General features: G+C 62.0%; 56 protein-coding genes, 1 tRNA gene and 1 pseudogene (2 of these 58 only partly in view). 28 read left to right on the forward strand and 30 right to left on the reverse strand.

The window, feature by feature from the left end:
* The 5 genes and pseudogenes from EB235_RS21695 to dusA all read left to right on the forward strand — a co-directional run.
* A protein-coding gene (locus EB235_RS21695; protein ID WP_171878151.1) for a hypothetical protein crosses the window boundary here: on the forward strand, nt 1-8,340 show its 3' portion. Its footprint begins 3,402 nt before the window's first position; 8,340 of the gene's 11,742 nt are visible here — the last part of the coding sequence; its start codon lies beyond the left edge, outside the window; its stop codon occupies nt 8,338-8,340.
* A 20-nt stretch (nt 8,341-8,360) separates the two neighbouring features.
* A complete protein-coding gene (locus EB235_RS21700; RefSeq protein ID WP_032925358.1) occupies nt 8,361-8,960 on the forward strand; it encodes an invasion associated locus B family protein in 600 nt (199 codons plus the stop codon).
* Between the two features lie 127 nt (nt 8,961-9,087).
* Nucleotides 9,088-9,413: pseudogene (locus EB235_RS21705) on the forward strand (transposase); the annotation flags it as partial.
* On the forward strand, nt 9,341-9,532 hold the full coding sequence (locus tag EB235_RS21710; RefSeq protein ID WP_027028997.1) for a hypothetical protein: 192 nt from the start codon (nt 9,341-9,343) through the stop codon (nt 9,530-9,532). The pseudogene EB235_RS21705 and the gene EB235_RS21710, both read left to right, overlap by 73 nt.
* Nucleotides 9,533-9,728: 196 nt before the next feature.
* On the forward strand, nt 9,729-10,727 hold the full coding sequence (gene dusA / locus EB235_RS21715) for a tRNA dihydrouridine(20/20a) synthase DusA (RefSeq protein ID WP_027028996.1): 999 nt from the start codon (nt 9,729-9,731) through the stop codon (nt 10,725-10,727).
* Between the two features lie 2 nt (nt 10,728-10,729).
* Here the strand turns inward: dusA and EB235_RS21720 are convergent, their stop codons facing one another.
* Entirely contained in the window at nt 10,730-11,434 is a 705-nt protein-coding gene (locus tag EB235_RS21720) for a TIGR02281 family clan AA aspartic protease (RefSeq protein WP_027028995.1), read from the reverse strand.
* A gap of 73 nt (nt 11,435-11,507) precedes the next feature.
* Nucleotides 11,508-11,738, reverse strand: a complete 231-nt coding sequence (locus EB235_RS21725; RefSeq protein WP_010909481.1) for a DUF1289 domain-containing protein — start codon at nt 11,736-11,738, stop codon at nt 11,508-11,510.
* Nucleotides 11,739-11,935: 197 nt separating this feature from the next.
* Here EB235_RS21725 and EB235_RS21730 point away from each other — a divergent pair, with 197 nt between their 5' ends.
* The gene (locus EB235_RS21730) at nt 11,936-12,934 is read left to right on the forward strand and encodes a nicotinate-nucleotide--dimethylbenzimidazole phosphoribosyltransferase (protein WP_027028994.1); all 999 of its coding nucleotides are present in this window, start codon (nt 11,936-11,938) and stop codon (nt 12,932-12,934) included.
* 34 nt (nt 12,935-12,968) lie between these two features.
* Here the strand turns inward: EB235_RS21730 and EB235_RS21735 are convergent, their stop codons facing one another.
* On the reverse strand, nt 12,969-14,489 hold the full coding sequence (locus tag EB235_RS21735) for a sensor histidine kinase (protein WP_027028993.1): 1,521 nt from the start codon (nt 14,487-14,489) through the stop codon (nt 12,969-12,971).
* A gap of 76 nt (nt 14,490-14,565) precedes the next feature.
* Between EB235_RS21735 and EB235_RS21740 the strand changes: the two genes are divergently transcribed.
* The 4 genes from EB235_RS21740 (at nt 14,566) to EB235_RS21755 (ending at nt 17,046) form a co-directional block, all read left to right on the forward strand.
* Nucleotides 14,566-15,186, forward strand: coding sequence for a thermonuclease family protein (locus tag EB235_RS21740; protein WP_027028992.1), 621 nt, complete (start codon nt 14,566-14,568; stop codon nt 15,184-15,186).
* A gap of 34 nt (nt 15,187-15,220) precedes the next feature.
* Complete coding sequence (locus EB235_RS21745; RefSeq protein WP_027028991.1) at nt 15,221-15,832, forward strand: glutathione S-transferase; 612 nt, start codon at nt 15,221-15,223, stop codon at nt 15,830-15,832.
* The gene (locus EB235_RS21750) at nt 15,772-16,446 is read left to right on the forward strand and encodes a uracil-DNA glycosylase family protein (RefSeq protein WP_027028990.1); all 675 of its coding nucleotides are present in this window, start codon (nt 15,772-15,774) and stop codon (nt 16,444-16,446) included. The genes EB235_RS21745 and EB235_RS21750 overlap by 61 nt, the downstream gene beginning before the upstream one ends.
* Nucleotides 16,447-16,554: 108 nt before the next feature.
* The gene (locus tag EB235_RS21755; protein ID WP_006205209.1) at nt 16,555-17,046 is read left to right on the forward strand and encodes an Lrp/AsnC family transcriptional regulator; all 492 of its coding nucleotides are present in this window, start codon (nt 16,555-16,557) and stop codon (nt 17,044-17,046) included.
* 6 nt (nt 17,047-17,052) lie between these two features.
* On the opposite strand, the gene EB235_RS21760 is transcribed toward EB235_RS21755, so the two are convergent.
* The 12 genes from EB235_RS21760 to moaA form a co-directional block, all read right to left on the reverse strand.
* On the reverse strand, nt 17,053-17,619 hold the full coding sequence (locus EB235_RS21760; protein WP_027028989.1) for a DUF3299 domain-containing protein: 567 nt from the start codon (nt 17,617-17,619) through the stop codon (nt 17,053-17,055).
* Between the two features lie 87 nt (nt 17,620-17,706).
* The gene (locus EB235_RS21765; RefSeq protein ID WP_027028988.1) at nt 17,707-18,411 is read right to left on the reverse strand and encodes a DNA alkylation repair protein; all 705 of its coding nucleotides are present in this window, start codon (nt 18,409-18,411) and stop codon (nt 17,707-17,709) included.
* A gap of 6 nt (nt 18,412-18,417) precedes the next feature.
* Nucleotides 18,418-19,287, reverse strand: a complete 870-nt coding sequence (locus tag EB235_RS21770) for an NAD(P)-dependent oxidoreductase (RefSeq protein ID WP_027028987.1) — start codon at nt 19,285-19,287, stop codon at nt 18,418-18,420.
* 113 nt (nt 19,288-19,400) lie between these two features.
* On the reverse strand, nt 19,401-20,222 hold the full coding sequence (locus EB235_RS21775) for an ABC transporter permease (RefSeq protein WP_027028986.1): 822 nt from the start codon (nt 20,220-20,222) through the stop codon (nt 19,401-19,403).
* Nucleotides 20,219-20,938 carry an ABC transporter permease gene (locus EB235_RS21780; protein WP_027028985.1) on the reverse strand — a complete coding sequence of 240 codons (720 nt, stop codon included), beginning with the start codon at nt 20,936-20,938 and terminating at the stop codon, nt 20,219-20,221. The genes EB235_RS21775 and EB235_RS21780 overlap by 4 nt, the downstream gene beginning before the upstream one ends.
* A 78-nt stretch (nt 20,939-21,016) precedes the next feature.
* Complete coding sequence (locus tag EB235_RS21785; protein ID WP_027028984.1) at nt 21,017-21,802, reverse strand: ABC transporter substrate-binding protein; 786 nt, start codon at nt 21,800-21,802, stop codon at nt 21,017-21,019.
* Between the two features lie 158 nt (nt 21,803-21,960).
* Nucleotides 21,961-22,470 (reverse strand): molybdopterin-guanine dinucleotide biosynthesis protein B, encoded by a 510-nt coding sequence (mobB, locus tag EB235_RS21790; RefSeq protein WP_027028983.1) that lies wholly within the window; start codon nt 22,468-22,470, stop codon nt 21,961-21,963.
* Nucleotides 22,467-23,093: a molybdenum cofactor guanylyltransferase MobA gene (gene mobA / locus EB235_RS21795; protein WP_027028982.1), complete on the reverse strand. Its 627-nt coding sequence runs from the start codon at nt 23,091-23,093 to the stop codon at nt 22,467-22,469. Before mobA ends, mobB begins: the two co-directional genes overlap by 4 nt.
* Nucleotides 23,094-23,152: 59 nt before the next feature.
* Nucleotides 23,153-24,073, reverse strand: a complete 921-nt coding sequence (locus tag EB235_RS21800; protein ID WP_027028981.1) for a DMT family transporter — start codon at nt 24,071-24,073, stop codon at nt 23,153-23,155.
* 178 nt (nt 24,074-24,251) lie between these two features.
* Nucleotides 24,252-24,611: a hypothetical protein gene (locus EB235_RS21805; protein ID WP_027028980.1), complete on the reverse strand. Its 360-nt coding sequence runs from the start codon at nt 24,609-24,611 to the stop codon at nt 24,252-24,254.
* Between the two features lie 120 nt (nt 24,612-24,731).
* Nucleotides 24,732-25,190, reverse strand: coding sequence for a hypothetical protein (locus EB235_RS21810; RefSeq protein ID WP_246741398.1), 459 nt, complete (start codon nt 25,188-25,190; stop codon nt 24,732-24,734).
* Between the two features lie 71 nt (nt 25,191-25,261).
* The gene (moaA, locus tag EB235_RS21815; protein WP_027028978.1) at nt 25,262-26,257 is read right to left on the reverse strand and encodes a GTP 3',8-cyclase MoaA; all 996 of its coding nucleotides are present in this window, start codon (nt 26,255-26,257) and stop codon (nt 25,262-25,264) included.
* Nucleotides 26,258-26,456: 199 nt separating this feature from the next.
* Here moaA and EB235_RS21820 point away from each other — a divergent pair, with 199 nt between their 5' ends.
* Nucleotides 26,457-26,810 (forward strand): gamma-butyrobetaine hydroxylase-like domain-containing protein, encoded by a 354-nt coding sequence (locus EB235_RS21820; RefSeq protein WP_027028977.1) that lies wholly within the window; start codon nt 26,457-26,459, stop codon nt 26,808-26,810.
* A 71-nt stretch (nt 26,811-26,881) separates the two neighbouring features.
* Entirely contained in the window at nt 26,882-27,493 is a 612-nt protein-coding gene (locus EB235_RS21825) for a pyridoxamine 5'-phosphate oxidase family protein (protein WP_027028976.1), read from the forward strand.
* 63 nt (nt 27,494-27,556) lie between these two features.
* Here the strand turns inward: EB235_RS21825 and EB235_RS21830 are convergent, their stop codons facing one another.
* Nucleotides 27,557-28,009 (reverse strand): MarR family winged helix-turn-helix transcriptional regulator, encoded by a 453-nt coding sequence (locus EB235_RS21830; protein WP_027028975.1) that lies wholly within the window; start codon nt 28,007-28,009, stop codon nt 27,557-27,559.
* Nucleotides 28,010-28,056: 47 nt separating this feature from the next.
* On the opposite strand from EB235_RS21830, the gene EB235_RS21835 reads away from it, so the two are divergent.
* Nucleotides 28,057-28,962, forward strand: coding sequence for an alpha/beta hydrolase (locus tag EB235_RS21835; RefSeq protein WP_027028974.1), 906 nt, complete (start codon nt 28,057-28,059; stop codon nt 28,960-28,962).
* Nucleotides 28,963-29,032: 70 nt separating this feature from the next.
* On the opposite strand, the gene EB235_RS21840 is transcribed toward EB235_RS21835, so the two are convergent.
* Entirely contained in the window at nt 29,033-29,428 is a 396-nt protein-coding gene (locus tag EB235_RS21840) for a rhodanese-like domain-containing protein (RefSeq protein ID WP_027028973.1), read from the reverse strand.
* A gap of 67 nt (nt 29,429-29,495) precedes the next feature.
* Nucleotides 29,496-30,110: a TetR/AcrR family transcriptional regulator gene (locus EB235_RS21845; protein WP_027028972.1), complete on the reverse strand. Its 615-nt coding sequence runs from the start codon at nt 30,108-30,110 to the stop codon at nt 29,496-29,498.
* 100 nt (nt 30,111-30,210) lie between these two features.
* Here EB235_RS21845 and EB235_RS21850 point away from each other — a divergent pair, with 100 nt between their 5' ends.
* Nucleotides 30,211-30,957: a 3-oxoacyl-ACP reductase family protein gene (locus EB235_RS21850; RefSeq protein WP_027028971.1), complete on the forward strand. Its 747-nt coding sequence runs from the start codon at nt 30,211-30,213 to the stop codon at nt 30,955-30,957.
* Between the two features lie 211 nt (nt 30,958-31,168).
* Nucleotides 31,169-33,046 (forward strand): L,D-transpeptidase family protein, encoded by a 1,878-nt coding sequence (locus tag EB235_RS21855; RefSeq protein WP_027028970.1) that lies wholly within the window; start codon nt 31,169-31,171, stop codon nt 33,044-33,046.
* 63 nt (nt 33,047-33,109) lie between these two features.
* On the opposite strand, the gene EB235_RS21860 is transcribed toward EB235_RS21855, so the two are convergent.
* From EB235_RS21860 to EB235_RS21875, 4 genes are all read right to left on the reverse strand, one after another.
* The gene (locus EB235_RS21860) at nt 33,110-33,592 is read right to left on the reverse strand and encodes a hypothetical protein (protein ID WP_027028969.1); all 483 of its coding nucleotides are present in this window, start codon (nt 33,590-33,592) and stop codon (nt 33,110-33,112) included.
* A 112-nt stretch (nt 33,593-33,704) separates the two neighbouring features.
* Nucleotides 33,705-34,445, reverse strand: coding sequence for a lysozyme inhibitor LprI family protein (locus tag EB235_RS21865; protein ID WP_155256256.1), 741 nt, complete (start codon nt 34,443-34,445; stop codon nt 33,705-33,707).
* Nucleotides 34,446-34,581: 136 nt separating this feature from the next.
* Nucleotides 34,582-34,839: a PepSY domain-containing protein gene (locus EB235_RS21870; RefSeq protein WP_027028967.1), complete on the reverse strand. Its 258-nt coding sequence runs from the start codon at nt 34,837-34,839 to the stop codon at nt 34,582-34,584.
* A gap of 9 nt (nt 34,840-34,848) precedes the next feature.
* Nucleotides 34,849-34,998, reverse strand: coding sequence for a hypothetical protein (locus EB235_RS21875; RefSeq protein WP_155256254.1), 150 nt, complete (start codon nt 34,996-34,998; stop codon nt 34,849-34,851).
* A gap of 28 nt (nt 34,999-35,026) precedes the next feature.
* Between EB235_RS21875 and EB235_RS21880 the strand changes: the two genes are divergently transcribed.
* Nucleotides 35,027-35,299, forward strand: coding sequence for a hypothetical protein (locus tag EB235_RS21880; protein ID WP_155256252.1), 273 nt, complete (start codon nt 35,027-35,029; stop codon nt 35,297-35,299).
* A gap of 258 nt (nt 35,300-35,557) precedes the next feature.
* Complete coding sequence (locus EB235_RS21885) at nt 35,558-36,088, forward strand: hypothetical protein (protein ID WP_027028965.1); 531 nt, start codon at nt 35,558-35,560, stop codon at nt 36,086-36,088.
* Nucleotides 36,089-36,122: 34 nt separating this feature from the next.
* Here the strand turns inward: EB235_RS21885 and EB235_RS21890 are convergent.
* Nucleotides 36,123-36,197 (reverse strand) — tRNA-Val (locus tag EB235_RS21890).
* Between the two features lie 135 nt (nt 36,198-36,332).
* A complete protein-coding gene (locus EB235_RS21895) occupies nt 36,333-37,019 on the reverse strand; it encodes a phosphoglycolate phosphatase (protein ID WP_027028964.1) in 687 nt (228 codons plus the stop codon).
* Nucleotides 37,020-37,261: 242 nt separating this feature from the next.
* Here EB235_RS21895 and rpiA point away from each other — a divergent pair, with 242 nt between their 5' ends.
* The 4 genes from rpiA (at nt 37,262) to EB235_RS21915 (ending at nt 41,319) form a co-directional block, all read left to right on the forward strand.
* A complete protein-coding gene (gene rpiA, locus EB235_RS21900) occupies nt 37,262-37,993 on the forward strand; it encodes a ribose-5-phosphate isomerase RpiA (RefSeq protein WP_027028963.1) in 732 nt (243 codons plus the stop codon).
* Entirely contained in the window at nt 37,980-38,621 is a 642-nt protein-coding gene (locus tag EB235_RS21905) for a DUF2059 domain-containing protein (RefSeq protein ID WP_032925356.1), read from the forward strand. The genes rpiA and EB235_RS21905 overlap by 14 nt, the downstream gene beginning before the upstream one ends.
* A gap of 120 nt (nt 38,622-38,741) precedes the next feature.
* Entirely contained in the window at nt 38,742-40,130 is a 1,389-nt protein-coding gene (gene gor, locus EB235_RS21910) for a glutathione-disulfide reductase (protein ID WP_027028961.1), read from the forward strand.
* 28 nt (nt 40,131-40,158) lie between these two features.
* Entirely contained in the window at nt 40,159-41,319 is a 1,161-nt protein-coding gene (locus tag EB235_RS21915; protein ID WP_027028960.1) for a serine hydrolase domain-containing protein, read from the forward strand.
* A 49-nt stretch (nt 41,320-41,368) separates the two neighbouring features.
* Here EB235_RS21915 and mgtE read toward each other — a convergent pair whose 3' ends face one another.
* Together mgtE and EB235_RS21925 are read right to left on the reverse strand one after the other, a co-directional pair.
* Entirely contained in the window at nt 41,369-42,733 is a 1,365-nt protein-coding gene (gene mgtE, locus EB235_RS21920) for a magnesium transporter (protein WP_027028959.1), read from the reverse strand.
* Between the two features lie 271 nt (nt 42,734-43,004).
* Nucleotides 43,005-44,897 carry an ABC transporter ATP-binding protein/permease gene (locus EB235_RS21925; RefSeq protein WP_027028958.1) on the reverse strand — a complete coding sequence of 631 codons (1,893 nt, stop codon included), beginning with the start codon at nt 44,895-44,897 and terminating at the stop codon, nt 43,005-43,007.
* Nucleotides 44,898-45,491: 594 nt separating this feature from the next.
* On the opposite strand from EB235_RS21925, the gene EB235_RS21930 reads away from it, so the two are divergent.
* Nucleotides 45,492-45,944 (forward strand): hypothetical protein, encoded by a 453-nt coding sequence (locus tag EB235_RS21930; RefSeq protein ID WP_032925355.1) that lies wholly within the window; start codon nt 45,492-45,494, stop codon nt 45,942-45,944.
* Nucleotides 45,945-45,971: 27 nt separating this feature from the next.
* Here EB235_RS21930 and EB235_RS21935 read toward each other — a convergent pair whose 3' ends face one another.
* A complete protein-coding gene (locus EB235_RS21935; protein ID WP_027028956.1) occupies nt 45,972-46,652 on the reverse strand; it encodes a DsbA family oxidoreductase in 681 nt (226 codons plus the stop codon).
* Nucleotides 46,653-46,669: 17 nt separating this feature from the next.
* Nucleotides 46,670-48,487, reverse strand: coding sequence for an extracellular solute-binding protein (locus EB235_RS21940; RefSeq protein ID WP_027028955.1), 1,818 nt, complete (start codon nt 48,485-48,487; stop codon nt 46,670-46,672).
* A gap of 233 nt (nt 48,488-48,720) precedes the next feature.
* On the opposite strand from EB235_RS21940, the gene EB235_RS21945 reads away from it, so the two are divergent.
* Entirely contained in the window at nt 48,721-49,353 is a 633-nt protein-coding gene (locus tag EB235_RS21945; RefSeq protein WP_027028954.1) for an invasion associated locus B family protein, read from the forward strand.
* A gap of 92 nt (nt 49,354-49,445) precedes the next feature.
* On the opposite strand, the gene hspQ is transcribed toward EB235_RS21945, so the two are convergent.
* A complete protein-coding gene (hspQ, locus tag EB235_RS21950) occupies nt 49,446-49,769 on the reverse strand; it encodes a heat shock protein HspQ (protein ID WP_027027770.1) in 324 nt (107 codons plus the stop codon).
* 149 nt (nt 49,770-49,918) lie between these two features.
* Complete coding sequence (locus EB235_RS21955) at nt 49,919-51,133, reverse strand: UbiH/UbiF family hydroxylase (protein WP_027028953.1); 1,215 nt, start codon at nt 51,131-51,133, stop codon at nt 49,919-49,921.
* 71 nt (nt 51,134-51,204) lie between these two features.
* Between EB235_RS21955 and EB235_RS21960 the strand changes: the two genes are divergently transcribed.
* From EB235_RS21960 to EB235_RS21980, 5 genes are all read left to right on the forward strand, one after another.
* Nucleotides 51,205-52,134: a DUF2182 domain-containing protein gene (locus tag EB235_RS21960; RefSeq protein WP_027028952.1), complete on the forward strand. Its 930-nt coding sequence runs from the start codon at nt 51,205-51,207 to the stop codon at nt 52,132-52,134.
* Between the two features lie 14 nt (nt 52,135-52,148).
* Nucleotides 52,149-52,763: a DUF1326 domain-containing protein gene (locus tag EB235_RS21965; protein WP_027028951.1), complete on the forward strand. Its 615-nt coding sequence runs from the start codon at nt 52,149-52,151 to the stop codon at nt 52,761-52,763.
* A 38-nt stretch (nt 52,764-52,801) separates the two neighbouring features.
* Nucleotides 52,802-53,608, forward strand: coding sequence for a phosphatidylcholine synthase (gene pcsA / locus EB235_RS21970; protein WP_027028950.1), 807 nt, complete (start codon nt 52,802-52,804; stop codon nt 53,606-53,608).
* 22 nt (nt 53,609-53,630) lie between these two features.
* A complete protein-coding gene (locus EB235_RS21975; RefSeq protein WP_027028949.1) occupies nt 53,631-54,608 on the forward strand; it encodes a quinone oxidoreductase family protein in 978 nt (325 codons plus the stop codon).
* Nucleotides 54,609-54,741: 133 nt separating this feature from the next.
* Nucleotides 54,742-56,021: the 5' portion of an ABC transporter ATP-binding protein gene (locus EB235_RS21980; RefSeq protein ID WP_032925352.1), read on the forward strand. Its footprint extends 298 nt past the window's final position; the window shows 1,280 of its 1,578 coding nt (coding positions 1-1,280); its start codon is at nt 54,742-54,744; its stop codon lies off the right edge, out of view.

Here is a 56,021-nt window from a genome sequence, read left to right on the forward strand (position 1 = left end):
ATCGGCGCGGCGGCGGCAGTCTCTGTCGGCGGCAAGGGCGGCAACGGCCAGAAGGCCGGCATCGCCAACGCCAAGAACACCGGCACGATCTTCACCGCCGGCAGCAACTCCAACGGTGTCGCGGCGCAGTCGATCGGCGGCGGTGGCGGCAATGGCGGTTTTTCGGCGGCGGCGGCGGTCAATATCGGCCCCGCAGGCATCGGCGTGTCGGTGGGCGGTTTCAGCGGAACAGGCGGCGATGCCTCGAGCGTCAAGGCGGAAGCCTATGCGCTGGATCATCTAGGCTCGGACAACAACATCAAGAACCCGTCACCTACATCCATCCAGGATGGCGGCCAGATCACGCTCGAAACCGATGGCAACAATTCCAACGGCGTGCTCGCCCAATCGATCGGCGGCGGCGGCGGCAATGGCGGTTTTTCCGTCGCCGCGGGCGTGAGCGCCACGGGCGCAGGCATCGGTGTTTCCATCGGCGGCTTCGGCAGCGCGGGCGGCAAGGGTGGCGATGCTGAAGCAGACAGCTCCCACAACATCCTGACCAAGGGCAACAATTCGAATGGCGTGCTCGCCCAATCGATCGGCGGCGGTGGCGGTAATGGCGGCTTCTCGGCTGGCTTCGCCGGCGGCGCCGAGTTTGGCGGCTCGGCGTCGGTGGGCGGTTTCGGATCGGAAGGCGGTGATGCGATGTCCGCCACGGTCAATGCCTATGGAGAAACATTTACAAAGGGCAACGATTCCAACGGCATCTTGGCGCAGTCGATCGGCGGCGGTGGTGGCAATGGCGGGTTTTCGGTATCCGGCGCCTTTGGCGGCACGGTTGGAGTTGGCGTTTCCGTCGGCGGCTTTGGCGCAGGCGGTGGCAACGCCGACAAGGTAACAGTCACTACCGGATACGACTACAGCAACAACGCGATCACCAAGACAACCTATAATACCGTCCAGGGTTGGACTTATGAAACGCTTGGCGACCGTTCGAACGGCATCCTTGCACAGTCGCTTGGCGGCGGCGGCGGCAATGGCGGGTTCTCGGTCGCGGGTGGCGTGGGTGGCGATGGCGGCGTCGGCGTTTCGGTCGGCGGCTTCGCTTTGAGCGGTGGCGGCGATGCGTCCACTGTGGACGTGTTTTCGGACCAGAACATTCATACCAAGGGCAGTTTTGCGAACGCGATCCTCGCGCAGTCGATCGGCGGCGGCGGCGGCAATGGCGGCTTCTCGGGTGCACTCGGCGCCGGCAGCCAGATCGGTGGCAGCGCATCGGTGGGTGGTTTCGGCTCGACAGGTGGCAAGGCAGAGAAAGTCACTGTCCACAGCCTCGGCCAGATCCTGACCGAGGGTAATGATTCCCGCGGTGTCGTTGCACAGTCGCTTGGCGGCGGCGGCGGCAATGGCGGCTTCTCGATCAGCGCGGGTGGTAGCCTCGAAGCTCCTGCGGTTGGCCTGTCGGTCGGCGGCTTTGGCGCAGGCGGCGGCAATGGCGGCGACGTCTCGGTCACCGAATACGGTGTCGCGACCAACGACAGTCCCGATGCGTCCTCCGTGCTGTCCAATTTCGGCTACCGCATCGAAACCCACGGCGACCGCTCCGACGGCCTGCTCGCCCAATCGATCGGCGGCGGCGGCGGCAATGGCGGGTTCTCCGCAGCCGTCACATTCGCTGATGCAAGTGCGGGCATTTCCGCATCGGTGGGCGGTTTTGGCGGTGGGGCCGGTACCGGCGGCAATGTCGACGTCACATCGGTGCAGAACTATTACACCAAGGGCAATTTCTCGAACGGCATCTCCGCCCAGTCGATCGGCGGTGGTGGTGGCAATGGCGGCTTTTCCCTGGCTGCCGCTGCCGGCGGTGAATTCGCCGGTGCCTTCAGTGTCGGCGGCATCGGGGCGGGCGGCGGCGACGCCGGCACGGTTACGGTCAACAGCACGGGCCGGTTCCTGACCGAAGGCACACAGTCCAACGGTATACTGGCACAGTCGATCGGCGGCGGCGGCGGCAATGGCGGCGCTTCGCTGAGCGGCACCTTCACGATCGGCACGGCCGGGATTTCGGCTTCCGTCGGCGGGTTCGGCGGCAAGGGCGGCAAGGGCAATGCTGTCGTGGTCAACAACAATGTCGGCCAGACGATCACCGGTGTTTCCATCGAAACCAAGGGCCAGAGCTCGAACGGCATCGAGGCACAATCGATCGGCGGCAAGGGCGGCAATGGCGGCTTCTCCGGAAGTTTGGCCGGCTCGATCGAATCCAAGGCGACGCTGGCGCTCAGCGTTGGCGGATTCGGCGGCACCGGCAACACGGCAAGCAGCGTCGACGTGACCAGCGTCGACAATATCCTCACCCATGGTGACGGTTCGAACGGTATTCTGGCGCAGTCGATCGGCGGCGGCGGCGGCGACGGCGGTTTCAGCTTCGCCGGCACCATCACCGGTGACTCCAAGGGTCTTTCGCTTGCAGCGTCCCTGGGTGGCTTCGGCGGCAGCGGCAACGACGCGGGCGCCGTCACGGTGAATTCCACAGGTGACATTACGACCGAAGGCAATCACGCGGTTGGCATTCTCGCACAGTCGATCGGCAGTGGCGGCGGCAATGGCGGGATCAGCGTCGCCGCCACCCTCGACCTTTGCACCGACTGCCAGACAAGCGTCGCCATCGGTGCATCATCGGGCGGTGCGGGCGGCAATGGCGGCAAGGCTGTCAAGGTCGATGTGACGCATGTCGGCGACATAAAAACGCTGGGCGACGGCTCGGACGGCATCATGGCGCAATCGATCGGCGGCAGCGGCGGCAATGGCGGCCTGTCCGTGACTGGCGGGTTCTCCGGGGCCGACGGCAAGCAGATCAAGGCTTCCGTGGGCGGCTTCGGCGGCGCTGGCAGCCAGTCTGGCGAAGTGGTTGTGAACAACACCGGCAACATCACGACCGGCTCGCGGACGACCATCGAGCTCGCGCAACAGCTGTCTAGCCTGACAGGTCTTCACGTGACCAACGACACGCTGACCGCGTTCGGCTTGCCAACCACCGTGCAGGTGGTGACCGGCCGCGATGCGTCGGGCATCCTCGCCCAGTCGATTGGCGGCGGCGGCGGCAATGGCGGCCTTGCGATCTCCGGCGCCGTCGGCTTCATCAGCGAAAAGACCAGCCTGAACATGGGTCTCACCATGGGCGGCTTCGGCGGCTCCGGTGGTTTCTCCGACAAGGTCTCGGTCACCAATGACGGCGCGATCGAGACATACGGACCGGCGGCCCATGGCATTCTGGCGCAGTCCATCGGCGGCGGCGGCGGCAATGGTGGCGGCGCTGTTACCGGCCTTCTGACAGCAGGGAACGCCGAGACCGGACGTCCGGTCAACGTCGCCGTATCTGTCGGCGGCCTGGGTGGCGACGGCAACTATTCCGGTGCGGTATTCGTCGAACAGACCGGCGGCATCATCACCCATGGCGTCGGTTCAAACGGCATCTTCGCGCAGTCCATCGGCGGCGGCGGCGGCAATGGCGGCAACGCCAACACCATCTCGCTCCAGGCAGGCAGCGCTTGTACGTTCGATCCCCTGGCAATCGTGGACGTTCATCTGATCAAATCCTGCAAATCGCCTGAAAAGGGCACCGAGGGCGTCAACGTACAGGTGAATGTCGGCGGCTTCGGCGGCTCGGGCAATGACGCAAACACCGTCACGGTCATCAACCACAGCTTCATTACGACGATGGATATGATGTCTTCCGGCATCGTGGCGCAGTCGATCGGCGGCGGTGGCGGATCGGGCGGTAACGCGATCGTTGGCACCGACGGCCTCTACGCCAATCCGCTGCCGATCCCGCTGAACCCGACCGATATCGCCATCATTGCCGGCACTACTTTCAACAGCACTTCCGGTTTCGTGCAGTCGCTGGGCAATGTTGCCATCGGCGGCACCGGCGGTTCGGCAGGCGATGCCAAGGCCGTGAGCGTCACCAACGAAGGCGCGATCACCACGTCGGGCGCCTTTTTCTCGCACGGCATCATGGCGCAGTCGATTGGCGGTGGCGGCGGCGATGGCGGCAAGTCGGCCGCCGGCCTGTTCGGCCTCGTGTCCCTTGGCGGCATGGGCAATGCGGCCGGCGACGGAGGCACTGTCGATGTCGAAAACAAGGTCGGCGCGGACATCTGGACCAAGGGTGCGTTTTCCGATGGCATTCTTGCCCAGTCGATCGGCGGCGGCGGCGGCGATGGCGGCGCGGCCGGCGGCCTGATCGCGGTCGGCGGCAATGTGTTGTCGAAGTCTGGCGGAGAGGTCAAAGGAAACGGCGACTACACGCATGTGGTAAACGCCGCTCATATTGAGACCGACGGGCTGTTTTCCAACGGCATCGTCGCGCAGTCGCTGGGTGGCGGCGGCGGCAATGGCGGCGCCGTTGGTCTCACGGGCATTACGGTCGGCGGCTGGGGCGGCTCGGCTGGTACCGGCGGCGAAGTCAAGGTGGAGAACACCACGGGCTCGACGATCCTCACCAAGGGCTTCGTCTCCTACGGCATTCTGGCTCAATCGATTGGCGGTGGCGGCGGCAATGGCGGGAGCAACACGCTAGCTGCAGCAGTCGCAATCGGCGGCGGCGGCGGATCGTCGGGCAAAGGCGGCCATGTCACTGTCCTCAATGACGGCATGATCGAAACGCAGGCTCTGGGCTCCATTGGCATCTATGCGCAAAGCGTGGGCGGCAGCGGCGGCACCGGCGGCAGCACATTCCTGTCGGCTGTGTCGGTTGGCGGGGCGGGCGGCGCTTCGGGAGATGGTGGCCAGGTCGACGTCACCAATACGGCGCAGGTCAAGACGGCTGGCGCTGGAGCGGATGCGATCCGCGCCCAGTCGATCGGCGGCGGCGGCGGCGCGGCTGGCGGCAAGGGCGCCGACACGGGCGCCATGACGGTTGGAGCTTCGCTGCTTGTCTCGGTGGGCGGTGCGGGCGGCAATGCTGGTACCGGTGGTGCTGTCAATGTCACCAACTCGGGGCTCCTTCTTACTTCGGGCGACAAGGCCGACGGCATTTACGCCCAGTCGGTGGGCGGCGGCGGCGGCGAGGGCGGCAATGCCTACGGCATGGTCGCGGTCGGCGGCGGCGGCGGCTCGACGGGAGCGGGCGGGACGGTCACGGTCACCAACAACAAGGGCGGCCAGATCTGGACCAAGGGCATCCTGTCCAACGCAATCTTCGCGCAGTCGATCGGCGGCGGCGGTGGCAATGGCGGCGCGGCCTATGCTGGTTCGCCCATCGGCGTCTCGAACAGCGTTGGTGGCAAGGGCGCTACAGGCGGTGATGGCGGTGCGGTCATCGTCGACAATTATGACATGTTGCAGACCGATGGCGCGTCCTCGCAGGCCATCTTCGCTCAATCCGTCGGCGGTGGCGGTGGCAATGGTGCCAACGCCGGAAGCTTCAGCATTCAGGCTGTACCAATCCTGCCTGCGGAAGGTGTGACGGTAGGCGGCAGCGGCGGTGCCGGCGGTAATGGCGGCACGGTCACGGTGACCAATCATGCCGATGCATCGATCGTTACCAACGCAGCTAATTCGACCGCGATCTTTGCGCAGTCAGTGGGCGGCGGCGGCGGCAATGGCGGCTCGGCCATTTCCGTGGCAACACCTCTTACCAATCCGCTCGGCGTGAGCGTGACGCTGGGTGGCAATGGCGGTGCGGCCGGCGATGGCAGCGACGTCAAGGTAACCAATGACGGCATGATCGTGCTGAATGGCGAAAATTCGCTTGGCATCATGGCGCAGTCGGTGGGCGGCGGCGGCGGAACGGCGGCCTCGGCGCTCGGTATCTCGGAGGTGCCGATCGCCATTGGTGGTGACACCGGCGCCGAGGGCAAGGGCGGCGCGGTGACAGTCTCCAACACCGGCTCGATCACCATCAACGGCGACAACTCGATCGGCATTTTCGCCCAATCCGTGGGCGGCGGCGGCGGCCTGGTCAAAGCCGGCGGCGGCGCTGGAGCGGTGGAGTCCCAATCGGGCGGCACCGGCAATGGCGGCATCGTCACTGTGACCAACACCGCGGGCTCCATCATCATGAATGGCGACAACGCGATCGCCATCTACTCGCAATCGGTCGGTGGCGGCGGTGGCGCCGTGGGCGTCAGCGAAACGCAGGCTCCGCAGATGTTCGCCAGGCTCTTCGCGCAGCCCCAGACGTTTGGCGCATTGCGCTTTTCCAGCAGCGCTGGTGGCGCGGGCCTAGCGGCAGCCACCATCTTCAACCAGACCGGAAACCTGATTGCTACCGGCAACAACAGCATTGCCATGCTGGCACAAAGCAGCGCGGCCGACGGCAATGGCGATATCACCGTCAACATCTTCAATCCGTCGGCAACGACAACGAGCCTCATCGTAGGCGGACTTGGAAATGGCACGGGCCTTCAGATTCTCGACGGCGCGACCAACACGGTCAACAATGACGGCGTCGTCACCGCGGTCGAAAAGGTTACAGGCGATTTCGTTTCCGTGGATGCAATCAATGCCACGCTGTCTTATCTCGCGCCCAATGCGACGACGGCGCAAACCGTGTCTGGCATCAACGGCTATGCCATACGCGGAACAGGCGGCGATGACGCGATCGAAAACGCAGGCCTGGTGATGGGCTCGGTTGACCTGCAAGACGGTGACAACAGCTTCCACAACCAGGCCAAGGGTGTCTTCGACCTGGGCGTAAATGTTGATCTGGGCGGTGGCTTGTACAGCAATGACGGCCTGTCTTCCCTGGGCGGATTGAACTTCGTCCAGACGACGCAGCTGACGGGCGACTTTACGCAATCGGCGGTGGGCATCCATGCTGTCGATCTCGATCTTGCCTCGATCACCGCGGACCGCCTGAACCTCACAGGCTCGGCTTCTGTTGCCGGCGACATTTCGATCAATCTGCTTAACCCGGCCATCAATGCGGCAAAGGCCAAGCCCGGCACGCATGAGATCACGATCGTTTCGGCTGACTTGGGCGAAACGCATCACGGCATCAATCTTGTGGCGCCCAACACGGCGGTTGCTACGTATGCGCTGACCTACCCGGCCGTTCCGGATACAGACATCGATATCAGCTACAGGATCGACTATTCCCCGCAAGGATTGACCGACAATCAGCATTCTGTCGGCAATGCGGTGAACATGATCCAGACGGATCAGACCTCGCCGGCCTTCGCCCCGATCGCGACCCTGCTGTTTTTCCAGCCCGATACGGCGGCACTCGGCAAAGCCTATGATTCCCTGTCGGGCTCGGGCACTTCCGGTTTCCAGCAGATGACCTTCGATGCCAACGATGCCTTCCTGTCGACGGTGTTTCAGCGCACCAGGGGCTGGATATCGAACGACAATGCCGGCACGACGGTCCTTCAGGACACCGCCTCCATCCCACTTGGCTACTTCCCGACCAAGCCTGCCAAAAGTGGTGCGCCGGCTGATATCGGCATGCCGGTCAGCAGTCCCATCTACCGCGCCTGGGTGGCGGCCTTTGGCGGATATGGTGAGTCGGCGGCGGATGCCGGTGTAGGCTCAGCCGCATCGACCGACCGTACCGGTGGCGTTGCAGTCGGCCTCGACTATCAGCCGAATGAAAACTGGTTGATGGGGTTGGCGGCGGGTTACGGCAACAGCAGCTTCGACACACCTGATCGTTTAACGTCTGGCCGCAGCAAGGGTGACGGGCATTTCGCGGTCTACACCACCTACCAGGACAATGCCTTCTATGCGACGGGCAGCCTTGGCCTGGCGTTCTATGACATATCCACGCAGCGCGCTGTCTCGATACCGGGCGTCACCTTGCAGCAGCTGGGCGGCGCAGTTCAGATCCCTGGAATGTCGGAGACCGTGGATGGGAGCTTCAACAGCCGCTTGTTCAGCACCAGTCTCGAAACCGGCTACAAGCTGACTTCGGGCGCGATTGAATTGACGCCGTTTGCCGGAATGCAATTCCAATCCATACATTCCGATCCCTACAGCGAGACAGTTGGCGGCGCGCCCAGCGCCCTTGGCCTCAGCTTCGCCGACCGTACCATCAACTCGTTGCCTGGCTTCCTTGGCCTGCAAGTCAAATCGCAAGCCAATCTCACTGACTCCGTACAGTGGGCAGGCTGGGTTCGTGCCGCCTGGCGACATGAATTCTTGTCCGACCGTTCGGTTGATGCCGCCTTCCTGGCGGCACCTGGGTATGACTTCGTCACGAATGGCGGGTCAGTTGCCAAAGACTCGCTTCGCCTCAGTCTCGGATCGAAACTGTCCCTCGGCGACAGCGCCGCGATCTTCGGCAATTTCAGCGGCGATCTGAGCAAAGGGGTTTCTCCGACCTATAACGGAACGCTGGGTCTGCAGGTGAACTGGTGAGATGTCTGGAGTCTGGATTTATGCTCAAGAAACTTGTGTTGCTCGTTCCGGCTCTGATGGCGCTGGCGGCAACGCCTGCGCTACAGGATGCTGTGGCAGCGACGCCAGCCCAGACTACGGATCAGCCGCCAGCGCCCGCCGACGCCACTGCGGTTGCGGGCGCACCTGACCTGACCACCGCCACCTTCGGCGACTGGGTGGTGCGGTGCGGTCTGACGGAGGCGGCTCAGGGCCAGCCTGGCAGGAAGAACTGCGAAGTCGTGCAGAACATCATGGTGCAAGGCCAGTCTGCGCCTTTCGCTCAGATTGCATTTGGCAAACTGACACAAGACGCGCCCTTGTATTTCACGGCCGTCGTGCCCGTGAGCATCTCATTGCCCAGCACAATTCGCATTTCCGCCGACAAGTCTGAAGCTCAACCGGTTGAGGTCGCCTATACGCGCTGCCTGCCAACCGGGTGCTTTGCCAGCTTGCAGATGACTGACGGAGTGCTTGAGAAGTGGCGTGCGCTGTCGGCCATGGGCGAGATGACTTTCAAGACCGGCAATGGACAGGACGCGACGGTACCTATCTCTTTCAAAGGCCTGGCCCGCGCTTTGGACGATTTTGCCAAGCAATGATCATGGCGATTTAATACAACTCGTGAGCCTAAATCTTCAGCACGGTGCGAAAGGATAGGACTTTCGCCAGCATCGGGAAGCGCTTTGGCTCATGCTCTCGGTTATGCCCACATCATGCGCCCCGGCTGGTTGCGCCTCGCGGCGCTGCCGGTCCGGTACCTCGATCGACTTTCAGGGCCGCATCTCGAAGGCCGGCGACGCGGAGGTGCGGCGCGCGTTCTACGAGGCGGCATCCTGTCTGATGGGACGCTTCAAGGGCAAGAACAAGGTCTAGATCTGGGCCGAGAGATCGCCAAACGCTCCTGTCATCGCAAGGCCTGTGTCGCTGTGGCGCCCAAGGTCGCGGTGATCATTCACGCCATGGGAAGCGACGGGAGTCTTTGGAGCATATCGAGGGCCGCGGCCTCGGAGCGGCGAGGGGACTTGCCTACATCGCACATGTCGTCGATATGAAGGTCGATGAGTTCGCCGAAGGTCTTCAGGCGCGCTGTACGGGACTTGGTCGGCGTCTCACCGCGATCGACCTGGCGCTCGGCGTCGGTTGCCGATCGTCGTGCATCGTCTCGGCGTAGGAAGGTTTCGCTGACGTGCCGACCTTTGCGACGGACTTGGACACGCCAGGAACCGGACGAGAGCTTTGTGTAAGTGGCCATTTTTTCGTGTGCGCTCCGTGTGCAGTGAGAGATCGAAACGTGGCGAAAAGGGTCGTATTCTGGCGTAAATTCGTGTGCACTCGGCAGGTTCTAACGATTTGATGTTGAAGAAAAAATGATGAAAAATCAAGGTCATAGAGTGGCCATAGCGCCCATGATGGACTGGACGGACCGGCATTGCCGGTTCTTCCATCGCCAGCTGACGAGCCGTGCGTTGCTCTATACCGAGATGGTGGTGGCCGACGCGGTCATTCACGGCGCGCGCGATCGGCTGCTTGGTTTCGACGTTGAGGAGCATCCGCTCGCCCTGCAGCTCGGCGGCTCCGATCCGGCAAAACTTGCCGAGGCGGCGCGCATCGGCGAGGCGTTCGGCTATAACGAGATCAATCTCAATGTCGGCTGTCCGTCCGATCGCGTCCAGTCGGGCACGTTCGGCGCCTGCCTGATGAAGGTGCCCGACCTTGTCGCGAACTGTGTCGCGGCAATGAAAGCATCCGTGACGATTCCCGTCACCGTCAAATGCCGCATCGGCGTCGACGAACAGGATCCCGAGCCGGCGCTCGATGCGCTGGCGGACGGGGTCTTCAACGCCGGCGCCGACGCCTTGTGGGTGCATGCGCGCAAGGCGTGGCTGGAAGGGCTGAGCCCCAAGGAAAACCGCGATATCCCGCCGCTCGACTACAACAGGGTCTATCGGCTGAAGGCCAGAAAACCAAACGAATTCATTGGCATCAATGGCGGCATTCAGTCGCTTGAAGAGGCGCGGGCGCATCTTGATCACGTCGACGGCGCCATGCTTGGCCGTGCTGCTTATCACACGCCAGGCATTCTGGCGGGGGCGGATGCCGCCTTCTACGGCGCCCCATCCGAGGCGTTCGATTTCGCCGCGCTGATCGACACGATGGCGGATTATGCGGCACGCCATATCGAGCAGGGTGGCCGGCTCGGCCATGTCACCCGCCATATGGTCGGACTGTTCCACGGATTGCCGGGTGCGCGCCGCTACCGCCAGATCCTGTCGACCGACGCAAACCGGCCCGGTGCCGGGCCCGACGTGCTGAAGACGGCTTTCGCGGCCGTCGATTTTGGCGGAAGGGCCGCCGAAGCGGCCTGACCTCAGTCCCTGAGGATCATCCGGTCGCCGCGCACGTCGAAACCCGACAGCGAGCCGATGAAATTCATGCCAAGCAGGCTTTGGCTCAGCATGCCCGGCGCGGCAACCATCACCGACATGTCCTTGCGCACGATACCGCCGATCGCCACCGCGTCCGTTTTGACCGCTGCGGCACGTGCCATGCCGTTGGCCGTGGAGACCGGTATGGTGTAGTTGAGCGCGGCTGGGTTGAACCCGGCTGCCTGCGCGTCTTCCGACGTCAGCACGGTGCTGGTCGCGCCGGTGTCGACAACGGCTTGTACCGGATTGCCGTTGACCAGGATGCGCGCTTCGAAATGGCCATTGTCGGCCTTGTCCAGGGTCACGGTGGCGTGGCCGTCTTCGACGCCAAGCGCCAGCGGACTGCCGGGCACCAGGCCCGCGGTCACCCGGCTGGCGACGTCCTGCAGCTCGTAGCGATACTGGTAGCCGGCGATCAGCGCCAGCACGATTGCGGCCCAAGCGCCGAGGTTGCGGGCCATCACACCCAACGGAGCTGACCGCAACAGGCCGGCGCCGATGAGGGCGCCGAACGCGCCAAGCCAGACCAGCCGGCCAAAATCGTAATTCTCGATGCCAAGCGTGCTGCCGGCGGAATCGTTGAGCATGAGCAAGATTGCTGCCACGCCGATCACCACCATCACAATCCAGAACAGCCGGCTGCTCATCCGTGCCTCGCTAGAGCAATTCCAGGAAAAGTGTGAAGCGGTTTTCCCACAGGAATTGCGTTAAAATAAAGAGTTAGAGTGCGTCGCGTTCGCGCGCCATGCGCGTGCGGCGCGTTTCCCGGCGCGGCCGGCGTTCGACCGTCTCCAGCCGGGCTGGCAATTCAGCCATGACATTGCGGCGTGTTTCCGGCGTCATTCCCATCCAGGCGCCGATTTCCTCGCGCGTGCGGCCGCAACCGAAGCAGAAGCCGGTTTTCATGTCGATCGAACAGACCAGGATGCATGGGGATTCGATGGCCGTCATGACTTTCTCTTGAGGGTTTCCATCCGGAATCCCGCGTTCCATCTCCACATGGTGCAACCGCAAAGCCAATGCAAGCCCTCGCGATTGCGCCTTCCCAGGCCGCCTTTGCGGCAATCCGAGAAGGATCATCCCAGAGGTTGTGCCGATCGCCCAAGGCGGCTATGCCGCTCACCGGTTCCAGGAATGATTGCTCAGACATGACCAGCGCGCTGCCTTTCGATGATTTTCGCAACCTGCTGGCCAATTTGCCGCCGGCCGACACGGCAGCCGAGGCGCGGGTGCGCTCGCTGTTTGCCAAGGCCGACAAGCCTGAGCATTCGCTTGGCCGCATCGAGGACATGGCGGCCTGGCTGGCCGCCTGGAGCGGACGTGCTCCACCCGCCGTGACAAGACCGCTAATGGCGGTCTTTGCCGGCAATCACGGCGTGACCCGTCACGGCATTTCGCCGCGACCGGTGGCGGCAACCGCCAACGCGGTCGAGCTGTGCGCGGCCGGCGGTGCTGCGATCAACCAGATCTGCATCGCCAATGATCTCGGGCTGAAAGTGTTCGATCTTGCCCTGCATATCCCGACCGGCGACATCACCGAGGATGCCGCGCTCGATGAGCGCGGGTGCGCGGCCACCATGGCCTTCGGCATGGAAGCGATTGCCGGCGGAACCGACCTGCTGTGCCTCGGCGATCTCGGCGTCGGCAATTCCACCGTCGCCGCCGCGCTGCTCGCCGCGCTGTTTGGGGGCAGAGGTGCCGATTGGGTCGGCCCGGGATCCGGCGCGGACGCCGCGATGCAGGCCCGCAAGGCGGAAGTGGTCGACGCGGCGCTGGCCTTTCACCGTGGCCATCTCGAAGACCCGCTGGAAGCGCTGCGCCGGGTCGGCGGCCGCGAGTTCGCGGCGATAGCCGGCGCCATCCTCGCCGCGCGGATGCAAAAGATTCCCGTGCTGCTCGACGGCTTTGCGGCAATTGCTGCCGCGGCAGTGCTTTATGCCGCTAATCCCGCATCGCTAGAGCATTGTTTTCTCGCCAGCCTGTCGCCGGAGCCGGCGCATGCAAAGGCCGCCGAGCTGCTAGCTTTGCGTCCGTTGCTCGATCTCGGCATAAGCCATGGCGAAGGGGCAGGGGCTGCTCTGGCGGCAGGCCTGGTCAAGGCAGCCGCGCTGACCAGTTCAGGCATGGCGGCAGCTGTTCGAGGTTAGGCACGAGGCACACAGAGGGCGCTGACGAGGTCGGCTACCGCCTTCTCGCTGCCACTGCCGCGGTCGGCAGCGCCGGCAGCTCTTCCATCACCCGGCTTAGCGGGAAGATGGCGATTGCCTCGGTGCCTTCGCGCAGCTTGGAATGAAGCTCGAACTCACCGCCATGCATGGCAAGCAGCCCCTGCACGATCGGCAGGCCAAGCCCGGTGCCTTGTTCGGCGCTCTTGATGGCGATCGACCCCTGGCCGAAGGCCGAGAGCACCACCGGGATCTCGTCCTCGGGAATGCCGGGGCCATTGTCCTTGATCGAGATGTATTGCCCGCCGCCCGCCGTCCAGCCGACGCGCACGCGGATTTCGCCGCCGGTGGCGGTGAATTTGATGGCGTTGGACAAAAGGTTGAGCGTGATCTGCCGCACGGCGCGTTCGTCGGCGAACAGGCGCGGCAATTCGTGCTCGAAATCCTGGACGACGCGGATATCCTTGTTGCGCGCCTTCAATTCCATCATGTGGCAGCAATCCTCGACGATGTTCAGCAACAGCACCGGCTCTTCATTGAGCTGGTAGCGGCCGGCCTCGATGCGCGACAGGTCGAGGATCTCGTTGATCAGGTCGAGCAGATGCTGGCCGGATTCGTGCACGTCGTGCGCATAGTCGCGATAGGTGGGGTTGTTCATCGGTCCCAGCACCTCGTTCGACATCACCTCGGAAAAGCCGAGAATGGCGTTGAGCGGCGTGCGCAGTTCATGGCTCATCGAAGCGAGGAAACGCGACTTCGCCAGATTGGCGTCCTCGGCGCGCCGCCGCGCCTCGTCCGACATCGATTTCGCCGTCTCCAGTTCAGCGATCAGCGCATCCTTTTCGGAGCGGAACGACAGCAGCATCAGCGAGGAGCGGTTGAGGTGACGGGCGACATAGGCGAAGAAAGGCAGCGACAAGACAAGCAGCCCTGCCATGATCACCTCAACCGGCATCCACAGCCTGGTGCCGACATAGGCGTAGAGCGCCACCGGTACGGCAAAGGTTGCCAGCAGCGCTCCGCTGAGCGATGAGGCCATCAGGGCCGTGCCGGCCATGGCAAACAGCAGCACCACCGCCTTGACCACCTGGAACTGGTCGACCTCGCAGGCGCCGCAGCCCAGCAAGACGAACCAGGCCCAGCCGAGGCCGCACAGGAAATGGCCAACCAGGAATTCCCGTCGCGTTTGCAAGGGGTTGAGCTCGGACGCTTCCGTACGTTCGATGCGCCGCGCCATGAAGGTGACGATCGTATAGCAGGTGAGCGTGAACAACGCCCAAAGCCCGATCTCGTTGCCGACACCGGCGAGCCGGCCGGCAGCGGCGATCGCCAGCACGAGCAACGGGATGACCACGGCGCCGTTTGTCATGGCGCGGGCGTGGAGTTTCAGCAGTTCGCGGTCGAAATCGGGATTGCCTGCCTGCTGAGAAAGACGGTCGCGCGTCTTGCGCACCGCGCGCGCGACATCGCTGTTGCGATGCCGTTTCCTGCGGTCCACAATGAACTTGTCCGCTGTGTTCGAGCGTTGCAAGGGCATCAAAAACTTCAATTTATACGTGCAGCGGTTTCAAGGTGTTAAGCTACGTTCGAATGATTAACCAACCGTTTGCCATATGAGCCGTTCATGGTCACCGAGGTCGCGCCGGCCCTACGTGGCGGCGCCCAGGACCGCTTGGCGGCGGCTTCTGGATTATGGGCTTACAGCGATCATTCTGGGGCTGCTGATGCTGCTGGCGGCGCGCCTCGACCGCGTGGAGACGCGGCAAACGCAAGGCGCGGCCATCATCAATGACGGCGATTCAATCACGCTCGGCACCGAGCGCATTCGCATGCGCGGCATCGATGCCCCGGAATACACACAGACCTGCCGCAGGAACGGCATCGATTATGCCTGTGGCACGCTGGCGCGCCAGTCGCTGGTGCGCCTGATCGCTGGCAGGCCGGTCACCTGCAGCGGTTGGCAGCGGGATCGCTATCGCCGGTTGCTGGCCGACTGCAAGGCCGGCGACACCGACCTCAACCGCGCCCAGGTCGAGGCGGGCTGGGCCGTTGCCTATGGCGACTTCGACCGCGAAGAAGCGAGTGCTCGCGCGGCAAAAGTCGGTATCTGGGCGGGCACGTTCGACCAGCCGCAGGACTGGCGCAACAGCCATCATGGCGACGTCGTGGAGCGAAAGCACGGCACGCTGGCGTCGATCGGCGATGCTGTGCGGGAGATTTTTCGCTTTTGGTGAAGCGCATCGCCTGTGAGGGAAGAGGAGGATCGAAATGAAGCTCTTTGACGGTGGCCGGGCACCCAATCCGCGGCGGGTTCGCGTTTTCCTAGCCGAGAAGGGGATTACGGTTCCACTGGTGTCCATCGACATGGGGGCGCTGGAGCACAAGAGCCAAACGGTGAGTGCGCGCAACCCTTTGCAACGCCTGCCGGTGCTGGAACTTGACGACGGCACCATCATCACTGAATCCGTCGCTATCTGCCGCTATTTCGAGGAGTTGCATCCGGAGCCGGCCCTGTTTGGACGCGGCGCGCTTGGCAAGGCACAGGTCGAGATGTGGCAGCGGCGGATGGAGTTCAACCTGCTCAGTTGCGTCGCGCAGGCCTTTCGCCACATCCATCCAGCGATGAAGGAATGGGAAATCCCGCAGATCCCCGAATGGGGCGAGGCCAACAAGGCGAAGGCGGTGGAGTTCTTGAAAATTCTCGACGGCGAGCTGGCGAACCGGGAATTCGCCGCCGGCGACAGCTATTCGATCGCCGATATTACCGGCCTGATCGCGATCGACTTCATGAAGCCGGCGCGGATCAGGGTGCCGGAGGATTGCACCAATGTGCTGCGCTGGTATCAGGCGATCTCCAGCCGGCCGAGTGCCGCCGCTTGAGTATGGAACTGGACAGTTTTGCCGCGACGATCCGGGCCTGCCGCATCTGCGTCGAAAACCCGATCGGCAAACCGCTGCCGCATGAGCCGCGGCCGGTGCTGCGGCCCTCGTCCAGTGCCCGCATCCTTATTGCTAGCCAGGCGCCGGGAAGCAAGGTGCACCTGTCGGGCATGCCGTTCACCGATGCCTCCGGTGACCGCTTGCGCAGCTGGCTTGATGTCACCAGCGACGAATTCTACGACATCGCAAAGTTCGCCATCGTGCCGATGGGCTTCTGCTTTCCCGGCCAGGACGCCAAGGGCGGTGACCTGCCGCCGCGGCGCGAATGCGCGCCGGCCTGGCGCGTGCCTTTGATGGCGCTGATGCCGCGAATAGACCTGGTGCTGACGATCGGCATCTATGCGCAGTCCTGGCATATGGGTGCTGCGCGCCGGCCCTCGCTGACGGAAACCGTAATGGACTGGCGCGCCATCTGGGAGAGTTCGGTCGGTGCGAAAGTGCTGCCGCTGCCGCATCCGTCCTGGCGCAACAGCGGCTGGTTGAAGCAGAATCCATGGTTTGAAATGGATTTGCTGCCTTTCCTTCGCTCGGAAATCCGCTATCGCATCGGCTAGGCATTCAGCAAGAAATCACTCGCTTTAGAGGCGATTGGCAGAATTTCTTTCTTGTGAAAGCCTCGAATAAGAGGGATCATAGACAAACTATTCCCCAGGAGCCTTCCCATGGACCGCCTTGACCGAAAAATTCTCCGCCTCCTGCAGGAGGACGCGACACTTGCGGTGGCCGATGTCGCCAAGAAAGTCGGCCTGTCGACGACGCCTTGCTGGCGCCGCATCCAGAAGCTCGAGGAGGAGGGCGTCATCAAGCGGCGTGTCGCCATTCTCGACCATGAGAAGGTCAATGTAAGGGTCACCGTCTTCGTCTCGATCCGCACCAATTCCCACAGCCACGAATGGCTGCGGCGGTTTTCCGAGGTCATCCAGGAGTTTCCAGAGGTGGTCGAGTTCTATCGCATGAGCGGTGACGTCGACTACCTGCTGCGCGTGGTGGTGCCCGATATCGCCGCCTACGATGCCTTCTACAAGCGGCTGATCGCCAAGATCGAAATCCGTGACGTGTCATCGTCCTTCGCCATGGAGCAGATCAAGTACACGACCGAAATCCCGCTCGACTACATGGTGCTGGACAAGGAATCGGGGGCCAACGCGGCTTGAGTGCGGTCATTTTTTCTTCTTGTTGAGGAAACTCCAGGGCGAGTTCACCGGCAGGATGACGGTGTCGGGTACGGTATCCACCTCGACCACCTCCGCCTTGCGCACGGTGTAACCGGACTGGATGACGCTGACGCCGTCGAGAATGAACAGCTGACTCTTTTCCATGTCCGGATTCAGGGCGCCGGTAACGGCAACCGGCTGGTAGGCTTGCGACATCTTGTAGGGCTGGGCAGGCGTGACCAGCACGATCTGGTTAGGCGGCGGCGTCGGCATGTGGCTGCACGCGCCCGTCCATGGCACCAGCAGGAACTGATAGACGAGGTCGCCGTCGCGATCGACCGGCAATGCATAGCCGGCTAATTGTATGATCTTATCCTGCAAAATGAGCGACAGCGTCTCGCCATGATCGGGCAATTTTGCCGCGATCATCGGCATGCCGACGTCTTCGGCAACCGCCTGCGTCGCCGGGCGCAAATCCTTCCAGAAGATGTGCATGGTCTCGGCCGAGGCAACGGCAGCGGATGCGTTTAGCGCGGTCGCGAGCGCCAGGATTGATTTCAGGTGGATGCCCATGGCCGCTTCCTTTGCCTGGGAGTAAAGACGCCGCTGCCAATGGCGTCAATGCTCGAGCCGCATCACATGTCGGCGAGAACCAGCCATTCAAACCCCTCTTGCGGCGAGGCGTTCAAGTGTTTTGGCATCCGACAGTTCCTTCACGGCGTCCTTGCCGATCCAGCGCGCGGTCTTGTCTGGGGAGCCGGCAAGTTGCTGCGCCAGGGCCAGGGCAGGGGCGTGCAGGCTCATCGATCGCTTGCCGATCTGCCGCAGCGCCCAGTTGACCGCTTTCCTGACGAAGTTGCGCTCATCGCCGGCATGGGCTTCGATCAGAGGCAAATAGGCGAGGAACGTCCCGTCCGGTTCCTTTTTCAAATGCACGGCTGCCCATGCCAGCATGGCAAAGGCCGTGCGGCGGACGAATTCGCGCTCGTCGACCGCAAACGCCTCGATCAGCGTGCGCCAAAACGGCGTATCGACGAACAGATCAGAGACGGTGTCGACGACTTCCCAGGAATCGAAATCGTCGGCCCAGCGGCGGCATTCCTCGATGGTGATCTTCTTTGGCTCGCCGGTGAAAGCCGCCATCAGCCGCGCTTCTCGAATGCCGCTGGCCCACAGCGCCAGGGATCGCTCGTGGTTGTGCTTCAGCTTGCGTGCCAATGGCCGCAAATCCGTATTGCCGACGCCGAGCGCGGTCGCAGTGTTGATGCCGAACCGCGCCATGCCTGCGCGGTTTTCCTCGGTACCGATCGAGCGCAGATGCGCGACGATGTCCTGCGCGGTCCAGCCTGGAGCGGGCAGGGACATGACCGCCTACCTCTCCAGACGCGCCAGCAGCGAGGAGGTATCCCAGCGCTTTCCGCCCATTGCCTGTACGTCCTTGTAGAACTGGTCGACAAGCGCGGTCACCGGCAGTCTGGCGCCGTTGCGGTCGGCTTCATCCAGGCAGATGCCGAGATCCTTGCGCATCCAGTCGACGGCAAAGCCGAAATCATATTTTCCCGCATTCATCGTCTTGTGCCGGTTCTCCATCTGCCAGGAACCGGCCGCACCCTTGGAGATCACCTCGATCACCTTCTCGATGTCGAGCCCGGCCTTCTTGCCGAAATGAATGCCTTCGGCCAGGCCCTGTACAAGGCCGGCAATCGTGATCTGGTTGATCATCTTGGTGAGCTGGCCGGAGCCTGCCGGACCCATCAGCCCGACCATGCGGGCAAAGGCGTCGATGACCGGCCGCGCCTTGTCGAAAGCAGCCTGATCGCCGCCGACCATGACGGTCAGCACGCCGTTCTCGGCGCCGGCCTGGCCACCGGAGACCGGCGCATCGAGGAACGAAAACCCACCGGCTTGCGCTGCCGCCGCCAGTTCGCGCGCAACTTCGGCCGAGGCCGTGGTGTTGTCGATGAAGACCGAACCTTTCTTCATCGATTGGAAGGCGCCTTGCGGACCTGTCGTCACCGAACGCAGATCGTCGTCATTGCCGACGCAGGAGAAGACAAAGTCCTTGTCCCTTGCTGCCTCCACGGGCGTCTCGGCAAAGCTGCCACCGTGCTGGCCGACCCATTGCTCTGCCTTCGCCCTGGTGCGGTTGTAGACGGTGACGTCGTGGCCGCCCTTGTTGCGGAGGTGTCCGGCCATCGGATAGCCCATTACGCCAAGACCGAGAAATGCCACAGATGCCATGAGCTTGCCCTTCAGACCGGAAAAACGAAATTGCTGCGAAAGCTCTAGGCCCTGCGCTCAATTCGTCAAGACGTGTCCAGACCGATCGACTGGCACAGCCGAGTGGGAAAAGGTCAGCGTTTCAGGTGGATGGTGATCCGGCGCTCGATCCATTCGACGCCATGGCGCAGCAACTCGACCATGACAAGGTAGACCAGAGCGACCCAGATATAGGCCTGGATGTCGAACGAGTTGGCGAAAGCGAGCTTTGCATTGCCCATCAGATCATAGACAGTGATGATGGCAACGATGGCGGACGCCTTGATCATCAGGATCAGTTCGTTGCCATAAGGCCGCAAGGCGACAATCAACGCCTGCGGCAGGACGATCTTGCGCAGCGTCTGCAATTTGTGCAGGCCAAGCGAGGCAGCGCCTTCCCATTGGCCCCTTGATACGCTCTCGATAGCGCCGCGCAGGATCTCCGCCTGGTAGGCGGCGGTGTTGAGCGCAAAGGCGAAGACGCCACAGTTGAAAGCGTCTTTGAAAAAATCCCAGAGCCCGATCATCTGGAGCTCCGGCCGGAACGAACCCAGCCCGTAATAGACCAGGAACGTCTGAACCAGCAGCGGCGTGCCCCGGAAGAAATAGACGTAGCAATAGGCAAGGCCGGACAGGATACCGTTTCTGGACATGCGCCCATAGGCAACAGGCACTGACAAGGCGGCGCCAAGCACCATCGAAATGGCCACCAGCGACAGGGTGACCCTCAGCCCCTGCAGATAGGCTGGCGCATATTTGGCGAAGAAGGCAGCATTCCAGGCAAAGAAGAGGTAGCTGACGATGCCAAGGCCAAAGGCTATCCAAACACCGACCAGCGCATAGCCGACGATGCGCCTGCGCGGCCAGCCGCGCAGCTGCGGCGGTGGCGGTTCAACCATGGCGGCCGTGGCGCTCATCGTTGCGCCTCACGTCGGCCGAGCGAGCGTAAGATGGCGCTGGTGGCGAAAGACGACACGACTGCCAGGCAGAGAAAGACCAGCGCCGCCACGCCGTAAAACAGGAAGGAATGCTTGGTCACGCGAGCGGCCACGCCGGCGTTGCGCAAGGTCTCGGCGAGACCGACGACCGACACCAGCGAGGTGTCCTTCAACAGGCTGAGCCAGCAATTCTCCAGGCCGGGGAAGGCGATCCGTAACAACTGCGGCAGGATCACCTTGCGCATTGTCAGCCAGTACGAAAGACCGATGGCGTAGCCGCCTTCGTACTGGCCTTTCGGTATGGCGCGGAATGCCGAAAGGAAAACCTCGCTGGCATAGGACGAAAAGATCAGCGAGAGCACTATCATGCCCGCAACGAAGCTGTTGACGTCGATTGTCGCGTCTGGCCAGAAAAATCTGACGAGATGCTGCAGCAGGATCGGCATGCCGAAGAAAAACAGGAAAAGTGTCACCAACTCCGGCAGGCCACGGAAGACCGTGGTGTAGATGTTGGCGGCGAGGCGCAGCGAGGGCTCTTCAGACTGCTTGGCCAGCGCGATAAAAAAGCCGATCGCCAAACCAATGGGGAGCGTCGCCAGCGCAAGCAGGACCGTTACTACGACACCATACGCAATATCATCACTCCAGCCATCAGGTCCCCAACTGAGCAGTGTCCATATGCTTTGGGCTGGCATTGACGAATCTTATCTCCAGAGCTTTCCGAGACGAATAGAAAGACGGCGGGAATTACCCCGCCGTCTTGACCATATTGATCAGGAATCGCCACCGTAGACGTCGAACTTGAAGTACTTGTCGTTGATTTCCTTGTATTTTCCATTGGCGCGGATGGCGTCGATGGCCGAGTTGAGCTGATTGACCAGATCCGTCTCACCTTTGCGCACCGCGATGCCGGCACCGGGTCCGAAGATCTCGACAGGCTGCGGCGACGGCTGGCCGAGAATCTTGCAGCAGGCACCATCAGGTGAGTCCAGCCACTGCTGCAGCACGACGATATCGTCCTCGATGGCGTCGAGACGTCCATTGGCAAGATCTGCCTGCTCCTCGGGGCTGCTCGGATAGCCCTTCACGGTGCTGTCGGTGTAGGTCTTCGAGGCATAGTTGAAATGGGTGGTCGTCGTGGCGACGCCGACGGTCTTGCCGGCGAGATCCGCCTTGGTCACGCCCTTCAGCGTCGAGTCTTTCGGCACGGCAAGCGCCGAAGGCGTGTTATAGTATTTGTGCGAGAAGTCGACCTTCTCCTTGCGCTCCGGCGTAATCGACATCGAGGCGACGATGGCGTCGAACTTGCCGGCCTGAAGCGCCGGGATGATGCCGTCCCAATCCTGGGCGACGAAGGTGCACTTGACCTTCATCTGATCGCAAAGCGCCTGGGCGATGTCGATGTCGAAGCCGACGAGCTTGCCGTCGGAGGTCAGGTTATTGAAAGGGGGGTAGGCGCCTTCGGTGCCGATCCGCAGGGTCTTTTCCTGGGCCTGGGCTACGCCGAGCGTCAGCAGCGCAGCCGATGCGGCGAGCGCGATACGCAGTGCAATACGCATGATAGTCCTCTCTTTATGGTCCCGGCCGTCGTTCCGAAACGGCTCTGTGGGGCGGTGCTTTTGACCGCCCGCTGGCGCGATACTCCCACTCTTTCCAAGAAAAAAGCAACTGCAAAACCACCAAAATCGGTAATGGGGTTCTGCCGTTACGTTACATCTCAAGCAACGAGGCCGGTCGTACGCTCGATGAAGTCGACTATGGATTTTGCATCGTCAAGGTCGAATACCGGCAGGCTGTTGTCCGCGGCGGCGAAATCCGCGGCAACTGCGACAATATTGGGATCATCAGCCGATAGCGGTGTCCGGTCCTTGGCTTCCAGGCGCCTGGTTTCGATCTTGCGGTGGGACTCGCGCTTGTAGCCCTCCACCAGCACGATGTCGCAAGGGGCGAGCCGCGAGAGGACCTCGTCCAGAGGCGGCTCATCCTCGCCGCGCAATTCGTGCATCAGCGCCCAGCGATTGCCGGACACGATCGCGACCTCGGTGGCGCCGGCCTGGCGATGGCGGAAGCTGTCCGCGCCCGGCTTGTCGATGTCGAAATCATGATGGGCATGTTTGACCGTCGAGACCTTCCAGCCGCGCCGCACAAGCTCGGCGACCAGCTTTTCGGTCAGTGTGGTCTTGCCAGAGTTTTTCCAGCCGGTGATGCCGAAGACGCGTCTGTTCATGCCGTCATGCTTTGCAACAGGCGCTGGGCCTCGGCAAGATCGTCCGGCACATTGATGTTGAAGAAAGGATCGAGCCCCGCGGATCGCAGGACCGGGAATTCCACCTCGACATGGCCGTGGCGCTCGATGAAGGCCGACACCCGCCTGTTGTCCTCATCGACCAGGAAATGCCGCAAGGCGTCACGGCATCCAACCGGCCACAGCGCGAAGGTCGGATGCCGCCAGCCGGCCGACGATGCGACGGCGATCGAATCGGAATGTCGGCCGGCCGCCGCCGCCAGACGGTCGACGAGATCAAGCGGCAGGAAAGGCGTGTCGCCGGCAGCGGTGACGATCGCCTTGCAAGGCGTATTGGCAACGGCCCATTCGAGGCCTGTGAGAATTCCGGCGAGCGGTCCGGCAAAGCCCTCGATGGTGTCGGCAAGCACCGGCAGTCCAAAACGGGAAAAACGGGCCGGGTCGCCATTGGCGCTGAGCGCCACGGTTTCAAGCTGCGGGCCAAAGCGCGACAAGACCTGGTCAAGCACGCAGCCGTCGCCGAGCGGCAACAGGCTCTTGTCGCCACCACCCATCCGCCTCGACTGGCCGCCGGCCAGAATGATCCCTGAGATGTCTCGATTCATGCCATCCAGGCTCTACGCCGGCCGCTGGAAATCGCAAGCAACTTCCCAGTTCCCGTTTCCTAGATTCCATCCGGCGCCATGGCCGGTCCGGTGCTCTCGGCGACGATCCGCCTCCGGCCGACCACCCGTTCGCGATAAAGCGTATAGAGACCCGAGCCGACGACTATTGCTGCACCGACGATCATCGGCATGTCGGGGAAATCACCGAAGACGATCAAGCCAAGCAGGATGGACCAGAGCAGCGCCGTGTAGCGGTACGGCGCGATGAAGGAGATTTCGCCCGAGCGCATCGCCATGATGATGGTTTGATAACCGATGAGCACGAGCACGGCGGCCAGCGCCAGCAGCGCCGTGCTTCTGCTGGTCATCGGCATCCAGCCGCCCATCGGCGACAACAGCACCGCGCCGACGATGGTCATTGCCAGTGCGGTGGCGGTCGAGACCAGCATTGTCGGTATGGCTTGAGGGATGCGCTTGGTGGCGAGATCACGCACGGTGCAGCATGCGACGCTGGCCAGCGCCCAAAGGGAATAGATGCTGAAGCCGTCAAAGCCCGGCCGCACGATGACCAGTACACCGACAAAACCGACAGCGATCGCCAGCCAGCGCCGCCAACCGACCGCTTCGCCGAAAAACAGCGCGGCGCCCATCGTTACCGCCAGCGGCAGCGCCTGAAGGACGGCCGAGACACTGCCGATCGGCAAATGGGCAAGCGCCACGAGAAATGACACCGTGCCGCCAGCCTCGCCCAGGACACGGATTGCCACCAGCGGCTGCAGCATCAGGCGCGGGCGCACAAGCGCGCCACGTTGCCAGGCAAGCAGACCGACGAAGAGCGAGGCAAATGCCCCTCTGATCAGCATGACCTGCGCCATGTTCATCGATTGCGAAGAATATTTGGTGATGGCGTCGTTGAGCGTGAAGCCAACCATCGCCACCATCATGAACAACGCGCCGCGAAGATTTGGAGAAAGGGGCAAGACATCTACCGATTGCCTGGGCAAGCAAGCCTGTAACAGCCCGCCACAAAACAGCAATGGCAAAGGGCTGGGCCAGGCGGGTATTCAATCCCGCTGGTGCGAAATCAATCCTGGATCAGCCACGAATCCTGTCGGAAGGCGGCATCGCCTCCCGAAAGCTATCCGGCAGCAACGATGTCTACTTCTTCGGCGTCAGCACCTCGGTGCCGTTGCCGTCCTTGCCGGCGATCGTCCACAGGCCGTGCAGCGACCCGTCTTCCCCGACCTTGTAGACGACGAGGCCGATATCCTTGCCCATGACGTAGCCGGCGGAAAAGGCGTCGTCGTTGCGCATGCAGATGCCGTCAGAGGATGAGCCGCCGGTCTCCCAATGGATCGTGCAGGTAGTCTCGCTGGTCAGTGTAATGGTGGCTTCGCCATCATATTTCGAGCCGTCGAAGTTGGTGCCGGCAACGGTATAGGTGCCGCCGATCGACTGGGCCGCCGCGGGCAGGGCCGTGAAGCCAAGCAACGCAAGAGAAAGAATGAGTTTGCGCATGACGTGTTCCCCCTGTGAGCGATGAGCCGCTTCCGGGCGAAGGCTAGGCCGGAACAGGCTAGCCGTAAATCCGACGGCGGTTCGCGCACAACACTTTTTCTGGGGTGTGATCCGAAATACTCACTGTCCCTTGAGGCTGCCGGCAATGGCGCCGACCAGCGGATCGTATTTCGACTTGAGATCAGGCGGGTAGTCGATCCAGACCGTGCGGATGACGCCATCCCAGCCAAACAGGCGCCGCTCATAAAAGATCTTTCCATCCTTCATGCCCGATAGCACCGCCCAGTTCTTACCGATCTTGCTGTAGGTGACCGTGTAGCCAGGTTCCTTGCTCGCCTTCTCGTCGGCGACAAAGCCTTTCGGCGTGTCGTCGTCGACGTTGAGGATGCCCGAGCAGGTCAGGCTGGCGCCATCAGCGCTCAGCCACACCTGTCCGTCGCCATTTTCCGGCTCGGGCTGACGATCGGTGAAGATCTCGTCGGGAAAGGTGCAAACGGTGCCGAATCGCTCGTTCACATAGGTGGAGGGCGCTGCGAATGCGCTGCTTCCTGCAATCGCCGCGAGAGCCGCCATTGTCATAGAAACCCGCCGCATGTGTTGCCTCAAAATCGATGATCGAAAGGCAATCCTTGCACAGATCGGCGGGAAGGTCAGCCGCCCGTCACACTCATGTGCCGGGACACCGACGGTCGGCTGGTGCGGCGGTCGATGATGAAGTCATGACCTTTCGGCTTGCGGCCGATCGCCTCGTCGATCGCGTCGGCGACAAGTTCATTACCCTCGGATGCGCGCAACGGTGAACGCAGGTCTGCCGCATCTTCCTGTCCGAGGCACATATAGAGCGTGCCGGTGCAGGTCAGCCGGACGCGGTTGCAGCTTTCGCAGAAATTATGCGTCATCGGCGTGATGAAGCCGAGCTTGCCGCCGGTCTCGGCGACGTGGACATAGCGGGCCGGGCCGCCTGTCTTGAAGGGGATGTCAGTCAGCGTGAACTGGCGCTCCAGCGAGGCGCGCAGCAGCGACAGCGGCAGATACTGGTCGGTGCGGTCAGCGTCGATCTCGCCCATCGGCATGGTCTCGATGACGGTCAGGTCCATGCCGCGGCCATGCGCCCAGCGCATCATGTCGGGCAGTTCGGCGTCGTTGAAGTCCTTCAGCGCCACCGCGTTGAGCTTGACCTTCAGCCCGGCCGCCTGCGCCGCATCAATGCCCGCCATGACCTTGTCGAGATGGCCCCAGCGGGTGATCTTGTGGAACTTGTCGGCGTCGAGCGTGTCGAGCGACACGTTGATGCGCCTGACGCCGCAATCGGCGAGTTCAGCGGCGAAACGCGACAGCTGCGAACCGTTGGTGGTCAGCGTCAGTTCTTCCAGCGCGCCGCTTGCGAGATGGCGAGACAGCTGGCGCACCAGATGCATGATGTTCTTGCGCACCAGCGGCTCACCGCCGGTGAGACGCAGCCTTCTGACGCCCTTTTCGATGAAGACAGTGCAGAGCCGGTCCAGCTCTTCCAGCGACAACAGGTCCTTCTTCGGCAGGAAGGTCATGTCCTCGGCCATGCAATAGGTGCATCGGAAATCGCAGCGGTCGGTGACCGACACGCGGAGGTAATTGATCGTGCGACCGAAGGGGTCGATCATGTCCATGCTTCAAGCGTTTCCCGTGGCCGCGAGCGGCGTCGTTATATACTGCTATGTGATACGAAGCGGCCGGCCATTCAAGATACCGCTTCTCGATCTTTGGTAACATCCCCGGGCCGACATCGCATGTCGGCTCATCTCAAACAGTCTTTTCCGCACTGGCGAAGCAGCGTAGGGAAGGGTGGATGATATGGGATCGACCAGCATGACCGCGCCGAAGGAACTCAGGGTCTCCAAGGACCGCAAACTGCTGTCGGTCACCTTTCCCAACCACCAGCCATTCGAATTGCCGGCGGAACTCTTGCGCGTTGCCTCGCCATCGGCCGAGGTGCAGGGTCATTCGCCCGAGCAGCGGGTGACGGTTCCCGGCAAGCGCAATGTGGCCATCCTGAAGATCGAGCCGGTCGGCAACTATGCGGTGCGCATCACCTTCGATGATTTCCACGACACCGGCATCTTCACCTGGAATTATCTGCACACGCTCGGCCACGAGAGGGATGAGCGCTGGAATGCCTATCTGGCGGAGCTTGAGGAAAAAGGCTTGAGCCGCGATCGCTAACCTCGTGCGTCGCTGTCGTCAAAACGTCATCGATCTGGAGTAGCGCCGGCAAAGGTTCGGAGAAGGAAGAGATGTCGCGCATCACGACGGTCGAACAGCTCAAAGCGCTCTATGGCGTTCCAGGCGAAGCCTCGCTGGTCAAGGAACTCGATCACGTCATTCCCGAGTATGCCGCCTTCATCGAAGCCTCGCCCTTTGTCGCACTGGCGACCAGCGGACCGGAGGGACTGGACTGTTCGCCGCGCGGCGATCTCGCCGGCTTCGTGCGTATCGTTGATCCGAAAACGCTGATGATGCCGGACCGGCGCGGCAACAACCGCGCCGATTCGCTGCGTAACATCATTAGGGATCCGCGTGTCGGCCTCTTGTTCCTGGTGCCGGGTTCCGGCACCACGCTGCGCATCAACGGGCGAGCCCATATCACCACCGATGCCGAACTTTGCGCGTCCTTCATGGTCGACGGCAAGGCGGCGCGTTCGATAACCGTTATCGATGTCGATTCGGTCTATTTCCAATGCGCCCGCGCCATTGTGCGGTCCGAGCTCTGGAACCCGGCAAGGCATGTCGACCCAAAGTCGCTGCCGACGCCCGGAAAAATCCTGGAAGTCACCAGCCGCAAGAACATCGACGGCGAGGCCTACGACAAGGAATGGCCCGAGCGAGCGAAGAAGACGATGTGGTAGCTGCGTTGCAATTGAGGTGAGACCGGCCTGACCTGAATTTCAACGCACCTAGCGCACCTTAAGTCACGCTTCCTTCAGCACATCATAGATCTTACGCATCTGTTCGCCGATCATGTCGCACTGTTCGGGTGTCGACTGGCTCATCGCCTTCTCGATCAACGCCATATGCACTTTCAGCGCCTGCATCAGCAGCGCCTCGCCGGCTTCGGTCAGAGCGAGCCGCAAGATGCGCTTGTCCTTCTCGTCGCCTTCGCGGCGCAGCAGGCCGCGCGTCTCCAGCTGCGGCAACAGCATGGTGATGTTGGAGCGGCCGACCAGCAGCTTGCGGGCAAGGTCGTGCTGCGACATGCCGGGATGGCGGTAGAGGTTCATCAGCACGTCGAGCTGCGCCGGCTTCAGGTCCAGCGGCGCGAGTTTCACCGCCAGCGTGCGCTCCAGCACATGGCAGGCGCGCGCCACCGCGACCCAGTTGCGAAAACGCGGGTTGTCCCAAGGTAACTCTTGTTTATTGTTCATCTTTGAACTATTATGTTCATGCTTGAACGTATGGATGGATTCTCACTATGGCATCAATCGGGCTGAAGGTCATCCGGGGCGTATTTGGTGCGGCCGAACATATTGCACCGCGCATCACCGGGCGCGCGGCGTTCGAACTGTTCTGCCGCACGCCGAGCGCCAAAGCGCTGACCGACGGCGAACGCCGCGCCATCAGCCGCGCCGCTGACTTCATGAGCGAGGCGCGCCATCATCGGCTGAAGACCAAGACCGGCTGCGTCATGGTGCATGAATTCCGGCCGGAGCCGGGCAGGGCGGCGCTTGGCACGGTGCTTGTCGTCCATGGCTGGCGTTCGCGCACCGAATATATGCGCGCGTTGATCGAGGGCTATCGCGCGGCCGGCTACAGGGTGGTTTCTCTTGACCTGCCGGGCCATGGCCATTCGCAGGGCCGGCACCTGAACATGGTCAATGCTGTCGAGGCCGTACGGGTCGCCGGCGAATGGTTCGGTCCGTTCGTGGCAGCGGTTGGACATTCCTTCGGTGGCGCCGTTGCCGCCAATGCCATCGCCGGTTCGGTCAAGAACATTCCGCCACTGGCGGCCGGACGCCTTGTGCTGATCGCGGCGCCCAGCTCCTTGCCGGCGATCTTCGCCGACTTCAGCCGCATGCTCAATGTCGGGCCGCGTTCGCAGGTCGCCATGGCGGACCGTGTCGAACACCTGTCCGGCCGGCCGCTGCATGAATTCACCGGCGACCGCCAGCTCGCCCAGGCGCCTGTGCCCACCCTGGTCATTCACGCGCCGGATGACCGTGAGGTGCCAGCCGAACACGCAAAACGCTACGCCGGCGCGGGCGGCCATGTGCGGCTGCACTGGGCCGACGGGCTCGGCCACCGCCGCATTCTTGCCGACAAGGGCGTTGTCGAACGCGCCGTCGCCTTCGTCGCCCGAGAGCCGTCGCTGCTTCACTGAGCGGCAATCCTCGTTTCCATGCATGTCGCTGTCTCAAAACCGGGACCACTTTTGAGCGACATGCATTGGCCTATTTCTTCTTCTCGCCGGGTTCGACAGGCAATCCGGCGGCCTTCCAGGCGGTGTAGCCGCCAAGGATGTGCTTGACCGGGGAAAGTCCCATGTCCTGCGCCGTCTTGGTGGCGAGCGCCGAGCGCCAGCCGCCGGCACAAAAGAAAACAAAACTTTTACCCGAGGCGAAGAATGGCTTGTGATAGGGGCTCTCGGGATCGATCCAGAATTCCAACATGCCGCGGGTGACATGTTTGGCGCCGGGTATTTTTCCGTCGCGTTCCACCTCGCGCGGATCGCGCAGGTCGACGAAGATCGTGCCTTCGTCCTCGAGCAATCCCGCGGCTTCCTCTGGTGAAACCACTTCGATCTCGGCGTTCGCCTCATCCAGCAATTCGCGATACCCCTTTTTCACAGGCTTTTCCCCTCCGACCGCGCATTTGGCTGGCTGTCTGAATTTCCAGCACAATGGCCGGCGTTTGTCACGCTTTGTCGGTGCCCGCCAGCGTCTGCCAGGCAGCCATAGCTCCGGCAACCGTCGCCATCAGCGCGGTGCACGAAGCACCGTCGCGCGCCTGGATCGACATGCCGTGCTGCACGGTGGCGTAGAAGGTCGCCACGGCGTGGCAGTCGAAGTCGGCAGGCAGTTCGCCGTCGGCCACACCTCGCTCGAGGCGTTTTTGCAAGGCTGAATGGTTTTCAGCGCGGCGGCGGCGTAGGTCGGCGCAGATCAGGCCGCTGGTCGAATCCTGATGCAGCGCGCCAAGCGTGATCAGGCAACCTTGCGGACGGTCGGTCTGCGAATAGGCCTTTGCCGTGCGGCTTAAAAAAAGCTCGATTGCCAGGCGCGCGGTCGGCGCCTCATCCAGCGCCTGCCAGATATCCGGACCTTCGAAGCGCGAATAGAAATCCGCAGCCTCAAGGAATAACGCCTCCTTGCTGCCATAGGCGGCGTAAAGGCTGGGCGAATTGATGCCCATCGCGGTGGCGAGGTCGCTTATCGACGCGCCTTCATAACCCTTGGCCCAAAACACCTCCATCGCGCGCCGCAAGGCTGCGGTTCGATCGAAGGTGCGGGGACGGCCTCTTTCCGACATGATGCTCTTTTCTGTGTTGATCGATACATAAATCAGTTGACGCGCTCGGGCAAGCCTGCCAGGTATTTATGTATTGATCACTACATAAATGGAGAAACCAATGTCTTCCAACAGTTTGAACGGCAAGGCGGCGCTCGTCACAGGCGGCAGCCGCGGCATCGGAGCAGCGATTGCGCGAAGACTCGCGGCCGATGGCGCCGATGTCGCCTTGACCTATGTGCATGGCGAGGAACAGGCCCGCTCGGTCGTCGCCGACATCGAGGCCAAGGGCGGCCGCGCCGTCGCGATCAAGGCCGACAACCGGGACGCCGAGGCGATAGACAGGGCCGTCGATGAGACCGTGGCTGCATTCGGTCGGCTGGATATCCTGGTCAACAGTGCCGGCATCTGGCGCGCGGCGCCTATCGACACTTTGTCGCTTGCCGATTTCGACGAGACCATGTCGGTCAATCTGAGAGCCCCGTTCATCGCCTCGAAGGCGGCGGCGGCGCATATGGGCGAGGGCGGCAGGATCATCTCGATCGGCAGCAATCTCGCTGAACGCGTCACCGACACCAGCCTCGGTGCCTATTCCACCAGCAAGGCGGCTCTGGTCGGCCTGACCAAGGCTCTCGCACGCGATCTCGGCGCACGTGGCATCACCGCCAACGTCGTCCATCCCGGTTCGACCGACACCGACATGAACCCGGCGGACGGACCGCATGCCGAACACCAGCGCCAGAAGATGGCGACACAGCGCTTCGGTAAGGCCGATGACATCGCCGGCATGGTTGCCTGGCTTGCCGGACCGGAAGGAAGTTTCGTGACAGGTGCGGCATTGACCATCGATGGTGGCGCCAACGCCTGATTTTCTCGGAGTTTCCCGGGCGGGAGCGAAAATACCTGCGCTCCCGCCGTCACGATGTTGTGAAACCGTTCTGCAACAGGCTTTCCGAAATTTATGAAAGCTTAACGAAATCGGTATGAATCGGTATAGTCACGCCTTACATCCGCCATGCGGTGAGCGAGACGATCTAGCGTGCGGAACGGGAACCGGTTGCGGCCGGAGCGGGTGATTCATGAAACTCCTCGGTAAAAATACAACCGCGCTGCCGCTGATGGCGATCGCGGCAACGCTCGCCCTGGGCGCGCCTCAGGCCGGTGCGCAAGGGCTGTTCGACATGCTGTTCGGCGGCGGCATCAAGCACCAGCCGCAGGGCGAGTTTCCGCCCCCGCCACCAAAGCACAGACCCAAGGCCCCGGCGGGCGGTGGTGTAAAAATCAGCAGCCCGTCCTACTACACCTACAAGGCCGACAAGCTGGTGCGCGTCGACTTCTCGTCGCTGTCCGCGGCGCCACAGCCGGCAACGCCGCAGGATGCCGCGTTCGTTCCGTCTGCCACGGGGGCTGCTTTTCACGACGCCATTGCCAGCTTGAGCGACTACGAGCTTTACGCTGAGCCGGACATTGCCAAGGCGCTGATCGCCTACTACCAGGCCAACCCGGATTTCATCTGGATAAGCGGAACCAGCCTCAACAGCCGCGCGCAGGATGCGGTGCGGGTGCTTGGCGAGGCCGCCAGCTATGGCCTGACGCCGGCCGACTATACGGTCGATGTGCCGGCCGCGAATTCTGCCTCGGGGGACGACGCGGCCAAGTTGAAGGACCTCGTGCGCTTCGAGATGGCGCTGTCGGCGCGCGTGTTGCGCTACGCCCATGACGCCCAGAACGGCCGTGTCGAACCCAACCGTATGACCGGCTACTATGATTTCCCGGCCAAGCCGCTCGATCTGGGCGGCGTGCTGAAGACGCTGGCGCATACGCAGGAAGTGCGTACATACCTCGAATCGCGGCATCCGCAGAATGCGGAATATCAGGCGCTGCGCGTCGAGCTGGAATCGCTGCAGGCAAGCGCCGAGAATGAGATCGTCGTCGATCCCAAGCTGCTGCTGAAGCCAGGCGAAACCAGCCCCGAACTGCCGAAGCTGTTGACGCTGATCGCACGCAGTCTCGATGACGACATGGGTGGCACATATGGCGAGGTCCTGTCGCGGCTGGCGAGCAGCGAGGTCTACGTGCCCGAGCTCGTGCCGCTGATCAAGGCGGTGCAGGTGAAAGAAGGCATGAAGGGCGACGGCGTCATCGGCCCGCGCACCGTTGCCTTGCTGGCGGGCTCGTCGAAGGCCGACAGGCTGCTCAAGGTGCAGGTAGCGCTGGAAGAACTGCGCTGGCTGCCTTCAGATCTCGGCAGCCCGCGTGTGTTCATCAATCAGCCGGCCTTTACCGCGAGCTACATCGACAACGGCCAGGAACTGCTGAAGACACGCGCCGTCATCGGTCGCGTCACCAACCAGACGGCATTCTTCTACGACCAGATCAAGCAGGTCGACTTCCACCCCTATTGGGGCGTGCCGCAGTCGATCATCGTCAACGAGATGCTGCCCCGGTTGCGCAGCGATCCCGGCTATCTCGACCGCGCCGGCTACGAAGTGACCGATGCGAAGGGCAGAAAGATCCCGTCATCGTCGGTCAATTGGGGCGCCTACGGCGCCAACATTCCCTACAATGTGCGCCAGCAGCCGAGCGAGGCCAATGCGCTGGGTGAGTTGAAGATCCTGTTCCCCAACAAGCACGCCATCTACATGCATGACACGCCGCAGAAATCGTTCTTCAAGCAGGATATGCGAGCGCTCAGCCATGGCTGCGTGCGCCTGCAGGACCCGCGCGGCATGGCGGCGGCAGTGCTCGGCACGGATGTCGATTACATCGCCGAGAAGCTGAAGCACGGACACTCGACCGAGGATGTGACGCGCAAGATTCCGGTCTATGTCGCCTATTTCACCGCCTGGCCCGACATGTCCGGCAAGGTCGAGTATTTCGGCGACGTCTACGACCGCGACTCCAGGCTGAAGCAGGCCCTGGATGCGACCGAGGCGGTTCGCTCACCCTCGAGCTGATAATCGAGCGGTTTGCCGGTTCACACCAACGGCGAACCGCTTTTACAGTTTTACCGGAATGCTTCAGCGCTCCATGAGCGGACGTCTAAAGCCGGCGTCGCGCCCGGCGATCAGCCAATAGACCAGCCCGGCGATCAGACCGGCAGCGGCAATGATGCCGATGTCGGCCCAGCGCGCTGAATCCATGTCCTCCGGCGAATTCGGCCAGATCAGGAAAAACCCGCCGGCGGCAGCCGCAGCGCCGAAGAGCATGTGCAGCAGGACGTTGCGCAGCGAAAAGAACTCCGCAATCAGCGCGAAGATGAGGGTCTGCAGACCCGTTATGACGATTGTCACAAAGTAAATGAACATGCCCAGCGGTGGCACCACCAGCGCCGCAAGCGGCGTGACGACGGCAAAACCGAAATACTCAGGCGCGTTGGGCAGGGAACTGAGCGCGGCGTAGATTACCGCCACGGCGATCAGCCCTATCAGCACGGCCACAAGATAGCCGGCTAACATCATCAATATACGTTTGATCACGTGTTTTGCCGTCGCCATGCCCATTCCCCCGTCCGGCGCAGTCAACCCGTCCAGTCAGCCATCAAAGACGATCCGTTGCAAGGGGAGGCGCAAGCGGGCTGCTTTGGCGGCTTTCGTGGATCAAGAAGCAGGCTGATCAGGCGCCGCCACACAAATGCTCCGAGTCCGGCAGGGCCCAGCTCCCCTTGGCGACCAGGTCGATGGAATAGTAGACCCGGCCGCGGTCATCGTCCTTGGGGCAGTCCCTGGGTATCGAGATTAGGCACATTACGACGGGTTCTCCGACCTTCGAGGATGCCAGGCCCGGCTCGCGATCATAGGAGACAGATCCGCCACCGTTGGTGAACGTCGCAGCACTGCCCGCATCAGGCGTGGCTGTTTCCAGCGGGTCGTCGCCAAGCCGCGCGGTCAGCGTCTTGATGTGGGTGGACGCGCATTGCCCGACCGCCGAGGGCAGGGGCTGGTCCCTGTTGCCGGGGTTGTGCGCGGCGGTGTCCAGCGCCTTCTTGCCGATCAGGGCGATGTTATAATCCTGCACCCATGACGGCGCATTGCCATAGGTCTGCAAGGCGTTGTTGAGCGCACTGACGACGCAGGCGGCGTCGCTCTTGCAGGCGTTGCGGTCAGCAATCAAGCCGCGCGCGATCTTGCGCTTGTCGCCGCCGAATGCCGGCTCGAACTCCTTGTAGGCCTTGGAAACAAGCAGATCGATGGCCGACAGTTGCGGATCGGCGCAGATCGCCTTCTCGGCCGGCAGGCTTGCCTTGGCGCAGTCGAAGGATGGCCCCTCGGCCCGCGCCGGAGGCGCGGCAAGGATGCCGCCAGCCAGGATGACGGCAAAGACCAGCAAGACATCGGTTCGAACGGAAAATCGCATGACGGCCCCCAAGCCAACAGGATAGCGCAAGGCGCTGCCCAGCGCCCTCCATGCATATCATATCGCAAGGATGGACATTTTACGGCGGGTCCGTCTAGCAATCGAGGGCGGCCGGAGAAATATCTGCCGAGGGTCCCTATTTCGGTTCGGCGGTCACCGGATCGTAGGTGATTTCGACCTTGGCCTTATCAGATGTGTAGTAGGTGACGGTGTAGGCGTCCTTGTCCCAGTCGACCTCTTTCACGTAGCGAAAGCCGTCGCGCTGCTCGACCTTGGCAAGGATCTCCGACAGCTTCTTGGCGTTGGGCGGCGGCAACGGGTCCTCGTCCGCGGCCAGAGCCGGGCCGGCGATGAGTAAAAATGCGACGCTGGTCGCCATAAGAAATCTGGACATGGTTTTCCCTCAAGTTTCGACGCAGAGAAACTCGCTGGTGTGGTGGTTGGTTCCGTAGCCGGGATGCAGGACCATTAAGCGCATCGACTCGCGGCTGCGCGCGGGAAAAAAGACGTCCGCCAAAAAACCATGATGCGCCGCTTCAATATTTCCAGCCATAGTGCTGGCGTTTCAGTGGGGGGTCCATATGCGCGCACGTCACGTCGTCATGCTTGCACTGTCAGTGCTTTCCATCCCGGCCATTTCCATGCCCGTGCAGGAAGCCAGGGCGCTGGAACCTGAAAAATACACGGTCTACTGCGCCAACGACCACATCGAGGTGTCGTTCTGGGATCTCGAGCAGATGAAGGTACGGAACGGCTCCGATGTCTGCCAGTTCCAGAGCTATACGAGCTACAGCAGCGCATTGAATTTCGCGCAGAAGAATTTTGGCGGGGAAGGGGCGAGCTGTAGTTGCTGAATGGTTCTGGCTTTAGTGCTATCTTTCAGGAAGGAGATGGTGGGCGATGCAGTCACCCGTGAGGACTGCGACTTCTGTCGAGCAGGTTGAGTCCGTATTGCGCCAGCCACGCGCTCGTGAAGCAAGGGGAGGCCAATCCGCAGGCGATAGATCCCTTCTGGTTCGCTAGCCGACACTTCGAAACAAGTAGGCCTCATCGCTTTTCTGTTACACGTCGTTCGGCTAGATTGGGCAGTTCGATTTCTGAAGGAAACTGAAATGAAGGTAAGCGCCGCTTTTGCTCTCGCCCTTATGTTTCCATCGTACGCTTACGCTCTCGACTCAGCCAGCTACTCCAAGACGCTTGATGTTTTTATGGGCGGGACGACCATTGAGGACTATATCGCACATTACTCTGATCGGATTCTTAGTAATTTGCAGGGGAAGTGGGTTGGTATGACCGGCATAGGATCAAGCGATTTCGACAGCGTATTCCCAAAGGCTTGCGGCCTAAATCCGTATTTCATAAGTGGCGTCGGTCCGCTTGGTTTTGACATGGTCAGGGGCAAAGACGGTTCAAACCAAGTACATAGCCACTATAGTCTGATGACAGGGAACACTTTTGTTCAGACCACCCCGCAGGAAGATATCGTGAAATACCTCGGGATCGACGCGAAGACCGAGTTTGATAAGCGGATTGCCAATTCCAATCAGAATGGCATAGCAACAATTATCAAGCCGGAAGAAGACATTGTAGTCATACAACGAAACTACGGCGTCCCAGCTGTATTCGTAAAATGTCCATCGTAGATATCGATCGGATTAATAAAACTTGGTAGGCCGATGGTGGGCGATGCAGGGATTGAACCTGCGACCCCACCCGTGTGAAGGGTGTGCTCTCCCGCTGAGCTAATCGCCCGCTCGTTGCCCGAGGGCCAAGCGAGCCGCGATATAAGGGAGGCTGGCCGGTGAAGTCAAGGCGGTGTCAGGCGTTCTGATAAGGATCGGATTGCCGCACTTTCGAACCCGTTTCCGAGGCGATACCGGTCGCCGATCAGCGCCCAGCGGCAGCGTTGATCAGCTTCTGCGCCAGATCCACGGTCAGCGCGTCGAAATGCGAGATGATCGCCGAGGGTTCGAATTCGCGCACATGGCGATCGGTGTAGCCGAAATCGACCGCCACCACCGGAATGCCGGCGGCCTTGGCGGTGTCGATGTCCGTCTGCGAATCGCCGACCATCAGAGCGTTGTGCGGGTCGCCGCCGGCCAGCTTGATGGTCTCGATCAGATGGCGCGGGTCAGGCTTGCGGAACGCGAACGTGTCCTGGCCGGCGATTGCCGCGAAATGGCTGGTCAGGCCGAGCGCTTCGATCAGCGCCAGCGAATTGGCTTCGTATTTGTTGGTGCAGATGGCCAGGAGATAGCCCGCCTTCTCGAAGCGCGCGATGGCCTCGACGACACCGGGGTAGGGGCGGGATTTGCCGGGAATGTTATCGGTGTAGTGATCGAGGAACACTTTTAGCAGCCGGTCGTGCTCGGCGACATCAAGCGAGCGCTGCTGGGCAGCGTGCGCGCGCTCTATCATGACGCGGCCACCATGGCCGACGAAGCGCCTGAAGCCGGCTTCATCGACGGCCGCGAGTTCGCTGGCGGCCAGGCTGTGGTTGAGGCTGTCGAGCAGGTCCGGCGCCGTGTCGATCAGCGTTCCGTCGAGGTCGAACACGATGATCGGGCGAGTCATGATCCATCCTGTGGCAAATTGTGCACAGGCAGGCGATAGCGGCTGCGGCTGTTCCAGGCAAGGGCGACCGAACCGCGCGCCAAGGGTTTAGAACACAGTCAAAGGCTTTGATCACGGTCAAAAGCTTTGACCAAGCGAGCAAAAATGCTAGGAGCCCGGCACACTAAGTTTCATGCATGTCGTTTCCCAAAATCGAGGTCACTTTTGGGCGACAGGCATTAGGTTCCGGGGCAGCAAGCAGCATGGATGCGAGACAATTGAAGGTCGAGGCCGCGCGGGCGGCCCTTGCTCATGTCACCGACGGGATGCGGCTCGGCATCGGCACCGGCACCACGGCCGAGGAGTTCGTGCGGCTGCTCGCCGACAAGGTCGCCACCGGCATGACCGTCATCGGCGTGCCGACTTCGGAGCGCACCGCAGCACTGTGCCGGGAGCTTGGCGTGCCACTGTCGACGCTGGAGGAAACGCCCGAACTCGATCTGACCATCGACGGCACCGACGAGGTCGATCCCGCACTGACCCTGATCAAGGGCGGCGGCGGCGCGCTGTTGCGCGAGAAGATCGTGGCTGCGGCTTCGCAGCGCATGATCGTGATCGCCGACCAATCGAAGATGGTCGAGACGCTCGGCCGTTTTCCGCTGCCTATCGAAGTCAACCAGTTCGGCCTGCGCGCAACGACCATTGCGATTGGCGCGGCAGCCCAAAAACTCGGCCTTTCCGGTCCGCTTACATTGAGGATGACGGGAGGCCAGGCTTTTGTTACAGACGGCGGCCATTTTATCCTCGATGCATCTTTTGGCCGCATTCCGGATACAAGAGCGCTTTCGAATGCTCTCCATGCCATTCCGGGCGTGGTCGAGCATGGTCTTTTCATCGGGCTGGCGTCAGCGGCCATCATCGCCGGCGGCGACGGCATCCAAACCGTCCATGCCGCCCGAAAACCAGGGAGTTCTACCAATCATGATGTTGCATAACCGGGTTCGCGGCCTTTGCGTCGTTCTGGCGGCTTCGGCCGTCTTTGCCCTTTCCTCGCCGGCATTCTCGCAGGACGTCACGGACTCGCACCTGAAGGCGGCCCGGGCGGCGATCGCCGCGATCCATGCAACTGATTCGTTCGACAACATCCTGCCGCAGGCGGCGGCCGCGCTCGAATCGCAGCTGATCCAGAAGAATCCGGACATGCAGGAGTTGATCGGCAAGACCATCAACGACAAGGCAATCGAGATGGCCTCGCGCCGCGCGGATCTCGAGAAGGAAGCGGCTCTTGCCTATGCGAAGGTGTTTTCCGAAAAGGAACTCAACGACATCGCGACTTTCTACAGCTCGGACGCCGGCAAGAAACTCCTCGACAGCGGCCCGGCCGTGACGCGTGATCTGATCAAGGCAGCCGACATCTGGCAAAACGGCCTTGCCCGCGATCTCGCCCAGCAGGTCGGCGAAACGCTGGCGGCGGCCGCCAAGGCAAATGCGCCGGTTGCCCCTGCTACCACCGCGCCAGCCGCTCCGGCCGATGATGCAGCGCCGGCGGACGGTGCCGCCGCGCCCGCTGACGGCACGGCTCCCGCCGATGGTTCGGCTCCTGCCGACGGCACTCAGAACTGATCCTGCGTTTTCAAATCGGCCTTTGCGGCCACCTGTGAAGCCCGGCTTGTCCGGGCTTTTCTTTTGATGGTTTGCAGCCTACCTGTCACTGACATTTCCGACGTTTGAAGGAGCCGCGCCATGGCCGGTTATGACTATGATCTCTTCGTCATCGGGGGCGGCTCCGGCGGGGTGAGGGCGGCGCGTGTTGCCGCGGCACTCGGCAAGCGCGTCGGCATCGCCGAGGAATACCGTTTTGGCGGCACCTGCGTCATCAGAGGCTGCGTGCCAAAGAAGCTCTATGTCTACGCCTCGCAATTTCCGGAGCATTTCGCCGATGCGGCGGGCTATGGCTGGACGGTGCCGGAAGCCAGTTTCGACTGGCGCACGCTGGTCGCCAACAAGGATCGCGAGATCAGCCGGCTGGAGGCCATTTACAAGAAGAATGTCGAGGGCGCCGGCGGCGAGGCCTTTCATTCGCGGGCGATGATCGTCGACCCGCATGTGGTGCATCTTCTGGGCGAGGACCGTACCGTCACCGCCGACCAGATCCTGATCGCCACCGGCGGCCGTCCGGCGGCGCATCCAGCGCTGCCCGGCCACGAACACTGCATCTTCTCCAACGAGGCTTTCGACCTCAAGGAACTGCCAAAGGCGATCATGATCGAAGGCGGCGGCTATATCGCGGTCGAGTTCGCCAACATCTTTCACGGCCTCGGCGTCGACACCACCCTGGTCTATCGCGGCAAGGAAATCCTCAGCCGCTTCGACATGGATCTGCGCCGCATGCTGCACGAGACCATGGAGAAGAAAGGCATCAAGATACTCTGCCATTCGGTGTCCCAATCGGTGCGCAAGCGGCCGGACGGCCGGCTCGACGCCCTTCTTAGCAGCGGCCAGACGCTGACAGTGGACCAGGTCATGCTGGCCATCGGGCGCATCCCCAACACCGAGAATATGGGCCTGGAAGGCATCGGCATCGAGATGACCGCAGCCGGCGCGATCAAGGTCGACGACTATTCCCGCACCAACATCGACAACATCTGGGCGATCGGCGACGTCACCCACCGCGTGCAGCTGACGCCGGTGGCGATCCACGAAGCGATGTGCTTCATCGAGACTGCCTTCAAAGGCAATCCGACTGCGCCCGACCACCAAACCATCGCGACCGCTGTTTTTTCGCAGCCGGAAATCGGCACTGTGGGGCTGTCCGAAGACGAAGCCGTCAAGCGTTTCGCCGATGTCGAGATCTATCGCGCCAGCTTCCGGCCGATGCGGCATACGCTGTCGGGCCGCGACGAGAAGATGCTGATCAAGCTGGTGGTCGAAGGCGCTTCGCGCAAAGTGCTCGGCGCCCACATACTGGGACCCGATGCCGCCGAAATGGCGCAGCTGCTCGGCATTCCGCTGAAGGCCGGCCTCACCAAGGATGATTTCGACCGCACGATGGCCGTGCACCCGACCGCGGCCGAAGAACTCGTCACCATGTACAAGCCGACATACCGGGTGAAGAACGGCGAGCGCATCTGACATTCGCCTGCCGCCGATGGAGTGATTCATGTCTGTAACCGGTTCCAAGCCGCTCGATCATGACCTCGGCGGACGTGTCGATCAGGTGGTCGACAGGGCGATCGAGGCGGGACGGATTGTCGGCACCGTGATCCTTGTCGCCCGGCGCGGCGAAATCATCTACGGCCGCGCCGCCGGCCTGGCCGACCGTGAGGCCAGGAAATCGATGACGGAGGATGCGATCTTCCGGCTCGCGTCGGTGACCAAACCCGTTGTCGCGACCGCGGCACTTGCCCTTGTCGAGGCCGGCGTCATCAACTTCGATGATCCCGTGGCAAAATTCATCCCGGAGTTCCGGCCGAAGCTGGCGGATGGCGGCGAGCCGGCCATCAGCATCCGACAGTTGCTGACCCATACCGCTGGGCTGGACTATGGTTTTCGCCAAGTAGCCGATGGACCCTACCATCGCGCCGATATCTCCGACGGTCTCGACCAGCCGGGCCTCTCCATGGCCGAGAATCTCGAGCGTATCGCTTCAGTGCCGCTGTCCTATGTACCGGGAACGGGATGGAGCTATTCGGTGGCCATGGATGTGCTGGGTGAGGCCATGGCGAGAGCCACTGGCGCCTCGCTGCCGGAGCTGGTCGATCGGCTGGTCGTCCTGCCGCTCGGCATGCATGACGCGGCGTTTGCCGTGGGCGATCGATCCCGGCTGGTGACGCCTTACGCCGACGGACCGGGCAAGGCCATTCTTATGAGGGACCATCACCGCGTGCCGTTCGGCAACGGTTCCATCTCATTTTCGCCCGGACGTGTCTTCGCCCCTGCTTCCTTCGCCTCGGGCGGCACCGGCATGAACGGCACCGCCGGCGATGTCTTCAAGCTGCTCGAGGCGCTGCGTTCGGGCGGCGGGTCGGTCATCCGCCCCGAAACGGTCGCGGCGATGACCTCGGACGCGATACCGGGGCTGGAAACCACCATGCCCGGCTGGGGCTGGGGGCTCGGATTTGGCGTCCTGCGCGACCCGCTCGCCGGATCGACGCCTCAAACCGTCGGTACCTGGCGCTGGGGTGGCGTCTACGGTCATTCCTGGTTCGTGGATCCGGCGTTGGAGCTGACGGTGGTGGCGCTGACGAACACGGCAATCGCCGGCATGACGGGCGCCTTTCCCGATGCACTCCGCGACGCCATCTACGGCAAGCCGGCCTGAAGGGGAAATCTCCGCCGCCGATCGCCGGCAGCGGAGACAGTTGACGCCGCTACAGCAGCGTGCCGCGCAAGATGACCATCGCCACCGAGAAATAGATCACCAGCCCGGTCACATCGACCAGCGTGGCGACAAATGGCGCCGACGCGCTGGCCGGGTCGAAACCGATCCTTTTAAGCGCGAACGGCAACATCGAGCCCGACAAAGAGCCGAAGGTGACGATGCCGACCAGTGCCGCACCGACCGTGGTGGCGATCAGCGGCCAATGCGGCCCATAGTCGTAGAAGCCCATATACTGCCAGAGCGCGATGCGGCAGATGCCGACCACGCCAAGCATGGCGCCGAGCACGAGACCGGTGGGCAATTCACGCAATGCCACACGCCACCAGTCCCGAAGACCGATCTCGCGCAGCGCCAGCGCCCGGATGACCAGCGAGGTCGCCTGCGAGCCGGAATTACCGCCGGAGCTCATGATCAGCGGGATGAACAGCGTCAGCACGATCGCCTTCTCCAGCTCCCCCTCATAGCTCTGCATGGCGTTGGCGGTCAGCATTTCCGAGATGAACAGGGCGCACAGCCAGCCGCCACGCTTCTTGATCATGGCGAGGAAGCTCATCTTCATGTAGGGCTCGTCGAGCGCCTCCATGCCGCCGAAACGATGCGCGTCCTCCGTCGTCTCTTCGATCATCGTATCGATGATGTCGTCGATGGTGACGATGCCAAGGATCTTGCCGTGGTCGACGACCGGCACAGCGAGCAGATCATATTTGGAGATCGTCTGCGCCAGGGTTTCACGATCGGTCAACGGGGTGACCGTCACCGGCACGCGGTCTGGTGCCACCGACATGATCGAGTCTTCCGGCTCACCGGTGATGAGCCGGCGCAGGCCGGTCGACCGCACCAGAAGGTGCGTCTCCGGATCGACGATGTAGATCGCGTAGACGGTCTCGCGCGTCCGCTCCACCTTTTTTATGTAGTCGAGTGTGCGCCCGACGGTCCAATCCGAGGGAACGCTGACGAACTCCGTCGTCATGATCGATGCGGCGCTGCCTTCGGGATAGCCCAGAATGGAAAGCAGGGTCGCGCGCAGCGGCGGCGCCAACGCACCGAGCAGTTCAGAGCGTGCCGGCTCATCGAGTTCGCGCAGGATGTCGGCCGCCCGGTCGACCGACATGGCGGTGAGCAGCTTGCTTGCCTTGGGCCGGGGCAGGGCCTCCGCGAGTTCGGGCGCGCCCTCGAGTTCAGGCTGATCGAAAATCTCGACCAGCCGCTCGAAGGGTACGGCGCAAAGCAGATCCGTCGCGGTCTCGCGTGATTCATGATTGAGCGCCTCGACCACGTCGGCAACGTGGTCGTTGGCAAGGATGCGGGCGATGGCGACGGCCTCGTCGTCCGCTACAGGGGAAAAATCGTTCATGGCTCACTCCTTGCCGTCCGGCAGGACATGAACCATTCAGGTCACGTCTAGGCGGACGGCGGTTGCGTTCGACTAATACTGTCGCCAGGCATGGCGCGGTGACCTTTCCGCTTGCGGGTTCGGATTCGACTGTCAGCAAGCCGGCGCAACATAGGAGCGCGCCTTGCCAAGTCAATCGCGGTGGGGAGGGAAAACGGTGCCTGATGGCTCCGATCGCGAGACTGTGATCGTCGGCTGCCGCCAGATGCGGCAAGCCACGGTGAATTCATCGTTATTTCTGCTTCAGCCGGCGCGAGAAGCGCAGCCATTTGTCCTCGACCGGCCGTGGCTGGGCCAGAATCGTGGTGAGTTCGACAGGCAAGGCCGGCGCCAGCGGCTTCTTGGTGGCGACACCGTCGGCGATCAGGACCATTGAGTGGTAGAACTCGGTGCCGGCGGCCGATCGCGGCGCCACTGCCTCATGCATGACGCTGATCACGGTGACATCGGGGCAGTTGTCCTTGATCGCCTGATGGAAGGCAATCTTGCCCTGCGGGTCGAGCGCACCGGTCGCCTCATCGAGGAACAGCAGTCCCGGCTGCTGGAGAATGATGCGAGCCACCACCAGCTTCTGCTTCTGGCCGCCCGACAGGACCTGGTCCCAGCTTTTGCCTTCGCGGTTCTCATTGGCCATGTGTTCGATGAAGTCGCCGAGGCCGGCCTTGTGCAGGGCGGACGCGACCTGAGCATCACCATGGTCGAATTCGGAGCCGGGCAGGCAGACCAGCTGTTTCAGCGACACTTGCTGCAGCTTGACCTCCTGGGCGGCATAAAAACTCTTCACGCTGTCGGGGAAGACGATGGTGCCGCGGCCATAAGGCCAGAGGCCGTTGATCGCCTTGATCAGCGAGGTTTTGCCGCAACCGGATTCACCTTTCAGGAAGGTCCATTCGCCGCGCCGAAAGCGCAAATTGGCGGCACTGAGGAAGGGCGTTGCGTCCTCGCCCTGATGCGCCAGTTCGAGCTTCTGGATGGTCAGGCCGAAAACCGGATTCTGGCTGGCATAGTGGAAGTCCGACTGACCGGTCTGGCTGTAAAAGTCCTGCGGATACTGGACATTCTCGATCGCGTTGGCGAGTTCGGTGACACGCTGGCTGTTGGCACGCAGCGACGCGATGGCAGGCATGACATGGATGAACCACGAACATTGGCCGATCAGCGAATTGACCAGTTCGGAGCCGGTTATGTAGCCTTTGAGATCAAGGCCATTGTGGATGAACGGCACCAGCCCCGGCCCATAGGCGACAATGCGGGCACCGATGAAATTGTAGATCAGCTCGAATGACATGTAGACGGTGTTGACGATGTTCAGTCGCGACCAGGTTCCGTCGATATCAACATAAAGCCGGCGATGCATGGTCTTCTGCACGCCTTCGCCGTGCGATGCCGCGACATGGAAACTGCGGCGCAGGAAGGTCGTCAGTTCGCCGCGGTAGCTGCCTTCGGCCTGCTGCATCCGGATATTCAGGCGCTCGAGCAGGCCGCCGAGCTTGACCGCGATCCAGGTGTTCAGCGGCACATAGGTGGCGACTGCCAGGAAGGCCAGGACGGCACTGCCGTAGCTGCCAAGGAATTCCAGCCCCTTCACCTCCACCGACGTTTCGAGCAGTTTCTGGCCGACGAAATAGAGTGAGGTGGCGACGCCAAGCACACCCATGGCGAGGCCGATAGCGCCACCTGTCATGTCCTTGATCGATTCCTGCATGCGCTGGTCGATGTTGTCGGGAGCTGACGTACCGGCGCCGGTCGAAGCATGCTGGGCATGGAAATGCGTGTGATTGCCGTCCAGCAGCGCCTCGTTGAAACGGCTGTCCAGCCAGCCGCGCCATTTGCGGTGCAAGGTCACCGAGACAAGATTGCGGATGCCCGTGAAGCCGGCATCCTTGAGCACGACCAGCAGGACAAGGATGCCGGCATTGACCAGCAGTGTCCGCAGCGGCGTGGTATTGGCGGCGTCATGGAAGAAGGCGATCGAGTTGACCAGTTCACCCGAGGCTTCGGCGAACCAGACGCCCGCCTTGCTGGACAGCGCCGTGAGCAGCGCAATCACCAGTGTCAGCGTCCAGGCTTCTTTCCACCTGTCCGAGACCCAGTAGGCCTTCATCAGGCCCCAGAAACTGCGCATCGAGGATACCGGCGTTAGTTGCGACCGCCCTGGGGCATCGCCTTGTAGTCTATCCGGTACTGACTCCTGCGATCGTCTGCCGATCCGAATCACGATCCCGCCCAAACCTTTTTTGTTTTGTTACGGATGGTAACACCAATTGATCATTTTCCATTAATTTTTAAACCCGGTCCGCCGGATTGCCTCCGAAGCCGTTGCCCTGAGGCAACAGGTTCAGCGCTGAATTGCCTTTGAAACGGTAGATGAAAATCAGATTTTTTATATTGATTTCAGAGCGTTGAACGCGGCCGACGCGAGTATTCAAAAGCTTCCGCTGGGGAAGCCATTCACACGGTTTTGTGAATCAAAAAAGCGGTCGAACAGGTCGACTTTTTACTGCGGACGGACCTGAACGGCTGAAAAAATGCCGTTCGTAGTCTCACCGGACTTACCGTCATCGTGCTTGCCGGAGGCCGAGAAATGACCTGAGACGGCCTTCGCGCAGGGGTCGTTATGCGAAGAGTGCCGTTTGACAAAATACGCACATGAGGTTGAACCTAATCCGGGGCTGTCGGCACCAATGCAGATCAGGTTCTCCAACAAGGAAGCTTCCCAATGCTTGCACGCGCAGCCGCACCCGCAATCCTGTTGCTTTTCGCCTGGTTGCCCCTCTTTGCCTGCGCACCTGTGGCGCATGCCGGCGATCAGTCCATCCCGGCAAGTTCGGAAGGGCAGGTCGAGTTCAATGCCCCCTCCGGCAACATCGGCTGCATCTACACGCCAAAAGGCGGCACCAGTACCTATTCACCACAGGACGGCGGTCCGGAACTGAGCTGCTCCCGGGTTGAACCAAGCTACGTGACCGTGGTACTTGGCCCGGAAGGGCCGGCCACCCTGATCAAGAACCCCGGTGAACAGAGCTGCTGCAGCGACGTAGACAAGCTTGACTACGGGAACAGCTGGAGCCAGGGGCCGTTCACTTGCCAGTCTTCAACCAAGGGGCTGGCCTGCACCGGTAGCAATGGTCACGGGTTCTTCGTCAGCAAAGCCAAGGTGACGGTGCAATAGGCTGCAATGCCACGGCGGCGACCGGCCTCAGCCGACCTTGTCCAGTTCGCCGCGTGCCTTGGCGGCCGCCACCTGGCGGATGGCATCAGACAACGTGTCGACGTCCTGCGCTCCCATCACGGCATATTTGCCATCGAGCAGGAAGCACGGCACGCCCGATATGCCCATGCGCGATGCCGTGGCGATCTCGGTGCGTACCGCTTCGACATCGGCGTCGACCGGCAAGAGCGTGGCCACCACGGACGCGTCCATGCCCGCCTCGCGGGCGGCTTCGACCAACACGGCATGGTCGCCGATATTGGCGCCCTCCTCGAAATTCAGCTGGAACAGGCGACGGACCAGCTTGTTTTGCACGGCTTCACCAGCAGCGCCGGCCCAGCGGATCAGGCGGTGCGCATCCAGCGTGTTTGGCGCTACCTTGATGGCATCGAAGGCGAAGGAAATGCCCTCTGCCTCGCCAAGCGGTTCGATGCGGGCATGGATGTCACGAATGCGCTCGTCGCTGCCGAACTTGGCCAGCATATACTCACGACGATCCTTGCCTTGTGGCGGGATGGTCGGGTCGAGCTGGAACGGCCGCCAGCGGACATGCACCTCGGCGTCGCCAACGGCTGATATCGCCTTGTCGAGGCGTTTTTGACCAATGAAACACCAGGGGCAAACGACGTCGGACACCACATCAACGGTGATGGCGTTCAATTCGCTCATCTCGATCTCCCGAATCTTCAGTTAGCCTTGCGCCACCAGGTCGGCAGTTGATAGCCAAATATGGACGTCTTCTTGGGATGTTCCAAGTAGCTCCAATAGGCGATCCATTGCTGGGTGTTGTACTGCGTCGGCACCATGTAGTTGCCGGAGATCAGCAACCGGTCGAGGACCCTGACGGCCGCGACATAGTCTTCCTTCGAACGAGCGCGCAGCATTGCCTCGATCGCCGCATCGACCGCCGGGTCGGCGACCCCGGCAAGATTGAAGGAGCCTTCGGCCTTGGCCGCCTCGGATCCCCAGCGCCCGAGCTGTTCGAAGCCGGGCGAGAGTGAATTGTTGAAGCCGCTCGATCCGATCAGAGTCTCGAAATCGAAGCGCTGCTTGCGCGATTGGATCTGATCACCGTCGAGGCTGCGAATGGTGATATTGATGCCGATCTTCTCCAGTGTGCGCTGATAGATGCCGGCCAGGCGCTCCTCATCTTGCGAAGCAACCAGCATCTCGAAACCGAAGGGTTGCCCGCTGGGATCGAGCATCGTCCCGTCCTTAACGTGATAGCCGATGCTTTTCAGCAGATCGAAGGCAGCTTTCAGCACCTTGCGGTCCTGACCTGAACCATCGGTGACGGGTGGTCGGTATGTACCGTCCATGACATCGGCCGGCACGCGGCCGGGGTAGGGTGCCAGAAGCGCCTTTTCCCTGTCGTCGGCCGGGTGACCGAGCGCGGAAAGCTCGGAGTTCTGCCAGTAACTCATTGCCCGCGCGTACTTGCCACCGAACAGGTTCTTGTTGGCCCATTCGAAGTCGTAGAGCATGCCAAGTGCACGCCGCACGACCGGGTTGGAGAACTTTGGCAGCCTCGTGTTGAACAGGAAACCGGTCACGACAGGCGGAATGCCGGTATCGAAGGTCTCGGCAATCACGTCGCCCCTGTGGAAGGCCGGGAAATCGAGATCGCGCTCACGCTTGACCGGATCGCTGTCATCGTCGATGGCGCAGAGGCCTTTTTTGAAGGCCTCGAGCTTGGCGTTGGCGTTGAGAAAATACTCGATGGTGATCTGGTCGTAGTTGTCGAAGCCGCGCTTGGCCGGAACATCCTTGCCCCAATAGTCGGGGTTGCGCTTGAATACGATGCGCTGGCCGGGCGCCACCTGGGCAATGGTGTAAGGTCCACTGCCCACCACCGGCTTCAGCGTTGTCTTGTCGAATGTCTCCTTGTCGAAGGCATGTTTCGGGATGATCGGCGTCAGCGCGATGATCAGGGGTGTTTCACGATTGGCCTTGTCGTTGAAGGTAAAGCGCACGCTGTGGTCACCGGTCTTTTCAAGCTTGGCGATCAGGCTCATGCGGGCGCTGTAGGGCGGGCGGCCCTTGTCGGTGAAGACGTCGTAGGTGAACAGCACATCCTCCGGCGTTACCGGTTGGCCGTCCGACCATTTTGCATTTGGGTTGAGATGGAACTCGATCGACTTGCGCTCAGGATCCATGTCGGCGCTGTCGGCAAGCAGGCCATAGAGGCCGAAGGGCTCGTCATAGTTGCGCTGCATCAGCGGCTCGAAGACCAGATTGCCGTAGATCGTGTCCATCATGCCCCGCGCCGTCGTGCGCAGGCTTTTCAGGATGAACGGGTTGAGATTATCGAAGCTGCCGACAACGCAATAAGTAATGCTGCCGCCCTTCGGCGCATCGGGATTAACGTAGCTGAAATGCGTGTAGTCGGGCGGCAGCGCGGGTTCGCCCTGCATTGCAATCGCGTATTTTGGCTCCGACAGCGCGGGCGGCGACAGGATGAGAAGCGATATCGCGGTGATCAGCCAAACAAGAACGCGGCCCATGACCGTCTCCTTAACAGGTCGGCTTGATGATTCGGTGCGCACCCTAGCATGAGGCAGCCGTCTGCCGGCCAATGGGGTCTTCAAGAATTACAAGTGGGCGGGCTGGATTCGGCACCGCTTGCAGTGTAACACGCCGTCCGAAGTCATTCTGTTGCCTCATTTCGGCAACAGGTAGCTGGACCACACGGCACGAAGAAGCCGGTCCCGGGATCATTTGAGAGGAAGTGCACGACATGACGAGCCTGAACAGCAACGCGTACCGCCTGTCGGTCATGGCCGCTGGCGTGATCGGCTTTCTGGGCGCAGGACTTCCCTCTGCTTCCGCACAGCAGCAGCAGCCGCAGATTCCACAGGGTTGGTTCAAGGCCTGCACCAAGCAGGAAGACGTCGATATCTGCAATGTCCAGAACATCACCACCGCCCAGAACGGCCAGCTCGTCACCGGCGTCAGCCTGATCGAGTTGAAGGGCAAAGTGAACCGCAAGGTGTTCCAGGTTACGGTTCCGACCGGCCGACTGGTCGGTGCCGGCATCGGCCTGCAGATCGATACCGGCAAGGCACAGAAGCTCGAATACGTGGTTTGCTTCCCCGACCGTTGCGTGGCGGAAGTGCCGCTGACCGACCAGCTCGTCGGTGCCTTCAAGAAGGGACAAGCGATCACGCTGACCTCGATCAATTTCCAGAACCAGCCGAACCCGATCAAGGTCGCGCTGCAGGGCTTCAGCGGCGCCTATGACGGCCCGCCGCTGCAGCAGTCTGACATCGAAGACCGGCAGAAGAAGCTTCAGGATTACGCGGCCAAGAATCAGCAGGACTTCGCCAAGAAGCTCAAGGACGAGCAGGACAAGGCGAAGACCGCCAACTGATCACCAGCATCGGGCCAAAACCGAATGTCAAAGAAAAAGCGGGGCATTGCCCCGCTTTTTTCGTTCCTGGCCGCACCCGAAATGCCGGATAGTTAATGTCTGGATTGCCGTTTCGGCTCGTAGCGTCCGTCCGGCTTCTTGTCGAACATCTCCTTGATCTGCGGGTGGCGGACGGGCTCCCCCGACTGATCCTCGAGCAGATTCTGCTCCGAGACATAAGCGATGTATTCTGTTTCCGAATTCTCGGCGAGCAGATGGTAGAAGGGCTGGTCCTTGCGAGGCCGCACGTCGGCGGGGATGGCTTCGTACCATTCGTCGGTGTTGGCGAATTGCGGATCGACGTCGAAAATGATGCCCCGAAATGGAAACAGCCGGTGGCGAACCACCTGTCCGATAGCGAATTTGGCTGTTTTCATCGTACTCACCACTGTATTCCTTGACTTTATTTGGCGCAGACTCCGAGTCAATTCAATCCCGAAGCGTTTGAGCGCCTTCAAGCTACGCAGAATGCGGAGCAAAGGTTTTTGATTGATGTCGCGATGTCGCGATAAACTCGGCGAGATCGCTACTGTTGCCGCACCGGCTTTCGCAGGCTACCCGCAAGTGCTGCAAAGCCGCTGCCGGGGCGAAGCCCTTCGCGCATGAAGAAGGCGCGCAGCGGTGCAAAGCCGCCGAGAACGCCGAGACCGGCGCCCCGCGCCATCTGCGCCGGCAGCATGTCGGAGAGCAGCGACATGTTGAGCAGATTAACAGCGCTGCTGCGTGCCAGAATATCGGGCCGGCGCCTGAAATCGTAGGCGGCCAGCGCCTTGGCCGCGCCCGGATCTTCACGATTTTCCCCTGCAATTCCAACCAGATCGTCAATATCCCTGATGCCAAGGTTAAGGCCTTGCGCGCCGATTGGCGGGAATACGTGCGCGGCCTCGCCGACAAGTGCCACGCGCTGTCGCGCGAAGCGCAAGGGCGTCACCGTCGACAGCGGATAGATCTGCCGGCCCGGCTCTACCGTCACCCGGCCCAGCATCGATTGCATCTGCTGCTCGACCCGTAGTGAGAGCGCAGTGTCATCCAGCGCGGCAAGCGCCTTGGCGGTTTCGGGCTTGACCACCCAGACGAGGCTTGAGCGATTGCCGGGCAGCGGAACCTGCGTGAACGGACCGGTCTCGGTGTGGAATTCCGTCGAGGTGAAGGCATGTTCGCGGCTGTGGCCGAAATTGAGCACGAGCGCTGCCTGCGGATAGGAGCGTGCGGCAGTCGCGATGTCCGCGGCCTCACGGGCAGGCGAGTGGCGCCCATCGGCGGCGACAGCCAGCGATGCGCTAACGTCGCTGCCGTCGGCGAGGATTGCTTCGGCCTTATCGGCGCCGAGGTTCCAAGTCTTGACCATCGACCTCAGCCATTCGATCCTGGGATGGGCGGCCACCTTGCTGGCAAGCGCTGGGCCAAAGACGCTGTTGGGCAGGTTCAGCCCGAATTGATCCTCGTCGATCTCGCTGGCGCGGAAGGTAACGACGGGGCTGCGGATCAGCCGGCCGGTCGCATCGACGATGCGCATCACCTTCAAGGGTGCTGCCTTGGCCCTGATGTCTTCGAGGACATCAAGCCGCTCAAGTACCTTCAGGGCAGGGTTCATGAGGGCCGTTGTCCGGCCATCGGGTGGCGAAGCCTCAGGCCCGACCAGCGTCACCGGGAAGCCGGCATCGGCAAAAGCGAGCGCTGCGATCAGCCCTGCCGGCCCGGTGCCGGCGATCAGTATCCGCGCTGTTTCCTGATGCTCCAAGGTCGGCTTCCGGCTTGCTATGCGACGCGGCCCGCCAGGGCCCGCCAGTCAAGCAGCATATAGGTCAGTTCATGCGGCTTGATCAACGCGGCGATTCGGCCCATTCGGATGTCATGACCGGCCACCAGGACGATTTCCGCCATCTCGACCGCGCCGGCCGCGCCACGGCTGGTATCGCGCGCAACCCGCGCTTGACGGTCAATATCGTTGTCGGTGCCGGCGTTGCGCTTGCCTGGGTGCTGTTGGCCGCCATGGCGATTCGCGGCGCCGAGGCTCTAGGAAGCGCGCCTGGCGACATTCTCCTGCGTGGTCTACCACAGCTGCCGCTGCCCGATTTCCTCGAACGGTTCTTCGCGCTCTGCCTCTCACCGACGCCGCTGGACGCCAGCATTGGTCCGCGTGCCCTGGCGCTCATCGCGATGTGGTTGCTGATGGCGATCGCGGCGATGCTGCCGTCCGCGGCGCCAATGATCCGCACCTATTGCGAGATCGCTGATACAGCCCGGATCAAGGGCGAGCCTGTCGTTCATCCGCTGGTGCTGGTTGCCGGCTATCTCGGCGTCTGGTTGGCCGCCTCGATGCTGTTTGCGGCTCTGACGCTGGCTGTGCATGCAGTCGCTGCACCCGGCGGGATATTCGATCCGGTGCTTGGCGTTACCGGCGGGCTGGCATTGCTGATTGCCGGCCTCTACCAGTTCAGTGGTCTCAAGGAAGCCTGCCTGAAGAAATGCCGAAACCCGTTCTCGATCCTGTTTTCGAACTGGAGCGCCAAACCCATCCGCGTCTTCCGGCTCGGCATCGTGCAAGGCATCTGGTGCCTCGGCTGCTGCTGGGCGCTGATGTTGGTGATGTTTGCCGTAGGCGTGATGAACATCTTCTGGATGGCGCTGATCGGCGTGTTCACGCTGGTTGAAAAACAGACGACGGGCAGTCTTCCAACCCGGCTGGCCGGTGCGATACTGCTTGTCTGGGCAGCCGCGCTGCTAGTAGTCTCGCTGTGAGTGGGGGAAATTCGATGGCAGATCAAGGCTGGGCAATGAAAGGAGAGCTCGTACTCTCCTGCAATTGCACGGTTTTTTGCCCTTGCGTGCTGTCGCTCGGCAATCATCCCCCGACCGAGGGCTATTGCCAGACCTGGGCCGGATTCCGTATCGATGCCGGTCATTTCGGCGAGGTCGACCTCTCCGGTCTCAACCTTGGGCTGATCATGGAAATTCCCGGTTACATGAGCCGCGGCAACTGGACCGCGGGCCTGTTCATCGACAAACGCGCCTCGGTCTACGCGGTCAAGGCATTGACGAAGATCTTCACCGGCAAGGCCGGCGGGACAACGTCGCTGCTGTCGATCCTGGTTGGAAAATTTCTTGGTGTCGAACAGGTGCCGATCACCTATGAGACGCGCGACAAGACGCGAATCTTCCAGATACCGAAGATCATCGACGGGGCGGTCACGCCAATCGTCGGCAAGGATCGCGATAAGGATACGGTGATCACGAATTCGGAATACTGGATCGCGCCGGAGATCATCGTGGCCAGGTCCGACAAGAGCAAGATGCGGGCCTTTGGCCGCAACTGGAATTTCGCCGGCCGCTCGGCCGAAATCTGCAAGCTGGATTGGCGGGGCCCGTGAGCAAGAACACAACGCCCAGGAACATGGCGGCCAGGAATATGGCGGCAAGGAAAGCCGCCAAGAAGATCACGGACCGGATTCCGCGACCGAAGAAGAAAGTCACCTGGCCACAGGCAAGGGCGTTCTCCGTCCACCTGCTGACAGCTTCAGGCTCGTTCCTTGCCTTCCTGTCGCTGGTGGCGGCGAGCGAGGAGCGCTGGACGGCGATGTTCTGGTGGCTTGGACTGGCGCTGTTCGTCGACGGTATCGACGGACCGATCGCCAGGAAGCTGGAGGTCAAGGAAATCCTGCCGACCTGGTCGGGCGAACTCCTCGACAACATCATCGACTACGTGACCTACGTGCTGATCCCGGCCTTCGCGCTCTATCAGCGCGGCTTCATGGGTGAGGGCCTATCGTTCCTATCGGCGGCGATCATCGTCGTCTCCAGCGCGATCTACTATGCCGACACCGGCATGAAGACGAAGGAGAATTTCTTCAAGGGATTCCCGGTGGTCTGGAACATGGTGGTGTTCACGCTGTTCGTCATCGAACCGGGACAATGGGTTTCGTTCGCTGTTGTGGTGGTGGCTGGTATTCTGACCTTCGTGCCGATCAATTTCATTCATCCGGTGCGGGTGGTGCGGCTGCGGCGCATCAATCTCACAATGACCCTGTTGTGGTGCGCTTTCGGTGCGCTTGCGCTTGCGCAGGCGGCACTTGCCGCCTTCTACGACCAGATCGGCGTGCTGGGCGAACAGGTCAGCACTTTCATCAAGATCGGCATCACCATCAGTGGGCTCTACCTCGCCTCTATCGGCGGGATCATGCAGTTCTTTCCAAATCTTGGCGCCAAAAGGGCCTGATCCGCCAGAGGAATCCAAATCCATGCCCAAAGCTATCCGCATCCACGGCCATGGTGGCCCGGAAGTTCTGACCTATGAGGACGCCGATCCCGGCCAGCCGGGTTCGGGGCAAATCCTGATCAGGCACACGGCGATCGGCCTCAACTTCATCGATGTCTACCACCGCACCGGTCTTTATCCGCCGCCTGGCGGTTTTCCGCTGATCCCGGGCAGCGAAGCCGCTGGTGTGGTGCTGGAGGTCGGCCAGGGCGTCGACTGGCTGAAGCCGGGCGACCGGATCTCCTATTCGACGAATGTCGGTGCCTATGCCGAGCAACGTGTCATCGCCGCCGACCGCGTGGTGAAGATTCCCGAAGGCATCAGCGACGAACAGGCCGCCGCGATGATGCTGAAAGGCATGACCGCGGAGTATCTGCTGCGCCGGACCTTCAAAGTGAAGGCGGGTGACACGATCCTGTTCCATGCCGCGGCCGGCGGCGTCGGGCTCATTCTTGGCCAATGGGCCAAACATCTTGGCGCAACCGTCATCGGCACGGCCAGTACAACCGACAAGATCGAGCTCGCCAGGGCACATGGCTTCGATCACGTCATCAATTACAAGGAGCAGGATTTCGTCGCTGGTGTCGCGGCCATCACCGGCGGCAGGAAATGCGACGTCGTCTACGATTCAGTCGGCAACGACACATTTCCGGCTTCGCTCGATTGTCTCAAGCCGCTCGGCATGTTCGTCAGCTTCGGCCAATCCTCAGGACCGATCCCGCCGTTTTCGATGTCGCTGCTGGCCCAGAAGGGCTCCTTGTTCGCCACCAGGCCGACGCTGTTCGTCTACAACGCCAAACGCGAAGACCTCGATGCCTCCGCGGCTGCGCTGTTCGACGTCGTGCTCAGCGGTGCCGTCAAGATCCAGATCAACCAGCGCTACGCGCTCAAGGATGCGGGCAAGGCGCACGCCGACCTCGAGGGCCGCAGGACAACAGGGACGACCATTCTCATCCCTTAGTCCCGCCAGGCTTGCTATCCCTTGAATTTCCGCTGAAATTCTTGAAGCTCTTTCAAGACGCGTGCCGCTTTCCGATGAGAGCCGGCGGCGCCTACCATGCTTGCGGGAACACAGAACATATCTGGCTAACCAGATGGGAGGCACTGTGAGTGCAGATCATGACGGGGCGAACCTGCTTGAGGTTCGTGGCCTGACCAAGATATTCGGCACGCTTACGGCGTGCGATCATATCGACCTCAACATCGCCAAAGGTGAAATCCACGCGCTCCTCGGCGAGAACGGCGCCGGCAAGTCGACGCTCGTCAAGATGCTGTTCGGCTCGCTGGAGCCCAATTCCGGCGAGATTTTCTGGAACGGCCAGGCGGTACGCATCACCAGCCCGGGTGCGGCGAAGAAGCTCGGCATCGGCATGGTGTTCCAGCATTTCTCGCTGTTCGAGGCACTGACCGCCGCCGAGAACATTGCACTGTCGCTCGATGACGGCTCGCCGATCAGCAGCATCGCCGCCAAGGCGAGGGCGCTCTCCTTCAGCTACGGCCTGCCGCTCGATCCGGACTCGCTGGTCGGCGATCTGTCGGTCGGCGAGCGCCAGCGCATCGAGATCATCCGCTGCCTGCTGCAGACACCGCAGCTCATCATTCTCGACGAGCCAACGTCGGTGCTGACGCCGCAGGAAGCCGACAAGCTGTTCGAGACGCTGGAACGGTTGCGCACGGAAGGCAAATCGATCCTCTACATTTCGCATCGGCTGGAAGAGGTCAAACGCATCTGCGACCGCGCCACCGTGCTGCGGCATGGCAAGGTGGTCGGTCACTGCAACCCGCGCGAGGAGACGGCGGCGTCGCTCGCCCGCATGATGGTGGGTAACGAAGTGCAGGCCGTGGTGCGTGCGCCGGTCGAAGGGATTGAAACCGCGCAGCCATTGCTCGAAATCCGCGGCCTCAGCCGCAAGCCGGCAACGCCGTTTTCCATTCCGCTCAAGAACATCAGCCTCAATGTCCGCGCCGGCGAGGTGATCGGCATTGCCGGCGTCGCCGGCAATGGCCAGGGCGAGTTCTTCGAATCCGTCTCCGGCGAGGTCTTGCAGCAGGATGCCACCTCGGTGCGCATCCGTGGCAAGGACGCAGGTGGCCTCACCATCACCGGACGGCGCCTGCTGGGTGCCGCCTTCGTGCCCGAAGAGCGCCTCGGCCATGGTGCGGCGCCACGCATGAAACTCTCGGAAAACCTGTTGCTGTCACGCCATGCCACCGACGGCAAGGTTTTCGTCAGCAGCGGGGGGATGGTCAAGGCTGCCGCGATCTATGCCGCCTCTCAACGCATCATCGAGGTGATGGACGTGCGCAAGAGCGCGCCGGATCCAGAAGCCGCAGCGCTTTCGGGCGGCAATCTGCAGAAATTCATTGTCGGCCG

It is taken from the genome of Mesorhizobium loti R88b (assembly GCF_013170845.1).
GTDB classification, from domain to species: domain Bacteria; phylum Pseudomonadota; class Alphaproteobacteria; order Rhizobiales; family Rhizobiaceae; genus Mesorhizobium; species Mesorhizobium loti_B.

What these genes read in the sequence shown, in the direction of transcription:
- EB235_RS21975 (WP_027028949.1), top strand. Translation starts at nt 53,631, where the DNA reads ATGCCCAAAGCTATCCGCATCCACGGCCATGGTGGCCCGGAAGTTCTG.
- rpiA (WP_027028963.1), top strand. Translation starts at nt 37,262, where the DNA reads ATGGATGCGAGACAATTGAAGGTCGAGGCCGCGCGGGCGGCCCTTGCT.
- EB235_RS21860 (WP_027028969.1), bottom strand. Translation starts at nt 33,592, where the DNA reads ATGGGCATGGCGACGGCAAAACACGTGATCAAACGTATATTGATGATG.
- mobA (WP_027028982.1), bottom strand. Translation starts at nt 23,093, where the DNA reads ATGAATCGAGACATCTCAGGGATCATTCTGGCCGGCGGCCAGTCGAGG.
- EB235_RS21725 (WP_010909481.1), bottom strand. Translation starts at nt 11,738, where the DNA reads ATGACGGCCATCGAATCCCCATGCATCCTGGTCTGTTCGATCGACATG.
- EB235_RS21845 (WP_027028972.1), bottom strand. Translation starts at nt 30,110, where the DNA reads ATGTCGGAAAGAGGCCGTCCCCGCACCTTCGATCGAACCGCAGCCTTG.
- EB235_RS21825 (WP_027028976.1), top strand. Translation starts at nt 26,882, where the DNA reads ATGTCGCGCATCACGACGGTCGAACAGCTCAAAGCGCTCTATGGCGTT.
- EB235_RS21745 (WP_027028991.1), top strand. Translation starts at nt 15,221, where the DNA reads ATGAAGCTCTTTGACGGTGGCCGGGCACCCAATCCGCGGCGGGTTCGC.
- mobB (WP_027028983.1), bottom strand. Translation starts at nt 22,470, where the DNA reads ATGAACAGACGCGTCTTCGGCATCACCGGCTGGAAAAACTCTGGCAAG.
- EB235_RS21895 (WP_027028964.1), bottom strand. Translation starts at nt 37,019, where the DNA reads ATGACTCGCCCGATCATCGTGTTCGACCTCGACGGAACGCTGATCGAC.
- EB235_RS21775 (WP_027028986.1), bottom strand. Translation starts at nt 20,222, where the DNA reads ATGAGCGCCACGGCCGCCATGGTTGAACCGCCACCGCCGCAGCTGCGC.
- gor (WP_027028961.1), top strand. Translation starts at nt 38,742, where the DNA reads ATGGCCGGTTATGACTATGATCTCTTCGTCATCGGGGGCGGCTCCGGC.
- EB235_RS21700 (WP_032925358.1), top strand. Translation starts at nt 8,361, where the DNA reads ATGCTCAAGAAACTTGTGTTGCTCGTTCCGGCTCTGATGGCGCTGGCG.
- EB235_RS21865 (WP_155256256.1), bottom strand. Translation starts at nt 34,445, where the DNA reads ATGCGATTTTCCGTTCGAACCGATGTCTTGCTGGTCTTTGCCGTCATC.
- EB235_RS21780 (WP_027028985.1), bottom strand. Translation starts at nt 20,938, where the DNA reads ATGCCAGCCCAAAGCATATGGACACTGCTCAGTTGGGGACCTGATGGC.
- moaA (WP_027028978.1), bottom strand. Translation starts at nt 26,257, where the DNA reads ATGGACATGATCGACCCCTTCGGTCGCACGATCAATTACCTCCGCGTG.
- EB235_RS21945 (WP_027028954.1), top strand. Translation starts at nt 48,721, where the DNA reads ATGACGAGCCTGAACAGCAACGCGTACCGCCTGTCGGTCATGGCCGCT.
- mgtE (WP_027028959.1), bottom strand. Translation starts at nt 42,733, where the DNA reads ATGAACGATTTTTCCCCTGTAGCGGACGACGAGGCCGTCGCCATCGCC.
- EB235_RS21730 (WP_027028994.1), top strand. Translation starts at nt 11,936, where the DNA reads ATGACCAGCGCGCTGCCTTTCGATGATTTTCGCAACCTGCTGGCCAAT.
- EB235_RS21820 (WP_027028977.1), top strand. Translation starts at nt 26,457, where the DNA reads ATGACCGCGCCGAAGGAACTCAGGGTCTCCAAGGACCGCAAACTGCTG.
- EB235_RS21915 (WP_027028960.1), top strand. Translation starts at nt 40,159, where the DNA reads ATGTCTGTAACCGGTTCCAAGCCGCTCGATCATGACCTCGGCGGACGT.
- EB235_RS21880 (WP_155256252.1), top strand. Translation starts at nt 35,027, where the DNA reads ATGCGCGCACGTCACGTCGTCATGCTTGCACTGTCAGTGCTTTCCATC.
- EB235_RS21760 (WP_027028989.1), bottom strand. Translation starts at nt 17,619, where the DNA reads ATGGGCATCCACCTGAAATCAATCCTGGCGCTCGCGACCGCGCTAAAC.
- EB235_RS21965 (WP_027028951.1), top strand. Translation starts at nt 52,149, where the DNA reads ATGGCAGATCAAGGCTGGGCAATGAAAGGAGAGCTCGTACTCTCCTGC.
- EB235_RS21925 (WP_027028958.1), bottom strand. Translation starts at nt 44,897, where the DNA reads ATGCGCAGTTTCTGGGGCCTGATGAAGGCCTACTGGGTCTCGGACAGG.
- EB235_RS21755 (WP_006205209.1), top strand. Translation starts at nt 16,555, where the DNA reads ATGGACCGCCTTGACCGAAAAATTCTCCGCCTCCTGCAGGAGGACGCG.
- EB235_RS21740 (WP_027028992.1), top strand. Translation starts at nt 14,566, where the DNA reads ATGAGCCGTTCATGGTCACCGAGGTCGCGCCGGCCCTACGTGGCGGCG.
- pcsA (WP_027028950.1), top strand. Translation starts at nt 52,802, where the DNA reads ATGGCGGCAAGGAAAGCCGCCAAGAAGATCACGGACCGGATTCCGCGA.
- EB235_RS21870 (WP_027028967.1), bottom strand. Translation starts at nt 34,839, where the DNA reads ATGTCCAGATTTCTTATGGCGACCAGCGTCGCATTTTTACTCATCGCC.
- EB235_RS21875 (WP_155256254.1), bottom strand. Translation starts at nt 34,998, where the DNA reads ATGGCTGGAAATATTGAAGCGGCGCATCATGGTTTTTTGGCGGACGTC.
- EB235_RS21835 (WP_027028974.1), top strand. Translation starts at nt 28,057, where the DNA reads ATGGCATCAATCGGGCTGAAGGTCATCCGGGGCGTATTTGGTGCGGCC.
- hspQ (WP_027027770.1), bottom strand. Translation starts at nt 49,769, where the DNA reads ATGAAAACAGCCAAATTCGCTATCGGACAGGTGGTTCGCCACCGGCTG.
- EB235_RS21885 (WP_027028965.1), top strand. Translation starts at nt 35,558, where the DNA reads ATGAAGGTAAGCGCCGCTTTTGCTCTCGCCCTTATGTTTCCATCGTAC.
- EB235_RS21770 (WP_027028987.1), bottom strand. Translation starts at nt 19,287, where the DNA reads ATGGCATCTGTGGCATTTCTCGGTCTTGGCGTAATGGGCTATCCGATG.
- EB235_RS21960 (WP_027028952.1), top strand. Translation starts at nt 51,205, where the DNA reads ATGCGGCTTGATCAACGCGGCGATTCGGCCCATTCGGATGTCATGACC.
- EB235_RS21905 (WP_032925356.1), top strand. Translation starts at nt 37,980, where the DNA reads ATGATGTTGCATAACCGGGTTCGCGGCCTTTGCGTCGTTCTGGCGGCT.
- EB235_RS21935 (WP_027028956.1), bottom strand. Translation starts at nt 46,652, where the DNA reads ATGAGCGAATTGAACGCCATCACCGTTGATGTGGTGTCCGACGTCGTT.
- EB235_RS21785 (WP_027028984.1), bottom strand. Translation starts at nt 21,802, where the DNA reads ATGCGTATTGCACTGCGTATCGCGCTCGCCGCATCGGCTGCGCTGCTG.
- EB235_RS21850 (WP_027028971.1), top strand. Translation starts at nt 30,211, where the DNA reads ATGTCTTCCAACAGTTTGAACGGCAAGGCGGCGCTCGTCACAGGCGGC.
- EB235_RS21810 (WP_246741398.1), bottom strand. Translation starts at nt 25,190, where the DNA reads ATGACAATGGCGGCTCTCGCGGCGATTGCAGGAAGCAGCGCATTCGCA.
- EB235_RS21855 (WP_027028970.1), top strand. Translation starts at nt 31,169, where the DNA reads ATGAAACTCCTCGGTAAAAATACAACCGCGCTGCCGCTGATGGCGATC.
- EB235_RS21930 (WP_032925355.1), top strand. Translation starts at nt 45,492, where the DNA reads ATGCTTGCACGCGCAGCCGCACCCGCAATCCTGTTGCTTTTCGCCTGG.
- dusA (WP_027028996.1), top strand. Translation starts at nt 9,729, where the DNA reads ATGATGAAAAATCAAGGTCATAGAGTGGCCATAGCGCCCATGATGGAC.
- EB235_RS21765 (WP_027028988.1), bottom strand. Translation starts at nt 18,411, where the DNA reads ATGTCCCTGCCCGCTCCAGGCTGGACCGCGCAGGACATCGTCGCGCAT.
- EB235_RS21805 (WP_027028980.1), bottom strand. Translation starts at nt 24,611, where the DNA reads ATGCGCAAACTCATTCTTTCTCTTGCGTTGCTTGGCTTCACGGCCCTG.
- EB235_RS21940 (WP_027028955.1), bottom strand. Translation starts at nt 48,487, where the DNA reads ATGGGCCGCGTTCTTGTTTGGCTGATCACCGCGATATCGCTTCTCATC.
- EB235_RS21830 (WP_027028975.1), bottom strand. Translation starts at nt 28,009, where the DNA reads ATGAACAATAAACAAGAGTTACCTTGGGACAACCCGCGTTTTCGCAAC.
- EB235_RS21720 (WP_027028995.1), bottom strand. Translation starts at nt 11,434, where the DNA reads ATGAGCAGCCGGCTGTTCTGGATTGTGATGGTGGTGATCGGCGTGGCA.
- EB235_RS21735 (WP_027028993.1), bottom strand. Translation starts at nt 14,489, where the DNA reads ATGCCCTTGCAACGCTCGAACACAGCGGACAAGTTCATTGTGGACCGC.